General features: G+C 73.3%; 40 protein-coding genes, 1 pseudogene and 1 riboswitch (1 of these 42 running past the window's edge). Of the genes and pseudogenes, 16 read left to right on the top strand and 25 right to left on the bottom strand.

Annotation, left to right across the window (positions count from 1 at the left end):
* From HCN08_RS32485 to HCN08_RS32475, 3 genes are all read right to left on the bottom strand, one after another.
* On the bottom strand, positions 1-956 hold the 5' portion of the coding sequence (locus HCN08_RS32485; protein ID WP_206319513.1) for a hypothetical protein. 424 nt of this gene lie to the left of the window's left edge; the window shows 956 of its 1,380 coding nt (coding positions 1-956); its start codon is at positions 954-956; its stop codon lies beyond the left edge, outside the window.
* 22 nt (positions 957-978) lie between these two features.
* Positions 979-1,527, bottom strand: coding sequence for a hypothetical protein (locus tag HCN08_RS32480; RefSeq protein WP_206319512.1), 549 nt, complete (start codon positions 1,525-1,527; stop codon positions 979-981).
* A gap of 254 nt (positions 1,528-1,781) precedes the next feature.
* Complete coding sequence (locus HCN08_RS32475) at positions 1,782-2,189, bottom strand: cobalamin B12-binding domain-containing protein (protein WP_167986909.1); 408 nt, start codon at positions 2,187-2,189, stop codon at positions 1,782-1,784.
* Between the two features lie 249 nt (positions 2,190-2,438).
* Between HCN08_RS32475 and HCN08_RS32470 the strand changes: the two genes are divergently transcribed.
* Together HCN08_RS32470 and HCN08_RS35910 are read left to right on the top strand one after the other, a co-directional pair.
* Positions 2,439-3,278: an esterase/lipase family protein gene (locus HCN08_RS32470; RefSeq protein WP_167986908.1), complete on the top strand. Its 840-nt coding sequence runs from the start codon at positions 2,439-2,441 to the stop codon at positions 3,276-3,278.
* Between the two features lie 139 nt (positions 3,279-3,417).
* On the top strand, positions 3,418-4,884 hold the full coding sequence (locus HCN08_RS35910; protein ID WP_322974814.1) for a M23 family metallopeptidase: 1,467 nt from the start codon (positions 3,418-3,420) through the stop codon (positions 4,882-4,884).
* Positions 4,885-4,908: 24 nt separating this feature from the next.
* Here HCN08_RS35910 and pcrA read toward each other — a convergent pair whose 3' ends face one another.
* On the bottom strand, positions 4,909-7,380 hold the full coding sequence (pcrA, locus tag HCN08_RS32460) for a DNA helicase PcrA (RefSeq protein WP_167986907.1): 2,472 nt from the start codon (positions 7,378-7,380) through the stop codon (positions 4,909-4,911).
* A gap of 281 nt (positions 7,381-7,661) precedes the next feature.
* On the opposite strand from pcrA, the gene HCN08_RS32455 reads away from it, so the two are divergent.
* The 3 genes from HCN08_RS32455 to HCN08_RS32445 all read left to right on the top strand — a co-directional run bounded on the left by HCN08_RS32455 (position 7,662) and on the right by HCN08_RS32445 (position 11,559).
* Entirely contained in the window at positions 7,662-8,786 is a 1,125-nt protein-coding gene (locus HCN08_RS32455; RefSeq protein ID WP_167986906.1) for a C40 family peptidase, read from the top strand.
* A gap of 201 nt (positions 8,787-8,987) precedes the next feature.
* A riboswitch (cyclic di-AMP (ydaO/yuaA leader) is annotated at positions 8,988-9,144 on the top strand.
* A gap of 7 nt (positions 9,145-9,151) precedes the next feature.
* Positions 9,152-10,186: a C40 family peptidase gene (locus HCN08_RS32450; RefSeq protein WP_167986905.1), complete on the top strand. Its 1,035-nt coding sequence runs from the start codon at positions 9,152-9,154 to the stop codon at positions 10,184-10,186.
* A gap of 320 nt (positions 10,187-10,506) precedes the next feature.
* Complete coding sequence (locus HCN08_RS32445; RefSeq protein ID WP_167986904.1) at positions 10,507-11,559, top strand: C40 family peptidase; 1,053 nt, start codon at positions 10,507-10,509, stop codon at positions 11,557-11,559.
* Positions 11,560-11,646: 87 nt separating this feature from the next.
* On the opposite strand, the gene HCN08_RS32440 is transcribed toward HCN08_RS32445, so the two are convergent.
* From HCN08_RS32440 to HCN08_RS32420, 5 genes and pseudogenes are all read right to left on the bottom strand, one after another.
* Positions 11,647-12,279, bottom strand: a complete 633-nt coding sequence (locus HCN08_RS32440; protein ID WP_167986903.1) for a hypothetical protein — start codon at positions 12,277-12,279, stop codon at positions 11,647-11,649.
* 62 nt (positions 12,280-12,341) lie between these two features.
* Positions 12,342-18,926, bottom strand: coding sequence for an RHS repeat-associated core domain-containing protein (locus HCN08_RS32435; RefSeq protein ID WP_167986902.1), 6,585 nt, complete (start codon positions 18,924-18,926; stop codon positions 12,342-12,344).
* 967 nt (positions 18,927-19,893) lie between these two features.
* A pseudogene (locus HCN08_RS37015) lies at positions 19,894-20,871 on the bottom strand (LamG domain-containing protein); the annotation flags it as partial.
* A gap of 2,482 nt (positions 20,872-23,353) precedes the next feature.
* On the bottom strand, positions 23,354-24,328 hold the full coding sequence (locus HCN08_RS32425; protein ID WP_322974812.1) for a transglutaminase-like domain-containing protein: 975 nt from the start codon (positions 24,326-24,328) through the stop codon (positions 23,354-23,356).
* A gap of 72 nt (positions 24,329-24,400) precedes the next feature.
* The gene (locus HCN08_RS32420; RefSeq protein WP_322974811.1) at positions 24,401-24,778 is read right to left on the bottom strand and encodes a hypothetical protein; all 378 of its coding nucleotides are present in this window, start codon (positions 24,776-24,778) and stop codon (positions 24,401-24,403) included.
* A 264-nt stretch (positions 24,779-25,042) separates the two neighbouring features.
* Between HCN08_RS32420 and HCN08_RS32415 the strand changes: the two genes are divergently transcribed.
* Both HCN08_RS32415 and HCN08_RS32410 read left to right on the top strand, forming a co-directional pair.
* Complete coding sequence (locus HCN08_RS32415) at positions 25,043-25,417, top strand: type II toxin-antitoxin system RelE/ParE family toxin (RefSeq protein WP_167986901.1); 375 nt, start codon at positions 25,043-25,045, stop codon at positions 25,415-25,417.
* Positions 25,414-25,773 (top strand): helix-turn-helix domain-containing protein, encoded by a 360-nt coding sequence (locus tag HCN08_RS32410; RefSeq protein ID WP_167986900.1) that lies wholly within the window; start codon positions 25,414-25,416, stop codon positions 25,771-25,773. The genes HCN08_RS32415 and HCN08_RS32410 overlap by 4 nt, the downstream gene beginning before the upstream one ends.
* Positions 25,774-25,785: 12 nt before the next feature.
* Here the strand turns inward: HCN08_RS32410 and HCN08_RS32405 are convergent, their stop codons facing one another.
* Positions 25,786-26,529, bottom strand: a complete 744-nt coding sequence (locus tag HCN08_RS32405; protein WP_167986899.1) for a LuxR C-terminal-related transcriptional regulator — start codon at positions 26,527-26,529, stop codon at positions 25,786-25,788.
* Positions 26,526-27,896: an ATP-binding protein gene (locus tag HCN08_RS32400; protein WP_167986898.1), complete on the bottom strand. Its 1,371-nt coding sequence runs from the start codon at positions 27,894-27,896 to the stop codon at positions 26,526-26,528. The genes HCN08_RS32405 and HCN08_RS32400 overlap by 4 nt, the downstream gene beginning before the upstream one ends.
* Positions 27,897-28,055: 159 nt before the next feature.
* Between HCN08_RS32400 and HCN08_RS32395 the strand changes: the two genes are divergently transcribed.
* Entirely contained in the window at positions 28,056-29,432 is a 1,377-nt protein-coding gene (locus HCN08_RS32395; protein ID WP_167986897.1) for a PspC domain-containing protein, read from the top strand.
* The gene (locus HCN08_RS32390; protein ID WP_167986878.1) at positions 29,429-29,650 is read left to right on the top strand and encodes a hypothetical protein; all 222 of its coding nucleotides are present in this window, start codon (positions 29,429-29,431) and stop codon (positions 29,648-29,650) included. Before HCN08_RS32395 ends, HCN08_RS32390 begins: the two co-directional genes overlap by 4 nt.
* On the opposite strand, the gene HCN08_RS32385 is transcribed toward HCN08_RS32390, so the two are convergent.
* Both HCN08_RS32385 and guaA read right to left on the bottom strand, forming a co-directional pair.
* Positions 29,595-30,173: a DoxX family protein gene (locus tag HCN08_RS32385; RefSeq protein ID WP_167986896.1), complete on the bottom strand. Its 579-nt coding sequence runs from the start codon at positions 30,171-30,173 to the stop codon at positions 29,595-29,597. The two genes, HCN08_RS32390 and HCN08_RS32385, sit on opposite strands and share 56 nt — an antisense overlap.
* Positions 30,174-30,354: 181 nt before the next feature.
* Entirely contained in the window at positions 30,355-31,977 is a 1,623-nt protein-coding gene (gene guaA / locus HCN08_RS32380) for a glutamine-hydrolyzing GMP synthase (RefSeq protein WP_407648921.1), read from the bottom strand.
* A gap of 253 nt (positions 31,978-32,230) precedes the next feature.
* Here guaA and HCN08_RS32375 point away from each other — a divergent pair, with 253 nt between their 5' ends.
* On the top strand, positions 32,231-32,521 hold the full coding sequence (locus HCN08_RS32375; RefSeq protein WP_167986895.1) for a chorismate mutase: 291 nt from the start codon (positions 32,231-32,233) through the stop codon (positions 32,519-32,521).
* A gap of 367 nt (positions 32,522-32,888) precedes the next feature.
* On the opposite strand, the gene HCN08_RS32370 is transcribed toward HCN08_RS32375, so the two are convergent.
* Entirely contained in the window at positions 32,889-34,709 is a 1,821-nt protein-coding gene (locus HCN08_RS32370; RefSeq protein WP_167986894.1) for a GMC family oxidoreductase N-terminal domain-containing protein, read from the bottom strand.
* Between the two features lie 9 nt (positions 34,710-34,718).
* Positions 34,719-36,383, bottom strand: a complete 1,665-nt coding sequence (locus HCN08_RS32365) for a succinic semialdehyde dehydrogenase (RefSeq protein WP_167986893.1) — start codon at positions 36,381-36,383, stop codon at positions 34,719-34,721.
* Between the two features lie 283 nt (positions 36,384-36,666).
* On the opposite strand from HCN08_RS32365, the gene HCN08_RS32360 reads away from it, so the two are divergent.
* Positions 36,667-37,635: a quinone oxidoreductase family protein gene (locus HCN08_RS32360; RefSeq protein WP_167986892.1), complete on the top strand. Its 969-nt coding sequence runs from the start codon at positions 36,667-36,669 to the stop codon at positions 37,633-37,635.
* A gap of 34 nt (positions 37,636-37,669) precedes the next feature.
* The gene (locus HCN08_RS32355; protein ID WP_167986891.1) at positions 37,670-38,269 is read left to right on the top strand and encodes a TetR/AcrR family transcriptional regulator; all 600 of its coding nucleotides are present in this window, start codon (positions 37,670-37,672) and stop codon (positions 38,267-38,269) included.
* On the opposite strand, the gene HCN08_RS32350 is transcribed toward HCN08_RS32355, so the two are convergent.
* The 5 genes from HCN08_RS32350 to HCN08_RS32330 form a co-directional block, all read right to left on the bottom strand.
* Positions 38,259-39,812: a serine/threonine-protein kinase gene (locus HCN08_RS32350; protein WP_167986890.1), complete on the bottom strand. Its 1,554-nt coding sequence runs from the start codon at positions 39,810-39,812 to the stop codon at positions 38,259-38,261. The two genes, HCN08_RS32355 and HCN08_RS32350, sit on opposite strands and share 11 nt — an antisense overlap.
* Before the next feature lie 96 nt (positions 39,813-39,908).
* On the bottom strand, positions 39,909-42,023 hold the full coding sequence (locus tag HCN08_RS32345) for a protein kinase (protein WP_167986889.1): 2,115 nt from the start codon (positions 42,021-42,023) through the stop codon (positions 39,909-39,911).
* A gap of 70 nt (positions 42,024-42,093) precedes the next feature.
* The gene (locus tag HCN08_RS32340) at positions 42,094-43,959 is read right to left on the bottom strand and encodes a serine/threonine-protein kinase (RefSeq protein ID WP_167986888.1); all 1,866 of its coding nucleotides are present in this window, start codon (positions 43,957-43,959) and stop codon (positions 42,094-42,096) included.
* Between the two features lie 92 nt (positions 43,960-44,051).
* A complete protein-coding gene (locus HCN08_RS32335; protein ID WP_240970652.1) occupies positions 44,052-45,878 on the bottom strand; it encodes a serine/threonine-protein kinase in 1,827 nt (608 codons plus the stop codon).
* 59 nt (positions 45,879-45,937) lie between these two features.
* On the bottom strand, positions 45,938-47,644 hold the full coding sequence (locus HCN08_RS32330; protein ID WP_167986887.1) for a glycerol-3-phosphate dehydrogenase/oxidase: 1,707 nt from the start codon (positions 47,642-47,644) through the stop codon (positions 45,938-45,940).
* A 338-nt stretch (positions 47,645-47,982) separates the two neighbouring features.
* Here HCN08_RS32330 and HCN08_RS32325 point away from each other — a divergent pair, with 338 nt between their 5' ends.
* On the top strand, positions 47,983-49,254 hold the full coding sequence (locus HCN08_RS32325) for a nucleotide sugar dehydrogenase (protein WP_167986886.1): 1,272 nt from the start codon (positions 47,983-47,985) through the stop codon (positions 49,252-49,254).
* Positions 49,255-49,432: 178 nt separating this feature from the next.
* The gene (locus tag HCN08_RS32320; protein ID WP_167986885.1) at positions 49,433-50,032 is read left to right on the top strand and encodes a hypothetical protein; all 600 of its coding nucleotides are present in this window, start codon (positions 49,433-49,435) and stop codon (positions 50,030-50,032) included.
* A 72-nt stretch (positions 50,033-50,104) separates the two neighbouring features.
* On the opposite strand, the gene HCN08_RS32315 is transcribed toward HCN08_RS32320, so the two are convergent.
* The 4 genes from HCN08_RS32315 to HCN08_RS32300 all read right to left on the bottom strand — a co-directional run bounded on the left by HCN08_RS32315 (position 50,105) and on the right by HCN08_RS32300 (position 54,767).
* Positions 50,105-51,226, bottom strand: coding sequence for a GuaB3 family IMP dehydrogenase-related protein (locus HCN08_RS32315; protein WP_167986884.1), 1,122 nt, complete (start codon positions 51,224-51,226; stop codon positions 50,105-50,107).
* A 314-nt stretch (positions 51,227-51,540) separates the two neighbouring features.
* Positions 51,541-53,040 (bottom strand): IMP dehydrogenase, encoded by a 1,500-nt coding sequence (guaB, locus tag HCN08_RS32310; RefSeq protein WP_167986883.1) that lies wholly within the window; start codon positions 53,038-53,040, stop codon positions 51,541-51,543.
* 148 nt (positions 53,041-53,188) lie between these two features.
* Complete coding sequence (shbA, locus tag HCN08_RS32305) at positions 53,189-53,815, bottom strand: RNA polymerase sigma factor ShbA (RefSeq protein WP_167986882.1); 627 nt, start codon at positions 53,813-53,815, stop codon at positions 53,189-53,191.
* A 340-nt stretch (positions 53,816-54,155) separates the two neighbouring features.
* Positions 54,156-54,767, bottom strand: coding sequence for a response regulator transcription factor (locus HCN08_RS32300; protein ID WP_003948568.1), 612 nt, complete (start codon positions 54,765-54,767; stop codon positions 54,156-54,158).
* A 410-nt stretch (positions 54,768-55,177) separates the two neighbouring features.
* Here HCN08_RS32300 and HCN08_RS32295 point away from each other — a divergent pair, with 410 nt between their 5' ends.
* A complete protein-coding gene (locus HCN08_RS32295) occupies positions 55,178-55,480 on the top strand; it encodes a WhiB family transcriptional regulator (RefSeq protein ID WP_167986881.1) in 303 nt (100 codons plus the stop codon).
* 24 nt (positions 55,481-55,504) lie between these two features.
* On the opposite strand, the gene HCN08_RS32290 is transcribed toward HCN08_RS32295, so the two are convergent.
* The gene (locus tag HCN08_RS32290; protein ID WP_167986880.1) at positions 55,505-56,401 is read right to left on the bottom strand and encodes a LysR family transcriptional regulator; all 897 of its coding nucleotides are present in this window, start codon (positions 56,399-56,401) and stop codon (positions 55,505-55,507) included.
* Positions 56,402-56,486: 85 nt separating this feature from the next.
* Here HCN08_RS32290 and HCN08_RS32285 point away from each other — a divergent pair, with 85 nt between their 5' ends.
* The gene (locus tag HCN08_RS32285) at positions 56,487-57,638 is read left to right on the top strand and encodes an aminotransferase class V-fold PLP-dependent enzyme (RefSeq protein WP_167986879.1); all 1,152 of its coding nucleotides are present in this window, start codon (positions 56,487-56,489) and stop codon (positions 57,636-57,638) included.
* The last annotated feature ends 33 nt before the right edge of the window (positions 57,639-57,671 follow it).

Below are 57,671 nucleotides of genomic sequence, written 5' to 3'. Positions count from 1 at the left end.
CCGTAGACGCCGACGTCGCGGTATTCGGCCCGCCCCTCGGCGAGCGCCCGCAGCCCCTCGGACGCCTCGACCTGCGCCTTGACGCCCTTGTCGGAGAAGCCCCAGTTCGCCGAGACCCGCTCGCCGAGGTTGGCGTCGGCGATACCGGAGAGCTTGAGGTGGCCGTTGGTGAGCGTGCCCTGCGCGGTGAGGTGGAAGAGGTCGGCGAACGCCTTGACGGAGCCCTGCTTGCCGTACTTGGGGCCGCCGGTGACGGAGAAGCCGGCGTTGGGGCCGAGGAAGGTGAAGGAGCCGTCGCCGTGCCAGCCGTCGGTCTTCGTCTTCTGGCCGTCGCCGCCCGCGCCGCCGGCGTGCAGCGGGTCGCCGTCGGCCTGCCCGTTGAAGCCGCCGACGCCGCTGCCGTCGGGCGAGAGGTCGGTGGCCGCGCCGACGAGGGCGAGCTTGACGCCCTGGTCGGAGTCGTCGACGGCCTGCACGGCGTTGCGGATGTCGGTGGTGCGCTCCCGCGCGGCCTGGTCGTACTCCGCGACCAGGCGCGGGTAGTCCGGGTCGTGCCGGTAGGCGAACCGCTCCTTGTCGGTGAGCTTGTCGAAGCCGACGTAGGTGACGACCCCGGAGCCGTCCACCGCGAAGTCGTTGGCCTGCGCGTCGGCGACGAGGTCCTTGACGTGCTTCTGCCGGGCGGCGAGTTCGGTGTGGCCCTCGCGCAGGATGTTGGCGATCGCCAGCGCCTCGGTCTGCGCGGCGCCGTATTCGTACGCGGTGGCCTGCGCGCCGGCCTGCTGGGCGTCGAAGGCCAGGCCGGTCCAGCCGCCGCCGGCCAGGGCGCCCTGGACGTTCTTGCGGTAGTCGGTCTGCAGGACGCCGAAGCGCTCGCCCATCTTCTGCCACACGCCGGCGGCGTCCAGCAGCGGCGACAGGTCGGCGGTCATCACGTCGTGGTAGGTCAGCGTCATGGTCGCTCCGTCCTCCCCGCGCTCAGAGGTCGCCGACGCGGCTGGTGAGGTCGGGCAGGCCGGGCTGGAGGGGCGAGCCGGGCGGGAGGGGCAGGCCCGGCGGGACGGACCGGATCTGGGCGCCGGTGAGCAGGTCGTTGCCGGTGAAGAGGGTGTTGGTGGCGCGCAGCGCGCCGAGTTCGCCCTCCAGCCGGGTCATGAGCCGGGCGACCTGGCCGCGCCAGGTGCCCATGGCCGTCGCGAGGCCGGCGTCGGTGGCCCAGTGCGTGAGGCCGGTGAGCCCGGTGTCGGGCGTGCCGGCGGGCTGGGCGGGCGTGAGCGGGAAGGGCCCGTAGACGGGCGGCCCGGAGCTGGGCGGGAAGGACGTGCTGCCGACGGCCGCGCCGGCGCCGCCCTCGTCCATGGCGCCGGCCGAGCGGGTGTTCGGCAGCTGGTGCTGCTCCATGTACGTGGCCGCGCGTTTCTTGTCGGCCGCGGAACTGGTGAGCCCGCCCCCGCCGCCGGTCCCGCCGCCGAACACACCGCCGCCGAAGCCACTGCCACCGGAGCCGGAGCCACCGTCGGAAGTCATCGCATTTCCCCCTCGTGCGTACGCCCTGCGGGTGCGGCACCGAGCGGGCGTGGCAGCAGCGCCGGGCAGTACGTTACGGCGCGCCGGGACACGAAGTGGGCTGAAAATACAAACAGATTCGTAATAGCGGGAGGGCGCTCAGGGACGGCCGTCCCTTTGCGCCCCATATGAAACCCGTATTGACGCCGGCACGAAAACGGGCACCCGGGCGACGCACCGTCAGTTATGAATCACCCAGCGTCAGAAAGCAGTCGTCAGGCGGCGCGGGCCACATTCGCGTGGACCCATTCCACGACGTCGCCGGTCGGCGTGCCGGGCGTGAAGATCGCCGCGACGCCCAGCGCCTTGAGCGGCGGGATGTCCGCCTCGGGGATGATGCCGCCGCCGAAGACCTTGATGTCGGCGGCGTCGCGGTCCTTGAGCAGTTCCACGACCTTCGCGAAAAGTGTCATGTGCGCGCCGGAGAGAATGGACAGCCCGATCGCGTCGGCGTCCTCCTGGATCGCGGTGTCGACGACCTGCTCGGGCGTCTGGTGCAGGCCCGTGTAGATGACCTCCATGCCGGCATCCCTGAGGGCCCGGGCGATGACCTTGGCCCCGCGGTCGTGGCCGTCGAGCCCCGGCTTGGCGACGACCACGCGGATCGGACCGGACACACCCATCTCTGCCTCCATGCCTCGCAGGTCCGTGGACTGCACTGTGCGCGAACCGTGTGAACGAACGTTATCTCCCCCCTCCGGCGGGCGTCAGTTTTACGGAGGCACCGAGGGGGAAATCACACAGTGGGGCACATTCCCCGCAAGGTCGGGCCGCGGCCGGCCGCGACGGGCACAGCGACACGCCCGGGCCGCCCGGAGCCCGCGAGGCGCCCGGGGTCGACGCGGACCGCGGGTCGCGACGGGAGGTGGGCCATGGCCGACCGGTCGTCGAGAGCAGGCAAGGACGCGCGCGGGCAGGACGCGCAGGAAGCGAAGGACTCCCCGGGCGGCGCCGGGAGCCGGCTGTGGCACGGCGTGGGATTGGCCCGGGCCACCGCGCTGGATCTGGCGGTCCTCGCGGGCCACCTGGTGTTCTACCCCACCGGCATCCTCCCCGAGCGCGAACATCTGCGGCACACCGCCGCCGCCCACCCCCCGGTCCTGCTGCTGCACGGCTTCGTCGACAACCGCTCGACCTTCGCCGTACTGCGCCGCCACCTGCGCGAGCACGGCTGGACGCAGGTCCAGGCGCTGAACTACTCCCCGCTCATCGGCGACATCCGCACCGCCGCCGAGCTGCTGGGCCGGCATGTCGAGGAGGTCTGCCACGACAGCGGCCGGCGCCGGATCGACATCGTGGGGCACAGCCTCGGCGGCCTCATCGCCCGCTATTACGTGCAGTGCCTGGGCGGCGACACGCGGATACGGACCCTGGTCACGCTGGGCACACCGCACGCCGGCACCCGCGCGGTCCCGGCGCTCGCGCCGCACCCGATCATCCGGCAGATGCGGCCCGGCTCGGACGTGCTGAAGGAGCTGGACGGTCCGGCGGCCGGCTGCCGCACCCGCTGTGTGGCCTTCTGGAGCGACCTGGACCCGCTGATGATCCCGGTGGAGTCCGCCCGGCTCGACCATCCGGACCTGCCGGCGGAGAACGTCAAGGTCAGCGGGGTCGGCCATCTGTCGCTGCCGGTGCACGGCTCGGTGCTCGGCGAGGTCCGCCGCGCCCTGTCCGGCGGCGGCCCGCTGCGGCCCGCGATCGAGGCCGCATAACGGACACATAACGGTCGAATATCGACCGAACACCGGGCAAGGCGGACGTCACGCTTCGGGCAGAGATTGTCCCGGTCCCCCACCGGCGGCTACAGTCACCGCTAATTCTCCTGCTGCCGAGGCGAAAGAGAAGCTGGCGGTGAACGAACGTCATCCGTCGGGTTACGTCCCCGACTACGGTGCCTACGCGTACGACGCCTATTCCCAGGGCGGATACCCGGCTGCCGGCACCGCATTCGCGGACGACACCGCGACGGGCGCGTACTCCGCGATCCCGCAGCAGGACGCGTCCTATGGCTACGACCCGCAGACCGGCCACACCCCGGCCCAGGGCGTGAGCTACGGCACCGGCTGCAGCTACGACCTCGGGCAGCAGCAGAGCTACGACCCGTACGGCTATCCGGCTGGCGCCACGTACTACGACACCGGTACGTACGACGCCTCGCAGTTCACCGGCTACCAGCAGCAGCCCGCGGCCCCGGAGCAGACCGGGACCTACCCGCAGCAGGACTGGGACTCCGGCGCCTACCCGGCCTACGGCTACGGGTACGACACGAGCGGCGACACCGGGATCTACGAGCAGTTCCCGCCGCAGCAGCAGTACGCGCAAGGCTACGAGCAGCAGCCGCAGGGCTACCCGCAGCCGCAGCAGGACCAGGACCCGTACGCGGCCCACGGCTACGACGCCTACCCGCAGGCCGCCGAGCCGTACGCCGACCCGGTCGGCCCCGACGCCCCCGCCGGCCTCGACGAGCTCGCCGACCTCGACGCCCTTGACGCCCTCGGCCTCGACACGCCCGGCCTCGCCCCCGAGCCTGACCCCGCCTTCGCCGAGCGGCACGACTACGCCGCCGACGGCGACGAGCCCGGCCTGCCCACCGCCCGCAGCCGGCGCCGCAAGCCCGCCAAGCGCTCGGCGCTGCTCACCGTGGCCGTGCCGTCCGTCGCGGTGATGGGCGTCGCGGCGGTCGGCGCGGCGGCCGTGACCGGCGTCGGCGTGGCGCAGGACTCCGGCGGCGCGCACACCGACGCGGCCGGCGGCACCGCCCCGACCACCCAGCTCGACCGGCAGCTCGCCGGGGTGAGCGCGGACGCCGACGACTTCGCCGACCGGGCGAGCCGTACGCAGGAGCGCATCGACCTCAAGGACCGGCAGGAGGCGGCCAAGAAGGCCGCCGCTGAGGCCGCCGCCCGCAAGGAGGCGCTGCGGCCGAAGTTCGTGCTGCCGGTCAAGCAGCACGGCCTCAGCGCGTACTTCGGGCAGGCCGGCGTCAACTGGATGGCGCTGCACACCGGTATCGACTTCCCCGTGGTCGTCGGCACGCCGGTGATGGCGGTGACGGACGGCACGGTCCGCACGCAGTGGAACAGCTCCTACGGCAACATGGCCATCGTCACCGCGCCGGACGGCACGGAGACCTGGTACTGCCACCTGAGCAGCACCAAGATCCGCAGCGGCAAGGTCAAGGCCGGCACGGTCATCGCCTACTCCGGCAACACCGGCAACACCACGGGACCGCACCTCCATCTGGAGGTCCGCCCGAACGGCGGGTCACCGATCGACCCGCTGCCCTGGCTCCTCAAGCACGGCCTCGACCCGCGGTAGCGGCGGTAGCCGCGCCGGCCGCGGCTACAGCTTCTCCACCGGCGCGTACCGCAGCAGCAGCTGCTTGGGGCGCTCGTCGCCGAAGTCGATCGTCGCCTTCTCGTCACCGGGCTGCCCGGTGACCGAGATGACCGTGCCGAGGCCGAACTGGTCGTGCGTGACCCGGTCGCCGACCTTGAGCGAGATGACCGGGCGGTCGCCCGCCCCCCGCCGGGTCGCGAAGCCGCCCGCGCCGCGCCGCCCGGCGCCGGTACCGGAGCCCAGCGTCGAGGAGAGCGACGCCGCCGCCTTGGAGGCCGCGCTGCCGCCCCCGCCGCCGAAGCCCTTCGCGTCGGAGCCGGTGCGCTTCCAGTCGATCAGGGCGGCCGGGATCTCCTCCAGGAAGCGCGAGGGCGGGTTGTACGCGGGCTGGCCCCACGCGCTGCGCATCATCGACCGGGTCAGGTAGAGCCGTTCGCGGGCGCGCGTGATGCCCACGTACGCCAGCCGCCGCTCCTCCTCCAGCTCCTTGACCTCGCCCAGCGCCCGCATGTGCGGGAAGACGCCGTCCTCCATGCCGGTGAGGAAGACCACCGGGAACTCCAGGCCCTTGGCGGTGTGCAGCGTCATGAGGGTGATGACGCCGCCGTTGTCCTCGTCGTCGTCGGGGATCTGGTCGGAGTCGGCGACCAGCGCCACCCGCTCCAGGAACTCGGCGAGCGAGCCGGGCTCCCCCTCACCCTGCTCCTGCTCGAACTCCAGTGCCACCGCGGCCAGTTCCTGGAGGTTCTCGACCCGCGTCTCGTCCTGCGGGTCGGTCGACGCCTGCAACTCGGCGAGGTAGCCGGTGCGCTCCAGCACCGCCTCCAGCACCACCGCGGGGCCGGCGCCGGACTCGACGACGGTGCGCAGCTCGTCCATCAGCGTGTTGAACCGCTTGACCGCGTTCGCCGAGCGGGCCGCCATCCCGTACGCCTCGTCGACCCGGCGCAGGGCGGCGGCGAAGGAGACCTTCTCGCGCAGCGCGAGCGCGTCGATCATCGCCTCGGCGCGCTCGCCGATGCCGCGCTTGGGCACGTTGAGGATCCGGCGCAGCGGGACGGCGTCCTCGGGGTTGGCCAGCACGCGCAGGTACGCGAGCACGTCCCGGACCTCGCGCCGCTCGTAGAAGCGGACGCCGCCGACGACCTTGTACGGCAGCCCGACCCGGATGAAGACCTCCTCGAAGACCCGGGACTGCGCGTTGGTGCGGTAGAAGACGGCGACGTCGCCGGGGCGGGCGTCGCCGGCGTCGGTGAGGCGGTCTATCTCGTCGGCGACGAACTGCGCCTCGTCGTGCTCCTGGTCGGCGGTGTAGCCGACGATGACCGGGCCGTCGCCGGACTGCGTCCACAGGTTCTTCGCGCGCCGCCCGGCGTTGCGCTCGATGACGGCGTTGGCGGCGGACAGGATGTTCTGCGTGGAGCGGTAGTTCTGCTCCAGCAGGATCGTGCGGGCCTGCGGGTAGTCCTCCTCGAACTGGAGGATGTTGCGGATCGTGGCGCCGCGGAAGGCGTAGATCGACTGGTCGGCGTCACCGACCACGCACAGCTCGGCCATGGGGGTGGCCGCCGGGCCGTCGGCTCCGGCGGACTCGCCGGTGCCGACGAGCTCGCGCACCAGGGTGTACTGCGCGTGGTTGGTGTCCTGGTACTCGTCGACCAGGACGTGCCGGAAGCGCCGCCGGTAGTGCTCGGCGACGTCCGGGAACGCCTGGAGCAGGTTGACCGTGGTCATGATGATGTCGTCGAAGTCCAGCGCGTTGGCCTCGCGCAGCCGCGCCTGGTAGAGCGCGTACGCCTCGGCGAGCTTCTTCTCGAACGGATTCTCCGCCTGCCCGGCGAAGGTCTCCTCGTCCACCAGCTCGTTCTTGAGGTTGGAGATCTTCGCGCTGAAGGACTTCGGCGGGAACTGCTTCGGGTCGAGGTCCAGGTCCCGGCAGACCAGGGCCATCAGGCGCTTGGAGTCGGCCGCGTCGTAGATCGAGAAGGACGAGGTGAAGCCGAGGACCTTCGACTCGCGGCGCAGGATGCGCACGCACGCGCTGTGGAAGGTGGACACCCACATGGCCTTGGCGCGCGGGCCCACCAGGGCCTCCACGCGCTCCTTCATCTCGCCGGCGGCCTTGTTGGTGAAGGTGATCGCGAGGATCGCGCCGGGGTGGACGTCGCGCGCGGCGAGCAGGTGGGCGATGCGGTGGGTGAGCACCCGGGTCTTGCCGGAGCCGGCGCCCGCGACGATGAGCAGCGGCCCGCCGGAGTGCTCCACGGCGGCACGCTGCTGCTCGTTGAGCCCTTCGAGGAGCTGCGCGGGGTCGGTGGCCGGGCGCGGGGCACCGTCGCGGTAGTACGCGTCCCGTTCCCGGGCCGGTGCGCCGCCGTACTCCGGGTCGTCCGGGGGCGGCGGCGCGTCGGGGTCGGCCGGTTCCGGCGCCACGTGCAGACCGGGCAGGAAGTCGTCGTCAAAGAGGCTGCTCATCGCCTCCCGAGTCTAGGTGTTCCCACCGACAGCCACGGCCGGCTTCCGCGTCCCGCACCCGTACGCGGCCGGCGGGCGGGTGTCCTGCGCCCGTACGGGGCCCGTGGGCGCCGGCGCGCACACCCGGCCGTACCGCGGCCGGCACGCTCGGTGACATTCGGACGGCCGGCGGAATTGATTACGAAAAGGTATCGGCACCAACCGGACACCGGCCTTCCCCCGGCGGCGCGGCACGGCTACGGTGCCGCACCAGGCAGCCGTCCGAAAGGAGTGCGCCCGGCATGGCGACACACCGTAAGTCCCGTACCGCGATACTCAGCGCCCCGGGGCCGCGTACGGCCGTGGGGCTGACGACGGCCGCGCTGGCGACCGTGACGCTGTTCTCCGAGGCCGCGAGCGCCGCGCCCCAGAGCCCGGCCGCGCAGCCGTCCATCGCCGAGGTCAAGGCGAAGGTGGACGCGCTCACGCATGACGCGGAGGTCGCCACCGAGACGTACAACGGGGCGAAGGAGAAGGTGACCCGGCAGAACGCCACCGTCAACCAACTGCTCACCCAGGCCGCCCAGAAGACGCAGGACCTCAATGACTCGCGGCGGCTGCTCGGGCAGTTCGCGGCGGCGCAGTACCGCGCCGGCGGCGACGACTCGACGGCGAACCTGCTGCTCGCCTCCAGCCCGCAGGACCTGCTCGACGCGCGGCACCTGACCGCGCTGTTCGGCAAGCGGCAGAAGGCGGCGGTCGAGAACTACCGGGTGCAGCAGGCCGCCGCGACGCAGAAGCGCATCGAGGCGGCCAAGTCGCTGGCGACGCTGACCACGCAGCAGGCGCAGCTGAAGGCCGCCAAGGCCGATGTGCAGACCAAGCTCGGCGCGGCGCAGAAGCTGCTCAACAGCCTCACCGCGCAGGAGAAGGCGCGGCTCGCGGCGCTGGAGGCCCAGCAGGAGGCGGAGGCCAAGAAGAAGGCCGCCGCCCTCGCGGCGCAGGAGAAGGCCAAGGCGAAGGCGGCGCAGGCCCAGCAGGCGTCGTCCCCGTCGAAGACGACGACCCCGGTGAACGCCTCGGTCGCCGACAAGGCGATCGCCTTCGCCCGCGACCAGTTGGGCGACCCGTACGTGTGGGGCGCGACCGGCCCCGACTCGTGGGACTGCTCGGGCCTGACGCAGGCGGCCTACCGGGCGGCCGGCGTGACGCTGCCGCGTACCACCGGGGAGCAGGTCGACGTCGGCAGCAGGGTGTCGGAGTCGAACCTCCAGCCGGGCGACCTGATCTTCTTCTACAGCGACCACAGCCACGTCGGGATCTACATCGGCGGCGGGGAGATGATCCACGCCCCGCACACCGGCACGGTCGTGAAGATCGCGCCGATCACCGAAATGCCCTTCTACGGTGCGGTTCGCCCCTACTGAGCCACCATCCGGCCGCCGTCCGACCGCCGTCCGACCGCGGTCCGGCCGCCGCCGGTGCCGCGTCCGGCCGAGCGGTCACCAACCGTAAGATCACAAAGCGATTTCGGTCACGTTTCGATCCAAACTTCCCAGAGACGGGAGAGTTTGGCTACGGTAGCCCGCTAGGCGACGCGTTTCGCCGCCGGTGACAGTGCCGGCAGCGCGCCGCCTCCGCTCAATCCGGCCCAGGCCGGAACCGGGGACCCACCAAGCACGTTGGGGTGAATCGGGACAAGTCGCCGCAGGCGGCGGACCCGTAGGGCCAACCTTCCCGGCCCGAACCCGTCAGCTAACCCGGTCGGCGGTTCACGGAAGGAGTCGCCTTCGTGGCGTCGCACCGCAAGCCGCACCGGCGCATGCTGGCCACCACCGCCCCCCGCGCGGCGGTCGGAGTCACCGCGGCGGCCCTGGCCTCGGTCACCCTGCTCAGCGAGAGCGCGAACGCCGCGCCCGCCAAGCCCTCCATCGCCGAGGTGAAGGCGCAGATCGACGACCTGAACCAGCAGGCCGAGGTCGCGACGCAGAATTACGACCAGGCGATGGAGAAGACCAAGACGCAGGCGGCGAAGACCAACCAGCTGCTCGCCCAGGTCGCCCAGAAGACCCAGCAGATGAACGACACCCGCCGGGTGCTGGGCCAGTTCGCCAACGAGCAGTACCGCGGCGGCGGCATCGACCCGACCGTGCAGCTGCTGCTGTCCCCCGACCCCGAGGCGTTCCTCGACCAGTCGCACACCCTCGACCAGCTCTCGGCGACGCAGGCGCAGGCGCTCAAGACCTTCCGCACGCAGCAGGAGCAGGCGTCCGTGCAGCGGGCGCAGGCCACCGCGAGCCTCAACCAGCTCACGACCGCGCAGAGCCAGCTCGCCGCGCAGAAGACGACGGTGCAGAACAAGCTCGCCGCCGCGCAGAAGCTGCTCAACAGCCTCAACGCCGAGCAGCGCGCGAAGATCGCGAACATGGACAAGGGCTCGTCGTCCACGAGCAGTTACACCTACTCCGGGCCCGCGACCGGCCGGGCCGCCGCCGCCATCAAGTTCGCCCTCGCGCAGCGCGGCAAGCCGTATGTGTACGGCGCCACCGGCCCCGGCTCGTACGACTGCTCCGGGCTCACGCAGGCCGCGTACAAGGCGGCGGGCGTCACGATCGGCCGGACGACCTACGACCAGGCCAAGGACGGCGTAGCGGTCTCCAAGGCCGATCTCCAGCCCGGCGACCTGGTCTTCTTCTACTCGGGCCTGTCGCACGTCGGCATCTACCTGGGCAACGGCCAGATCGTGCACGCCCCGCACACCGGCGCCTTCGTCGAGGTCGCCCCGCTGAGCTGGATGCCCTTCGCGACGGCCCGCCGGGTCGCCTGACCCGCCCCACCGAGGGAACCCACGGCGTACGGGCGCCCCGTCCGGATCCGGCCACCCGGTCAACGCGTGCCGGTTTACGGGCGGGTCACCCGTCGAACGGCGGTCATGAGCGGCCAGCCGCGGGCAAAAGGGGGCAGTCCCGGTCAGTGCGCCCCCGCGGCGCACCCGGCGGGTCTAGCGTCGCTCCTCAGGTGGCCGACACCCCATTGCCGCGCGGCGACGCGACGGCACCGGCCACCCCCGCCGAAGGCCCGGCGGCGCCCTGTTCCCCCGTGCAGGCGCCGCCGGGCCGTCCCCCGGAAGAAGGAGTGACGGCCGCAATGGCCTCCCACAGTCCCGCCGACCGCAGACGTCCCGCCCGGGTCGGTGTCACCCTCGCCCTCGCCTCGGCCGCCTCCGTCGGCCTCCTCGGCGAAACCGGGCACGCCGACCCGCAGCTCACCACCGAGCAGGCCCGCGCGCAGGTCGCGACCCTCTACCAGCAGGCCGAGCAGGCCACCCAGCGCTACGACGGCGCCAAGGAGCAGGCCGACCGGGCCGGCGCCGCGGTCACCGCGCTCCAGGACGAACTCGCCCGCAAGGCCGCCGCCGTCAACGCCACCCGGGACACGCTCGGCTCCATCGCCGCCGCGCAGTACCGCACCGGCGGCGTCGATCCGCTGCTCCAGCTCGCGCTCAGCTCCACCCCCGACACCTACCTGGAGCGTGCCGCCCTCATGACCCAGGCCGGCACCCGCCAGTCCGCGGCCCTCGGTCAACTCGCCGCCCAGCAGCGGGACCTGGCCGCCACCCGGGCCCAAGCGACCGACCGGCTCGCCGCGTTACGCGACGCGCAGGCCACCGTCGCCGCGCAGCGCAGCACCGTCAACGCCAAACTCGCCGCCGCCCAGGCGCTGTTGTCCCACCTCACCGCGGCCCAGCGGGCGGCCTTCGCCGCTGACGACGGCCCCACCGCGCCGGCCGGCTCGGCCGCCGCCTCCCGCGACACCGCCCGCCCGCCGCTCGCCGCCCCGGCCGCGCCCTCCCCGCGCGCCGCCCGGGCCGTCGCCTTCGCCTACCGGGCGCTCGGCCGGCCCTACGTGTGGGGCGCGACGGGCCCCGGCGCGTACGACTGCTCGGGCCTGACGCAGGCGGCGTGGAAGTCCGCGGGCGTGTCGCTGCCGCGCACCACCTATACGCAGATCAACGCCGGCACACGCGTCTCGCGGGGCCAACTCCAGCCGGGCGACCTGGTGTTCTTCTACTCCGGGGTGAGCCATGTCGGCATCTACATCGGCGGCGGCAAGATGATCCACGCGCCGCACCCCGGCTCGACAGTGCGGATCGCCCCCATCGGTGAGATGCCGTTCGCCGGGGCGGTCCGGCCCAGCTGAGCCCGGTAAACGCCGGGCGTGCGTGAGCGCGGAGGGGGCGGGAGGGCCGGTGGCGGCCGGCCCTCCCGCGTCAGCGACCGTGGCCCGTCACAGATCGACGTCCATGGTCAGGGTCCTGCTCGTGCCGTCCACGGAGACCGTGGCGGTGAGCTTCTCGTGGTCCGGCCAGTGCGTCAGCGGCAGGAAGTACGCGGTCCCGCCGCCGACTTGGGGGCCGAGCTTCCTGATCGGCCGGGCTTGGACCGGCTTTCCGGCCAGCGTGAGCGAGGTCAACTCGCCGTGGCCGATGCGGAAGGCCAGGTAGAAGTGCGCGCCGAGGTCGGCGCCCGGGCCGAACAGCGCCCGCAGCTCCGGCTGGTGGTCGCGCTCGGCCGCCGTGGGCCCGGCGCAGTCGAAGGTGTAGTCCGAGGCCGAGGACGCCGCGGCCAGGCACATCCGGCCGCCCCGGGTCTCCCAGAAATAGCGCTCGGTCCCGGTGCCCGACGCGATCCGGGTCACCCCGGCGGCGTCCGGCGCGTCCTGCGGTCCCGCCAGGTGGTGCAGCACCTCCTGGACCGGATCGGTCGGCGGGTCCTGCGCGTCGGCCGGCCCGGTGGGAGCGGCGGTGGACGGCGGCGCACTCCCCCGCGACGGCGGGGAGGCCGTCGCGGGCGGGCCCGCCGGCGCGGCGGCGCAACCCGCCGCGCCGGCGGCGGTGGCCGCGGCGAGAACCGCGGCCACCGTCGCTCGTACGGTGACACCACGGGCGCGGGAGAGCGCCCGCCTCATCCGGGAGGACGTCGTCACCGGCAGTTCGTCCCCTGGCACGCGGTGCCTTCGAGGGCGATCGGCTGCGGGTGCTCCTGGTCGGAGTAGAAGTCCGGCTGCCAGTCGGCGACGTTGTACGTGCCCCAGTTCTGGTAGGTCGTCCGGCCGTCCCGGTGGTGGTAGGCGGTGCGGTAGCGGGTGACCTGCCCGTTGGCGAAGAGGCCGATCTTCTGGCCCTTCTTGAGCGGCACGGTGTTGGTCACCGTCATGGACTTGGTGTCGGTCGTCTGGTCGGTGTGCGTCCAGGTGTAGGTGCCGGCGAAGCCGACGGTGACCTCCATCTTCACCTTCCCGATGAGGGGGATGCCCCCCTCGGCGCCGGCCTTCACCGAGGTGTTCCAGCTCCAGCCGTTGGCGAACTGCTCGGTCGTGGACCGGGCCGACGACACCGAGTAGGTGTAGCCGTACGTCTCACCGTCGGCGATGGCCGTGAGAGGGGCGGCGACCCTGGTGTGGTCGATGTAGTCGAAAGGATCGCCCACCTGGGTCGTGACCGTCCAGTCCACGTCGGGGCCGACGTCGGGGATGTTGACGCCGAGCGGGAGCCCGGGCGGCAGCTGGGTGCAGCCGTCGCAGAAGTGGTGCGCCGCGGGGTCGTAACCACCGCCGCCTCCACCGCCACCTCCGCCGCCACCACCGGAGCCGCCACCGCCGTGGCCGCCTCCCCCGCCACCACCGCCGCCGCCGTGGCCACCGCCACCACCGCCTCCGCCACCGCCGCCACCGCCGGACGGCGGCGGGATGGGCGGCAGGTTGCCGTACGTGCCGTGGTCACCGCTGCAGTACACCGGGTAGCAGCTCTCCTGGCCGGTCGGGTCGCTCTTCGTGACCGGGCTGTTCTCGGCGTACGCGTAGCCGTTGAGGCTCTGCGGCTTGTCGGTCTCCAGCTTCGGGTCGACGCTGAGGAACCGTCCGGTGGCCGCGTCGTACTCCCGCGCGCCGATGTGGGTCAGCCCGGTGTCGGGGTCCAGGGGCTTGCCCAGGAATCCCTTGTCGTCCGGCCAGTTGGCCGCCGTGGTGCCGCGCGGGGCGCCGTACGGTGTCGCGTAGCGCTTGGTGACGGCCTGCGTCGTGCCGTCCAGCGCGAGGCTCGCGGTGCCGTGGGCGTCGCCGGCGATCCAGCTGAGCTGGGGGACGCCGGGCTGCGTGGTGCGCTCGGCCACGACCTGGCCGTCGGCGCCCTCGGAGTAGCTGCGCACCGCCCATGTCGTGGTCGTGCCGCCGGACGTCCTGGTGTGCAGCTCGGTGCTGCCGAGGTAGACGACGCTCTCGCCGTCGCCCGCGGTGGTGTGCTTGACCAGCAGGTTGCCCTCGGCGTCGTAGACGTACGAGGCCGCGTCGCCGCCCTCGCTGGTGGTGGCGAGGTCGCCCTCGCCGGTCCAGGTCAGGGACTGGCCGCCGGTGCCGGCGGCCGGGCGGGCGGTGGTGTTGCCGGTGTTGTCGTAGGAGTAGGCCGGGGTGACGCCGGTGCAGCTCGCGCCGGTGGTGGTGGCGCTGAGCGCGTGCGGCCGGGTGGCGCCGTAGCAGGACAGCGTGGTGGCGTCGCCGCTCGCGGTGTGCCGTGTCTCGGTCAGCCGCAGGCCCGAGGGGTTGAAGGTGTAGCTCGTGCTGTACGCGGCGGGGCCGCCGAGCGCGGCGGTGGCCGCCGTACCGGACGTGCAGTCGCCGCTCGCCGGGGTCCAGGCGCTGGTCATGCGCTGGTAGCCGTCGTAGCCGAAGCACTGCGTGTCGGTCGTGGTGGTGCCGCCGAGCGTCGACGGGTCGCTGATCTTGGTGACGTTGCCGGCGTCGTCGTAGGAGTAGTGCAGATCCTGCGGCATCCACGCGTGCGTGTCGTCGGTGACGTAGCTGCGCAGCAGCCGGCCGGTGCCCTCCTCCCACTCGTTGTCCAGGTAGGCCTGCTTGACCTGGGCGGACGGCGAGACGCCAAGCGTGAGCTGGAGCGGCTTGCCGGTCGAGGAGTAGGCGGTGTCCAGGACGTAGTGCGACGTGCCGGTGACGGCGTCGACCTGGCCGGTGGGCGTGTAGGTGTAGCTGACGTCCTCCTTGGGCAGCCCGGCGACCGCCGGCGAACTGACGTGCTGCACGGTGCCGTCGGAGTTGTACTGCGAGCTGAAGGCGTAACTGGCCTGCGCCGCACCGGAGACGACCAGCGGGTCCTTCGGGTCGAGGTCGATCTCGCTGCCGACCGGGTGGTACAGGTTGTCGTAGGCGGTCACCTTCTGGGTGTACGCCTTGCCGCTCACCCCGCCGTCGTAGCGGATGGAGTCGGCGGCCTGGCCGACCGCGACGGTGTCGTACGTCCACGCGGCGAGCTTGTCGGCATCGGTCTTGCTGGTCTGCCACAGCCCGGTCTTGCGGCCGGCGTCGTCGTAACCGTAGAGCAGGGTGCGCTGGTTGGCGTTGGTGGTGGTCGCGATGAGGTCGGTCGGGGTGTAGGTGGTGGAGCTGGCGCCCATGTCCGGGTCGGTGTTGGCGGTCTGCCGGCCGAACAGGTCGTAGCCGTAGGTCCACTTGGCGTTGTCCGGGCCGGTGACGGTGAGCTGCTTGCCGTCGCGGGCGTAGGTGTACGCGGTGCTGTCGTGCGCAGGCGCCGGGGCGGTGCCGCCGAAGTCGGTGTCGTCGTACGACGGTCCGGCGTATTCGCGCCGTTCGGTGGTGCGGCCCAGCGCGTCGGTGACGGTACGGGTCGCGGTGCCGCCGGCCGGGGCGCTGGTGGCGGTGGAGTCACCGGTGTAGCTGGTGGTGGTGGTCCACTTCGGCACGCCGTAGACCAGCAGTTGGTCGGCCGTGCTGCGGCCGGCGCCGTCGAAGGTGATCTCGTGCTGGGTGGGGGTGCCGCCGTACAGCCCCCGGTCGTACGTGCCGCCCGGGGCGTGCGCGTCGTCGTAGGTGTCGGCGTAGGTCTCGTAGGCCAGGCCGCGGGAGTCGTAGCGGGTGTCGGTCAGCAGCCGGCCGCCGCTCGCGGACGGGGTCTGCTGCTGGATCGGGCGCAGCAGCGCGTCGTAGATCTGGTAGCTGGTGACGCGGCTGTTGTTGGGGCCGAGCACGGACGTGGCGACGTAAGGGGCGCTGCCGCGGGCCACGTGGTAGGTGTACGTGGTGCTGGCGGTCTCACCGCCGTCCTTGCTGCGGTTGGGCTGCCACACGCCGGTGAGCCGGCCGAGCGCGTCGTACGTCGTCTCGGTCTTCTTGCCGGCCGGGTCGTACGACTTCAGCGGCAGGCCGCGCTGCCCGTCGACGTAGGTGTCGGTGATGTGGCCGAGCGGGTCGGTGACCCGGGTGCGGGACAGCACGCCGTTGGCCGCCATGGTGTAACCGGTGGTCGTGGCCTTGCCGTTGGCGTCGCTGGAGCTGGTGACGCGGCCGAGGGAGTCGTAGAGGTCGGTCTCGGTGGTCTGCCAGCCGTTGGGCTTGCGCTGGCCGTTGGCGTCGGCGGACGCCGGGTAGGAGGAGGCGCGGCCCTGCCAGTTCGCGTCGCCCTTGGTCGGGGTCTGTGCCGAAGTCCACGTGGTGGCCGAGGCGTTGTCGTAGACGGTGCCGGTGTCGGAGAGGACGTCGCCGGGTGTGCTGCTGTTGCCGGGCAGCGACAGCGAGGCGTCGCCGACCGAGCAGGGCCGGCCGACCGTCTGGGTCCTGGAGACCAGGGAGTTGATGCCGGCCGCGTCGTTGCGCGCGTACCAGGTGCGTACGCATGTCTCGTCGCCGGACTTCGCGGTGTCGCCCGCGTGGTCCTCGCTGGTGACCATGCCGTACGCGTCGTACGTCTTGGCGACCGACGTGGCACGCCAGGTGGCCTGCGCGGTCAGGTAGGTGTAGTCGTACGTCTTGGCGTCGCGCACGTAGTACGACTCGATGTCGGCGTACGACTTGTGCTGCGTCGCGGTGCGCGCCGACCACGGGTCGTCGACGGTCGCCGAGACGGGCGTCGTGCCGTTGTAGATGACCTTCTCCCGCGTGTAGCCCTGGTATTGGTCGGAGTCGGTGATCGCCGGGACGCTCAGGCCGCTGACCGGCTGCGCGTTGACCTTCACCGAGCGCGGGGTGCCGGACTTCTGCCTGTCGCCGTCCATGCCCTGCATGAAGGTGGTGACGGTCTTCTCCTGGCCCGCGCCCGGGGTGCCGGTCAGCTCGGTGACGGTGCCGTAGCCGCGCCAGATGGACCAGGTGCGCTCCTTCTCCGGCGTCAGCGGGCTGTCGTCGTAGTGCCAGGCGGGGTTGGCGTAGGAGTACGTGTGCACGACCGGTTCGTTGCTGCCGGTGGGGTCGGCCTCCTGGACGCTGACCACGCGGTATTTGTGGAACCAGTCGAGGGAGGCGTCGAGCGAGCCGTTGACGTGCCAGTAGACCGGGTAGCACGACAGGGTGTCGTTGTCCTCGGCCGCCGGCATCTTCGAGCCGCGGACGCACTCGGCGGGCGAGAGCGTCACGGTGAGGATCGCGCCGGTCTCCGAGGTGACGGTGGCGATCCGCGGCCGGTTCAGCGGCAGGATGTCGTCGGTGGCGTCCACCCGGTCCGGCTTCATCTGGTACGTGAAGGACACCGGGTCCAGCGCGAGCGCGGTACCGGCCTTGCCGGTGTGCTTGATCTGGTCCAGCACCAGCGTCTGGTCCGAACTGTCGCCGATGTCACCGGGGTCGAGGTATTTCTGCGTGAAGTCCCAGGTGTCGACCGGGGTGTAGGTGGTGCCGGTGCCGGACCACACCGACGTCTCGACCTTGGTCAGCCGCTTGCGGGTGAAGAAGGACGGCGAGACAGCGTCGCAGTCGTCGTCCGAGGCGCCCGCGGCGCAGATCTGGTCGAAGGGCACGTCCGGCCAGTTGGGCGCGGTCTTCTCGGTGAGGCTGGAGCAGTCCGCGGCCAGGCAGCGCTCGGCGTAGCCGAAGCTGATCTGCTGGGTGGCCGTCGCGCTGAAAAGCGTCCCGGACTTCTGGCCGTAGAGGATCTTGGTGAGGTAACCGCCGCGGGTGTAGGTGGCGTTGGCGGTGGTGGCCTTGTCCTTCTTGTAGGAGTTGGTCTCCGCGGTGTACCAGTACGACTGGGCGTTGCCGTGAGTGTCGACGACGTAGTCCAGATTCCAGCGCCAGGCCTGGTTGTACCAGCGGTCGGCGAGCGAACTCCCCTTGCCGTAGCCGGGTTCGCCGGCATCGTCGCCGAACACCGGCACCGTCCATACGGAGTTGGTGCGCTGGGTGCCGGCGCCCGGGAGCTTGTTCAGGCCGAAGACGTATTTCGTGCCGTCTCCGGTGGTCACCGTCCAATACTCGCCGGCGCCGTCCACGCTGTCGCCCTGGTCGCCGTTGTCACCGCCGGTGGAGTGGGTGACGGTGGAGGCGTCGTCGTCGGCCAGCCGCCACCTGCCGGTCGTGTCGTCCTTGACCAGCTCGGTGGCCTTGCCGTCGAGGACGAGCGAGGCGTTGTCGTACTTCCAGCACAGGTCGTAGACCTTGGCCTGGCCGTCGTCGTCGCAACTGCCGTAGTCGCGCTCGACGTAGGAGTCCGAGGTGAGCGAGAAGCCCTCGCCGACCTGGGAGCCCTGGTTGTTCGTCGAGGCGGTGCGGCCGTCGATGCTGCCGGAGTCGTAGCCGAGCTCCACCTGCGGCACCGCGCCGCCCGCGGTGGGCGGCACCGACATCGGGTAGGACCAGGCGAAGGAGCCCGAGGAGGAGCCGCCGGTCCAGGTCGCGGACGGGGAGAGCTGGGTGGCGGAGTAGTTGCCGGTGCCCTTGTCCGACTCGCCGCTGGTCGCGGTCAGCGCGAGGACGGTGGCGGTCTGCGCCGCCGCCTCGGCTGTCTTGGCGGTCGTCGCCGTCTTGGATGTCTTGGCCGTCGTCGCCGTCTTCGTCGCGGGCAGCGTCGCCGAAACGGTCTGCGCGGAGACGTCGTTGGAGGAGGCCAGCGGGGTCTGCGTACGGCACTCCGCCTTCTCCGGCGTGGTCAGCGCGCACTCCGGGAGGGTGACCAGCCGCAGCCGGCCCGACCAGTCGCCGCCGTAGCCGGAGGCGAAAGCGGCGTAGCCGACGCCGACCGTGCCGGGCGCGGTCGCGCCCCGCGGGGTGACGGAGAACAGCACGCCGCTGACCCCGGCCGCCCGGGCCGCCGCCCGGTCGGCGACGGTGACCTCGGCCGTACCGGAAGCGCCGGACGCACCGGAAGCACCGGACGTACCGGACGTGCGGGCCTTGCCGGCCGCCGCGCCGATGGTCACCGGCAGGCCGCCCGCGGTGGCGTGCCCGCCGACCGCGACCGTCGCGCTGCCGCCGCCCGGCCAGCTCACCTTCTGCTGCGCCAGCGCCCTGGCCGCCTGCTGGTCGTTGGCGGTGCGCTGCGCGGCCACCTGGGCGCGCTGCTCGGCCGCGCCCGGCGCCACATGGTGGGTCGTGGTGCTGCGCGACGCCGGCACGCCGGTTCTGCCGAGCGGTTTGCCGGGGTCCGCGGCGTGCGCCAGAGGGGTCAGCCCCAGTGGCACCAGGAGCGCGACGGCCGCCGCAGCGACCAGCCCCGCCTCCCCTCCTCTTCGGGTACGCGGTCTGCGTACGCCCTGGTCAGACGGTCTCATCGTGATGCCACACCTACTCCTGGACATGCCTCGCGGCAGAGCTGGGGATGGGAGGGAGCTACGGATGCGCTGTACGGATGCGAGCGTGCGTACGGGTCCGGCGGGCCGGGTCGCGGCCCGCCGGACACGGATGGGGGCCGCCGGCGTCAGGCGCCGGCGCCGAGCACCGGCGTCAGTCGCCGACGACGGTGCCGATCTGGTCGGAGTCGGACATGGCGCCCGCCCAGACCCGGACGTCGTCGACGAGGGCCGGCAGGTAGTGGCCCCAGGCGCCGGCCACGTAGCCGTCCCCGACGGTGAAGCTGGCGGTGCCGACCGTCGCGGTGTAGGGCTGGGTCTCCTGGCCGTTCTCGCCGAGGTAGAGCGTCGCGGTGCCGATGGCCTTGCCGTCGGCGTCCTGGTCCTGGGCGTCGAACACGCCCGTCAGCCGGACGGTGCCCTCGCCGTTGGAGGTGTCGCCGCTGTTGCTGGAGCCGACCTCGACGGCGGAGGCGGCGCCGGAGAAGGTGCCGTCCGCGTCGATCCGGCCGAACAGCCAGCGGCTGGTGGGCACGGTGATCTCGTTGTGGTCGTCGTCCAGCGCGGTGGTGCGGCCGGTGAGCTGGTACCACAGGCCCCACGAGGAGCCGTCCGCCGAGCGCTGGCCCGCCACCTGGCCGGTGTAGCCGTCCGGCCTGGCCAGGATCGCGCTCTGGTCGACCTGGACGCTCGCGGTGACGGTGAACGAGCCGGTGGAGTCCACCAGGGGGTGGGTGAGGGCCGCCGCGTCGTCGACACCGTCCAGCACGAGCGCGCCGCCGGCCAGCGACGCGCCGTTCTGCAGGGTGAGCGCCTGGCCGTAGCCGCTCGCGGTGTCGGTCAGCGGCCCGGTGCCGGTGGCCGCGGGGTCGGGCGCCCAGGCGGCGACGTTCTCCACGGACGGCTTGCCGTCGGCGTCCAGCAGCTGCGCGTCCTGGGCGATCTCGTCCGGGGTGAGCGCGCGCTGCCACACCTCGACCTCGTCGACGCGGCCCTTCCAGTATTCGGTGGCGCCCTTGTTGGGGTCGACGTAGCGGCCGAACTCCAGCGGGCCGTCGCTCGCGCCCGCCTTCGCGCCGGCCGGCAGCACCACGGGCGCGCCCTGCGGGACGCCGTTGACGTACAGCGCGATCGTGCCGGCGCTCTTGTCGTACGTGGCGGCGACATGCGTCCACACGCCGGGCACCACGTCCGTGAGGCCGTTGGCGCCGACCCAGCTCGCCGAGGTGCCCGAGGGGTACGTCCACAGGAACACCCAGCGGTGGACGCCGGACGAATAGCGCAGCGTGAAGCTGGACTTGTCGCTCGACGTCTGCGACAGCAGCGAGTGGTAGGCGGTGGTGTCGGTCAGGTTGACCCATGCGGACACGGTGAAGCTGTCCTGCGTGTTGACCACCGGCCCCGAGGTGTCGGCGTAGCCGGTCTGCTGCGTGCTGTTGGTGGTGTCGTTGAGCCACAGCGAGTTGTCGCCCGCGCCCCGCCGGCCCAGACTCGACCACCCCGCACCGGCGTTGCGCAACGTCGCGGTGTGCCGCGCACCCGGCGCCGTACCGGAATCAGCGGCACTCACAGCACCGCTGCCCGGGGCCGAGTCGCTGAAGTGCCAGCGCCCCACCGCGTCCGCGCCCGCCGCGACCTTGAACACCACGGTGGACGTCGCGCCCCAGCGGCCCGCGGTGTCCTTGGCGCGCACCTGGAGCTGCTGCGTGCCGGCCAGCGTCGGGGTGATCTTCGGCGTCACGGTCGCGCCGGCGATCTCGCCGGACCAATTGCCGCTGCCGAGCTTGTACTTGTACGCGGTGATCTTGCCGGCGTCGGACGGGTCGGGCGCGAAGGTGAAGGTGCCAGCGACACCGGGGCCGCCGGCCTCCGCGCACGCGTTGGTGTCGCAACTGCTGTACGGGGTACCGAAGGTGACCTTGGGCATCTTCGGCGCGGTGGTGTCGATCGTGAAGTAGCACCAGCCGGTGGTCGTCACGTTGGAGTGCGAGTTGATGTGGGTGGAGCCGTTGTCCTGGTAGCTCCAGGTCTCGGCCGCCATCCGGTAGGGGGTGTTCTCCTTCAGGGTGATCGGCGAGGGGTACGAGACCACGCCGTTGTCGCCGACGAAGGCCGGCGCGCTGGGCCGGATCGGCTCGGTGGCCGTCGTCCAGGTGGTGCCGGACTCCGACTGCACGGTGAACTTCGCGCGCAGCTTGGCCGGTGCGCCCGCGGGCGCGCCGCCGGAGGCGACATGGACCTTCGCGTACAGCTGCGGGGTCGGGTCGGTGACGACCGCCGGGTCGGACGGGCTGGTCTGGCAGGTGGAGCCGGCGCCCTGGAGGATGCCGACGGAGGTCGGGACGGCGGGCAGGCCGACGAAGGTGACCGACAGCACCGCGTCGTCCTTGTAGCGCTTCCACGCCGAGGTGTCGCCCTCGTCGTGCGCCCGCAGCTCCAGCGTCAGCCGGGAGAACTTGCCGGCCGCGAAGTCCCGTACGGTCGGCGTCAGGTTCTCGTCCGGCTCGGCGGAGTTGTCGGAGAACTCGATGGGCGCGGCCGGCGAGTCCGGGTCGCACGTCGAGCCGCGGCCCGCGGAGAACGACCGGTCGACCATCCAGTCCAGCTCCTTGGGCCGGGAGGACCAGGTGGTGGAGGACGAGATGTTGTTGGTACGCACCAGGTCGGTGGTGCGCGCGGCGCACTGGAACGCCCAGGGGGACGTCACGCGGAAGACCGCGGAGAGGACCTGCTTGCCCTTGAGGTTGGCATTGGAGAACTCGAAGTAGAGCTTCTGCACATAGCCGGGGCCGCAGTAGTAGCCGTCCCAGGTACCGCACTTGCCGTCGCCCTTGCCGCGCTGCGAGCCGTCGGTGGCGGTGTTGTCCCAGGCGTAGTCGCTGTAGCCGTCGCTGCGCAGCAGGGTGCGCTCGGCCAGGCCGCTGTTCAGCGAGACGTCCGGGTCGATGTAGAGGGGGTAGGCGGCCGGGTCCGTCTGCGCGAGAAGCGCGGTGTCGGGGGTGACGGCGAGCTTGTCGCCGGTGACGGTGACCGGCACGGTCGTGGCGCCCGCGCCGGGGGCGGGGCCGTCGACGGCGGTCGCGGGCGGGGCGCTCGCCGCTTCGTCGGTGGGGACGGCGGTGGGGGCGGCGGTGGGGGCGGCCTCGCTCTGGGCGGACTTCGGCTGGGCGCTCTTGGGGTGCGCCGCGTCGAACCGGGCCTGGGCCGCGGGGCCGGTGCCGTGGGAGTCCCACATCTGGGCGGGCGGCGCGGTGAAGACCTGCTTGCCGTCGGCGTCGACGCCGCCGATGCCGCCGTCCTTGAGCGGGGTGACGGTCAACTGGTCGCTGCTGACCCGGTAGTTGAGCTTCTTCAGCGCCGGATTCGCCGCGGCCTCGGGGGACTTGACGACCAGCAGTTCGCGGTAGCCCTGCACGGACGCGGTGAGCCGCAGGTCCACGCCGGGCAGGACGTCGGGGTACGTGGCGGTGTCGCCGTCGAGTTGCGGCGCAGGCAGCGCGCCGGGCCAGCCGAGCGCGAGCGACCGGCCTTCGCTGCCGATCCGCACCATGGGGGTGCTGCCGCCACCGGAGAAGGCCAGGTCCACCATCGCGGCCTTGGGGCCGATGGTGCCGTCCTCGTGCCGCACCAGTGTCGCGTCCGGGGCGGTCCAGCCGCCCGCCTGAGTGCGCACCCGTACCGGTACCGCGGAGATGTCCTGGGTGTACGTGACCCCGTCCGGGTTGGCGTACACCGTGTCGAACTCGGTCCTGGCGGCGGTCACTTCGACCCGCTTGCCGGACGCCTCGGCCTGCTGGGAGGGGGTCCGGGCGCTCTTGGCCGCGCCCGTGCCCTTCCCGGCACCGCCGGCCGCGGCGGCCTGCGCCCCCACGGCCGGCAGCGCGGCCAGCAGCCCCGCCGCCGCGAGCCCGGCGACCACCGGTCTGAACCGTGTGAGCCAGGCACCGTCCTGGCCCCTCGTGCGTTGCTTCACGTCGTCCACCCCACACCGCGATCGGTCAGTAAGAAGACCAAAAGAACCGCAGAGGGAAGTACCAAGTCAATAGCAAAAGGAGGTGCTGGCAATACCTGCCGGCTGTCCGCCGGTGCTATTCTCAATTAAAGCTCAAATTACCTGCTTCCGTTGTTGCGAATGGGGGCGGGGAGGCGGGGGTGCGGCAAGGGGTGTATGGGGCAACTTCCTGCCCCGTTTTGGGGTGGCGGACTGCCGCCACCCGACCGTCACCCCGTCCCGGGCACCGGGAACCCGAGGAGCCGAAGGGATCACATGAATCCCTCTCGCCCTCAAAGTGAACTCCAGGTGAACAGAAGTTGGGCGAAGTAAATATCCCGCTCTTCCGGAGCGCTCTTTTCCGCTTACCGGAAAGCCCCGGCGGGAGTCGAAAGGACCTTTTCCGGCTTTTTCGCCGTCAGCGCAGGGTCACGTACGCGGGGCCGCGCAGCGGGGCCAGGGATCGTACGGTCGCCGGAGTACGCAGGCCGTCCTCGGCGGTGAACAGCTCGCGCGCGGCGGCGAAGTCGACCGCCGGTCCTGCGGTGACCGCGGCGGCGCGGTCGTAGAGGGCGAGGATCTCCGGGGTGAGGTCGGCGTCGTTGTCGGCGCCGGCCCCCCAGATGTCCCACAGCAGCGTCTCGACCTTGTTGAGCGCGGCGAGGTCCAGCCGGATGTCGCCGGCCACGAACCAGGCGCCGACCTTGGGATCGTCCGCCAGGTCGAGGCCGAACCGGCGCGCCTCCACCTCCCCCGCGCGTATCGCCTGCCAGGCGGCGCCCGCGACGAGGAAGCGGTCGCGGGGGACGTCCATCGGGTCGAAGTCCATCGCGTAGTGCTCGGGGTCGGCGATCTGCGGGTCGGCCAGCAGCCAGCCGCGCGCCTCGTCCCAGTATTCGGTGACGACGTGGTCCCAGTGGAAGCCCTGGTCGGAGAAGTAGGTGGCGAAGCCGGAGCGCAGGCGCGCCGGGATGCCCAGGTGGCGCAGGAACGACACGTGCAGCAGGGTGAAGTCGCGGCAGATGCCGACGAAGCGGTCCTCCCACGCGCGCCGGCAGGTCAGCGAGCGCGGGTCGCGCGCGGCGACCAGCCCGAGGATGTCGTCGATATAGCGCGTCTCGGCGTCGTCCCGCATCCGGTCCTCGGCGATCGGCACACCGAACTGCCCGCCCTCGACCCGGTGCACGAACAGCCCCCGCACGACCCGCGCCAACTCCCCCACGCCCCGCGGCAGATCGGCGTACAGCCCGGCGTACGCCCCCGGGTCCGAGACGGTGCTCTGCGAACCGTAGTACGCGGCCTCGGCGGGCGAGAGGGACGGAGCGGCCATGAACGGTGCCTCCAGGACGGCGGATTCGGCCGTACGTTCGAGCAACGGACGGCTGCCGCTCACCGTGCCAAATTTCGCCCAAAAATGTCCAGCGCGTTCGCCCCGCCCCTCCCGGCGGTCCGGCGCTGTGCGGCCCTAGTGCCCGCCGGAGGGCTGCTCGCACCCGGGGTGGTCCGGGTAGCCGCCGAAGGCGTACGCGTGGGTCTCGGCCCGGTTCATGTCGCCGTCCACGCACAACGGGGCGGCGTCGATGACGAATCCCACGCCCGTCGGGCCGTTCTGGTACGTCCGTACGGAGGTGAAGCCGAGCGTGCTCAGCGCGCTCTGCGCGCTCGCCGGGTCGAAGTCCCCCCGCGCCCTGATCGGTTCGAGCACGGCCTTGACCTTCGCGACGTCCGCGAGGCCGTCGCAGCGCTGCTGCCCGTGCAGGGGGAACGGCACCATGAAGCCGTGGTTCTCCGCGTAGTGGTCGGTGGGCGGCACGGCGGCCCCCGTACTCGCCGCAGTCGCCACCGGCGCGGCGGTCTCCCCCGGGCAGACCACCTCCCCCACCGCACTCGGCGTCCGGCCCCCGCCCGCGCCCCCCACCTGCCGCGCCCCGCACCCCCCGAGAGCCAGCACGACCCCCACCACCACGACCCCCGTCCGCCCCCACCCCACGCCCCACCCCTCCCCTACGCCCGCCCCCCCGATCCTCCCCCACCCGGGGGCGGGCCGCCCTGGTCAGGGGCCGCTTTTCGGCGGCGGCACGTATACGTTTTTCTGTATAGTCGGGGAGTGAGTGATCCCTGGCAGATCGAGATCGAGCCGGAAGTGCGCGAGTGGCTGGAGCTCTTACCGGACCGGCAGTACGACAGAGTCGAACGGGCCGCAGACATGCTGGCCGCCGCGCCGACCACGCTCGGGGAGCCGTTCTCCCGGCATCTCGGTGACGGGCTTCGGGAGCTGCGCTTCGTTCTCGACGGCAACGCCGTGCGGATCACGTATTGGCTGGCCCCGCGGCGCCGCATCGTACTGCTGACGGTGTTCCGTAAGACGAAGCAGCGCGAGACAGCCGAGGTCGAGCGTGCCCGGCTGGTGCGCAAGGAGTGCGAGGCGGAGCACCGGGCCGCCGAGCACAGCTACGACCGGATCAGGGAGGAACGCCCGTGAACCACTCCGCGTGGAGGACGCGCCGGGCCAGGAAGCTGCTCGGGGAAACGGCCGAGGAATCCGCCGCCTACGTCGAGGCCGGGCACGGCTTCGCTCTCGCGCAGGCGGTGTACGACCGGCGCACCGCGCTGGGGCTGTCGCAGGTGGAGCTCGCGCGGAGGGCCGGGATGACGCAGCCGCAGATCTCGGCCGTCGAGGGCGGGGACTCGGTGCCGACCCTGCCGCTGCTCACCCGGCTCGCCAAGGCCCTGGACGCCGGGCTGACGATCGACCTCGACGGGGACGTCTCGTCCTTCGTCTTCACCCCGCACGGCGACGATCACCCGGCACAGGGGGATCGCTCCTCGGCAGCCTGATCCCGGCGCGGGTCAGACCAGGCGGCGGGCGGTGGCCCAGCGGGTGAGTTCGTGGCGGTTGGAGAGCTGGAGTTTGCGGAGGACCGCGGAGACGTGGGATTCGACGGTCTTGACGGAGATGAAGAGCTGCTTGGCGATCTCCTTGTACGCGTAGCCGCGGGCGATGAGGCGGAGGACCTCGCGTTCGCGCTGGGTCAGGCGGTCGAGGTCCTCGTCGACGGGCGGGGCGTCGGTGGAGGCGAAGGCGTCGAGGACGAAGCCGGCCAGCCGCGGGGAGAAGACGGCGTCGCCGTCGCGGACCCGGAAGATGGAGTTCACCAGGTCGGGGCCGGTGATGGTCTTGGTGACATAGCCCCGCGCGCCGCCGCGGATCACGCCGATGACATCCTCCGCGGCGTCCGAGACCGACAGCGCCAGGAACCGCACCGGCCGCTCCGGGTCCGCGGCCAGGGTGGCGCAGCGGCGCAGCACCTCGACACCGCCGCCGCCGGGGAGGTGGACGTCGAGCAGGACGACCTCGGGGCGGGTCGCGGTCACCACGGCGACCGCCTGGTCGACGTCGGCGGCCTCGCCCACGACCTCCACGCCGGTCTCCGCGGTCGCGCCGATCTCGGCCTGCACCCCGGTGCGGAACATCCGGTGGTCGTCGACCAGCACCACGCGTACGTGGCGCCCGCCGCCGCCCTCCCCAACCGAACCCGCCGAATCCGCCGAATCCGCCGAACCCCCGGAACCCGCCGGCGTCGTGTCCGTCATGTCGTGACCCTCTCCATCTCCAGTTCGACTTCCGTGCCGCCCCCCGGCGCGGAGCGCAACCGCGCCTCGCCCCCGTTGCGCCGCATCCGGCCGATGATCGACTCCCTGACGCCCATCCGGTCGGCCGGCACCGCGTCGAGGTCGAAGCCGGGCCCGTGGTCGCGTACCGACACGAAGACCTTGGCCTCCTCGACCTCGGCGTAGACCTGGACGGCTCCCCCGCCACCGTACTTGGCCCCGTTCACCATGGCCTCCCGCGCGGCCTGCATCGTCGCGACGAGGCGCTCGTCCAGCGGGCAGTCCCCGACGCACACCACCTCGACCGGCACCCCGTGCCGGTCCTCGACCTCCGCGGCGGCGGCCCGTACCGCGTCGGCCACCGTCGTCGGCTCGTCGTCGCGGCCGGTGCCCTCCGGGCGGTACAGCCACGCGCGCAGCTCGCGCTCCTGCGCCCGGGCCAGCCGCAGCACCTCGCGCGGGTCGTCGGCGTTGCGCTGGATCAGCGTGAGGGTGTGCAGCACGGAGTCGTGGACGTGCGCGGCGACCTCGGCGCGCTCCTGCGCGCGGATCCGCATCAGGCGCTCCGCCGACAGGTCCTGCGTCATCCGCACCAGGTACGGCCCTGCGATCAGCGCGACCCCGACCAGGACGGCCAGCGCCGCCTGGAGGATCGCCCCGAGGTGGCTGCCGGAGCCGCGGACGACGATGAAGCCGGTGACGCCCGCGACGACCAGCGCGACCCCGCCGGCCGCCCGCACCAGCGGCCAGAAGCGCTTGCCGTGGCTCATCTCGACCCAGCGGGCCTTGCGCGCGTTGTCCGCCTGCCGCCACACCAGCGCCACGCCGAGGCCGATGACCAGCAGCGGCCACACCGCGCGGTTGGCGGCGCCGAGGTTGAGGCTGTCGATGAGGATGCCGGTGCCGACGGCGAGCGCGATCAGCGCGAGGATCTGGCCCTTGTCGGGGCGCTTGCCGGCCAGCCACGAGCGGGCGTCGCGCGGCTCCTTCGCCTCGGCGACACCGCCGACGCCGAGCGGGACGAAGAACCAGAAGACGGCGTAGAGCAGCACGCCGATGCCGTTGAAGGACGCGAGCACCAGGAAGAGGACCCGCACCCACAGCACGGGCAGGCCCAGGTGCCCGGCCAGGCCGCGGGCGACACCGCCGACCCAGCGGCCCTCGGAGCTGCGGTAGAGCTTGCGGGGGGACGCGTCGGGGTCGGGCGGGTTGAGGAACGACGCACCCGTGGGCGTACCGGCGGACCCGGCCCGGGGGCCGGCCCCGGCGCCCGGGCGTTCACCGGCCGTGCGCGGCCCGCCGCCGGGCGGCGCGGTGTGCGCCCCACCCGGGGCACTGCTCGCTGACATACCCCCGATCGTCACACGTCCGGCCCCCGCGGGGCATCAGGGTTGTCCCCCCACGGTCCCCCCAGGGGTTGACCCGGGTGCCCTCCCAGGGTCGGATCAGGGTACGGCCAGGGTGGGGCCCGGTGCCGGGCGCCCCGCGGACCGGCCACCATGGATGCCATGACGGACGAGCCGACCGACGAGCCCCCCACCGGGCCGCCCCACCCAGACCCGGACCCGGACCCGGACCCGGGCGCCGCAGCCGCCGCGGACCCGGCCGCCGGGGCCACCCGGGCCTCGGCCGCGCAGGAGGCCGGCGAGCCGGACGAGGACGCCGGGCGCCGGCCCCGCATCACCCGCGGGCGCGAGCACAAGGTGCTCGCCGGCGTGTGCGAGGGCGCCGGCCGCTTCTTCGGCATCGACCCCGTCATCTTCCGCATCGTGCTCGCGGTGCTCTCCCTCACCGGCGGCATCGGCCTGATCGTCTACGGCATGGGCTGGCTCGTCATCCCGCAGGAGGACGAGGAGCAGAGCGAGGCGCACCGCCTGATGTCCGGGCGGATCGAGGGCGCCCCGCTCACCGCCGTGCTCATGACGCTCGTCGGCTGCGGGCTGTACGCCTCGATGCTCGGCAACGGCACGAACCAGGCGTTCTCCCTCATCCTCCTGTTCGCCACCGCCGGCGCCGTCTACTGGTCGCAGCTGCGCCGCCGCGCGCCCGGCGAGCAGGCGTCGCCCGCGACCGCCGCGGCCGTGCCGCCCGCCCCGCCGGCCGTCGCGCCGCCGCCCGAGCCGGGAGCGCCCTCGTGGTGGCGCGAGCCGCTGACGAAGGAGCCGCCGCAGTATCTGTGGGGCCCGGACGACGGCCCGTACGGCGAGACGGAGCGCCGGGCGTGGAAGGACCGCAGGAAGGCGGCCCGGGCGGGGCAGGAGCGCTCCTGGCCGTTCGCGCTCGCGGTGTTCTTCCTGACGGTGACGGCCCTCGCGGTCGGCACCGGCGCCTCCTGGGCCTACCAGCCGGCCGCGGTCAGCGCGGAGATCGGCCTGGCCGCGGCGCTCGGCGTGCTCGGCACGGCCTTCGTCGTGGCGTCCTTCGCCGGCCGGGCCCGCGGCGGCACCGCCTTCTTCTCGGTGCTCATCCTCGCCGCGCTGGTCGGCACGACCGCGCTGCCGCGCGCCGGCGGCAACGGCGTCGGCACCACCACCTGGCACCCGCTCACCGCCGGCTCCGTCCAGCCGCTGTACGAGCGCGGCACCGGCCGCGGCCGGCTCGACCTCACGGGCCTGCGGCTGCCGGCCGGCACCACGGTGGACACCCGCCTCAAGGTGGGCGCCGGCCGGGCCGAGGTGCGGCTGCCGCCGAGCGCGACGGTCGTGCTCGAATACGACGTCGGCGTCGGCGAGACCGTGCTGCCCGGCAAGGTCAACCACGGCGTCGAGATCCACTCCGGCCGGCACCGCACCGTCACGCTGCGGCCCGCCGCCGGAACGCCCGCGACAGGAACCGTCGACCTGCATGTCGAGGTCGGCGTCGGACAGCTGAAGGTGGTCGGATGAGCCGGCACCGCTTCGAACCCGCGGCCCTGGTGATGGGCCTGGTGCTGTGCACCCTGACGGTCTTCTTCCTGCTGGACGCCGGCGGCGTGTGGCACCTCGGCCACACGCTGGCCGGGTGGCTCGCGGGCGCGGGCCTGGCGCTGGCCGCCGTGTCCGGCGTCCTCACGCAGGCGGTGCGGGCGGTACGTGCTCGCCGCGTGCGCCGAGGTCGCGCATAGCCGCGGCGATGGCGCCCTCCCCCACTGCCGAGGGCGCCACCGCCCGGCCGCCGCCCCGCCGCCGCTCCAGCCACCGGTCCAGCGACAGCGCCGGCGTCCCGGCGAGCACCAGCGGCAGCCAGGCCATCAGGTACGCCAGGTCGTTGCCGTAGTAGTACGGCGTCGTGGACCAGCTCACCGTCAGCCACAAGCTGAGCGAGATGAGCGCCCCACCGGTCGCCGCGACCCGCCCCAGCAGCCCGAACAGCGTCCCGAGCCCCACCGCCAGCTCCCCGAGCGCGATCGCGTACCCGAAGCCGTGCGGCGCCTTGAGCGCGAGGTCGACCATCGCCGGTATCGCCGCGTTGTCGTGCGCCCCGTGCAGGATCTGCACGAGCGAGCCGTTGGCCCCGTCCGTGAAGAACGTGTCACTGGTCAGCTTGTCGAGCCCGGCGTAGATGAACGTCACCCCGAGGAACACCCGCAGCGGCAGCAACGCGTACCGCCGCCCGGCCTCCCGCCACGCCTCGATCGTCTCCCGCATCACCGACCACCTCTCCCACCGCACACACCCGGCCGGCTTCCTGCAAGCCCCGGCACCACCCCCTCATACGTACACCAGCCCCCTATGACTCACCCCGGCCGAAAACCCCCCGACCCCGGCCACAGCCGGGGGCCGTGGTCGGGGTCGGGGTGCGGGCGGGCGGTCCGGGAGGCAGCCGCGGCTACTCCCACTCGATCGTGCCCGGGGGCTTGCTCGTGATGTCGAGGGTGACGCGGTTGACGTCGCGGACCTCGTTGGTGATGCGGGTGGAGATGCGGGCGAGGACGTCGTAGGGCAGGCGGGACCAGTCGGCGGTCATGGCGTCCTCGGAGGAGACCGGGCGCAGGACGACGGGGTGGCCGTAGGTGCGGCCGTCGCCCTGGACGCCGACGGAGCGGACGTCGGCGAGGAGGACGACGGGGCACTGCCAGATCTCGCGGTCCAGCCCTGCGGCCGTGAGCTCCTCGCGGGCGATGGCGTCGGCCTCGCGCAGGAGGTCGAGGCGGTCGCGGGTGACCTCGCCGACGATGCGGATGCCCAGGCCCGGGCCGGGGAAGGGCTGGCGCTGGACGATCTCCTCGGGCAGGCCCAGCTCCTGGCCGACCATCCGGACCTCGTCCTTGAAGAGCTTGCGCAGCGGCTCGACGAGCTGGAACTCCAGGTCCTCGGGCAGGCCGCCGACGTTGTGGTGGGACTTGATGTTCGCGGTGCCGCTGCCGCCGCCGGACTCGACGACGTCGGGGTAGAGGGTGCCCTGGACCAGGAACTCCACCGGGTGGTCGTCGGGCGCCTCGGCGACGATCTCGGCCTGCGCCTGCTCGAAGACCCGGATGAACTCCCGCCCGATGATCTTGCGCTTCTGCTCGGGGTCGCTGACCCCGGCGAGCGCGGCCAGGAAGCGCTCGGAGGCGTCCACGACCTTCAGCTGCACGCCGGTCGCCGCGACGAAGTCCTTCTCGACCTGCTCCGTCTCGCCCTTGCGCATCAGCCCGTGGTCGACGTACACGCAGGTGAGCTGGCTGCCGATGGCCCGCTGGACGAGGGCCGCGGCGACCGCGGAGTCCACCCCGCCGGACAGGCCGCAGATCGCCCGGCTGCTGCCGACCTGCGCGCGGATCGCGGCGACCTGCTCCTCGACGACGCTGCTCGTCGTCCACGTCGGGGCCAGGCCCGCGCCGCGGTAGAGGAAGTGCTCCAGGATCTGCTGGCCGTGCGTGGTGTGCAGCACCTCGGGGTGGTACTGGACGCCGTAGAGCCGCTGCGCGTCGTTCTCGAACGCCGCGACCGGCACCAGCTCGGTGGACGCCGTCACCGTGAAGCCCTCGGGCGCGGCCGAGCACGCGTCGCCGTGCGACATCCACACCGACTGCTCGGCGGGCGTGCCCTCGAACAGCGTCGAGGCCGGCTTGGACACCGCGAGCGCGGTACGGCCGTACTCGCGCGCGCCGGTGTTGTCGACGGTGCCGCCGAGCGCGGTGGCCATCAGCTGGAAGCCGTAGCACATGCCGAAGACGGGCACACCGGCCTCGAAGAGCGCCCGGTCCAGCCGCGGCGCGCCCGGCTCGTACACCGAGGACGGGCCGCCGGACAGGATGATCGCCTTGGGGCGCCTGGCCAGCATCTCCTCGACCGGCATCGTCGAGGGCACGATCTCGCTGTAGACCCTGGCCTCGCGCACCCGGCGGGCGATGAGCTGGGCATACTGCGCCCCGAAGTCGACGACGAGGACGGTGTCGTTCTCCGGCGTGAAGTCGTCGGTGATGGCTTCTGGGGTCGCGGAGGACGCGGGGGTCGCTGGTGCCACGTGCTGCCTTCCGGCGGTCGCTGCGTTTCGGGGGGTCGAATCCCGAGTCTACCGTCGCTACACTCACCCCCATGACCGCGCACAGCTTCGCGTTTACCTATGGCACCCGGCCCGGCCGGCTGCCATGGTCGCGTCGCGTGTGCCGCTAGACACCGCGACTTCCAGGCGCCCCGGGCCGTACGGCCCGGGGCGCCTGTCGTTTCCGCCCGGGCTGTACGGCCGCCCCGGCGCCGGGAGGTCGGCCCAGCAACCGATGGAGCAGACCGTGACCGTACCCATGCAGCAGCCGCAGCCCTCCGCCCCCGAGGAGGTCATCGCCGCGAACCGGGCCCGTATCGACGACCTCGACGCCCGCATCATCGCCCTGGTCCAGGAGCGCATGGCGGCCTCCCGCGCCGTGCAGCAGGCCAGGATGGGCGCCGGCGGGCGGCGCGTGCACCTGGCGCGGGAGATGGAGATCCTGCGGACGTACGGCGACGCGCTCGGCCGCCCCGGCACGTCGGTGGCGATGACGCTCCTGGAGCTGTGCCGGGGCACGGTGTGACGCCGGGGCGGCCCGGTGCGGACGGCGAGGCGGCGCGGCCGGACGGCGACCCTTTCGAGGGGGATCACCCGAACGGCACGTGACCGGCCCGCGGCGCCTTCGTTGGAGGTGGTGTCCGTGTCAGCCAGGGGCGGTCACCAACACCACGCGTGGAGATGGACACCGCCCAGACGCAGCTGGGCGGGATGATGACCGGTGCGATGAGGCGGCTGCAGCGATGCGCCCGCCGTGGGACCTCGCACCGGTACCGGTGGCCGGACGGCAGGGGACAGCAGCCCGGCCACACCTTCAAAGAGGCGGTCGGTTCCGGGGACGCCCGGTACCGGCCGCTCTGCGGCAAAGCCGCGGAATCACCGTAACGCACACATTACCGTGTGTGCGTCCCCGCGGGCGGCACCTCGGGCACCGGCAGCAGCGGCAGCCGCAGCCCGCCGAAGGCGTCCGCCGGCACCGCGGGCGCGGCCGGCGGCACCGCCGCGACCGGCCGGTAGCCCTCGCCCTGCGCCGGGCGCGGATCGGCCTCGCCCTTGTTGGGCCACAGTGCCATCGCCCGCTCGGCCTGCGCGGTGATGGTCAGCGACGGGTTGACGCCCAGGTTCGCCGACACCGCCGCGCCGTCCACCACATGGATGCCCGGGTGCCCGAACAGCCGGTGGTACGGGTCGATGACGCCGTGCTCGGCGTCCGCGCCGATCGGGCAGCCGCCGAGGAAGTGCGCGGTCATCGGGCGCTGCACCGCCTCGCCAATGTTGCTGCCGGCGAAGCCGTTGATCTGCTCGGCGATCAGCCGCGCGGCCTGCGCGCCCTCGGGGATGTGCACGGGGTTGGGCTCGCCGTGGCCCTGCCGGGCGGTGAGCAGGCCCTTGCCGAGGCCGCGCCGCTTGCGGTAGGTGGCCAGCGAGTTGTCGCTGGTCTGCATGACCAGGCCGATGATCGTCCGTTCCGACCAGCGCCGGTTGGACATCGACAGCGCCGCGAGCACCGGGTGCCGCAGGTTCGCGCCGACGAACTCCAGCCAGCGCGGCAGCCGGCCGCGGTGGGGCGCGGCGAGGATCGAGAAGGAGCCCATCGAGTTGGAGCCGCGCCCGTAGCGCACCGGCTCGATGTGGGTGTGGTCGTTGGGGTGCACCGACGAGGTGATCGCGACGCCCCGGGTGAAGTCCGGTGTGCGGCCCGGGAATTTCTTCCGGTAGCGGCGCGGCGAGGTCTGCGCGCCCACCAGCGCCTCGGAGTTGGTGCGGGTCAGCTCGCCGAGCCGGGCCGGGATGCCGGGCAGCCGGCCCGTGTCCCGCATGGTGTGCAGCAGCGTCTGCGTGCCGTACGTGCCGGCCGCGAGCACGACCTGCCGGGCCCGCAGCACCTGCCGCCGGCCCTTCCTGCGCCGGTCGGTGGGCACGGCGGTGACCCGGTAGCCCCCCTCGGGGTCCTCGGTGAGGTCCACGACCGTCGTCATGGGGTGGACGACGGCGCCGGCCTGCTGCGCCAGGTGGAGGTAGTTCTCGTTGAGGGTGTTCTTCGCGCCGTGCCGGCACCCGGTCATGCACTCCCCGCACTGCGTGCAGGCCCGCCGGCTGGGCCCGGCGCCGCCGAAGTACGGGTCGGGCACCTCCTGGCCGGGCGCGGCCTTCGCACTGCCGTCGGCGTCCTCGCCGTCGCCGAAGAAGACCCCGACCGGCGCGAGGTGGAAGGTGTCGCCGACGCCCATCGCCTCGGCGGCGGCCCTCAGGTGCTCGTCGGAGGGCGTGACGGTGGGGTTGAGCCGCACCCCGAGCATCCGCCGGGCCTGGTCGTAGTACGGCGCCAACTCCCGCTGCCAGTCGGTGATGTCACCCCACTGGCGGTCGCGGAAGAAGGCGGCCGGCGGCACGTACAGGGTGTTGGCGTAGTTGAGCGACCCGCCGCCGACGCCGGCGCCGGCCAGCACCAGGACGTTGCCGAGGACGTGGATGCGCTGGATGCCGTACAGGCCGAGGGCGGGCGCCCACAGGTAGTCGCGCAGCGCCCAGGAGTTCTTGGGCAGCTCCTCGCGGGCGAAGCGGCGGCCGGCCTCCAGCACGCCGACGCGGTAGCCCTTCTCGGTCAGCCGCAGCGCCGCGACCGAGCCGCCGAAGCCGGAGCCGACGACGAGGACGTCGTAGTCGAAGCCGTCACCGCCGCCTGCCGTGTCCTGCGTGTCGTCGGTTGCCACGGGCCCTCCTCAGCGCATCCGCAGGGTCTTCATCAGCCGCAGCGAGCGGCTCAGGAAGGCCGCGTACTTCTCGTCGTCCATGCCGAGCGCGGGCGCGAGCGGCAGCAGCCGCTGGGTGGCGACGGTCTGGGCCTCGGTGAACTTCAGGATGCCCTCGGAGCCGTGCCGCCGGCCGAGCCCGGAGTCCTTCATGCCGCCCATGGGCGCCCGGACGCTGCCGTACGCGGCGGCGTACGCCTCGTTGACGTTGACGGTGCCCGAGCGCAGCCGGGCCGCGATCCGGGCGCCCCGGCGTACGTCCTTGGTCCAGACGCTGGAGTTGAGGCCGTACTCGGTGGCGTTGGCGCGCTCCACCGCCTCGTCCTCGTCGCGGAAGCGGTAGACGGACACGACCGGCCCGAAGGTCTCCTCGGCGCACACCGCCATCGGCGGCTCGACGCCGTCGAGGATCGTCGGCTCGTAGACGTACGGGCCGATGTCCGGCCGGTGCCGGCCGCCGGCGAGGACGCGGGCGCCCTTGTCGCGGGCCTCGTCCACATGCCGGGTGACGACCTCCAGCTGCCGCGGGCCGACGAGCGAGCCCATGCCGGCGCCGTACGCGAGCGCGGTGCCGAGCCTGAGCGCGCGGGTGCGGGCGGCGAAGCGCTCCAGGAAGGCGTCGGCGACCGACGCGTGGACGAACAGCCGCTCGACGGAGATGCACAGCTGGCCCGCGGAGGCGAAGCACGCGCGGACCGCGCCCTCGGCGGCCTTGTCGAGGTCGGCGTCGTGCAGCACGAGCAGCGCGTTCTTGCCGCCCAGCTCCAGGCTCGCGCCCACCAGCCGGTCGGCGGCGCGCCGGGCGACCTCGCGGCCGGTGCGGGTGGAGCCGGTGAAGGACACGTAGTCGGCGTGGTCGACGACCGCGGGGCCGACGACCGGCCCGTCGCCGATCACGATCTGCCACACGCCGTCCGGCAGCCCCGCCTCGACCAGCTGCTCGCGCGCCCACAGGGCGGTCAGCGCGGTCTCGGTGTCGGGCTTCATCACGACGGCGTTGCCGGCGGCGAAGGCGGGCAGCGCGTCGCCGACGGACAGCTCGAAGGGGTAGTTCCAGGGCGCGATCTGCCCGACGACCCCGCGCGGCTGGCGCAGCTCGACCGCCCGGGTCAGCGCCGGGATCGCGCCCTGGTGCCGGCGCGGTGCGAGGTAGGAGGGGGCCTTGCGCCCGTAGTGCCGGGCCGACATCGCGACGACCTGGACCTCCTCGTGGGCGTGCAGCCGGGCCTTGCCGGTCTCGACCTGGATGAGGTCCAGCACCTCGGCCTGCCGGGCGAGGACGAGGTCGTGGAAGCGCAGCAGCACGGCGGCGCGCCTGCGGGCCGGCGTCGCGGCCCAGGCGCGCTGGGCGGTGCGGGCGGCGGCGAAGGCGGCGGCGACGTCGTCGGGCGACGCCTCGGGGAAGGAGGCCAGCTCCTCGCCGGTGAGCGGGGTGTGGCTGACCGTGCGGCCGGCGCCGGGCAGGCCGCGGGTGAGCCGGGCCAGCAGCGCGGGCGTGACGACGTCGGCGGGCCCGCGGTCGCCGCGCGGGGCGGCGGGATTGCCGCCGGTAGCGCCGGGGGCGCCGGGCGCGTCCTGGCCGGCGGGTGCGGGGGCCGCGGGGGCGGTGGGCTTCAGCTCCGGCGAATCCGTCATGCCGGTGAGATTACGACGCGGGGCCGCGGCTGGCTACCCATGAGTAGCCACTTTCTACCGCCGGTAACACCCTGGCCCGGGGCGTACGGCGCCGGCTCGTACGGGCGTACGGACCGGCGCGTACGCGGACCGACGGCGTACGGCATACCGCGGGCGTACCACCGGGCGGACCGCCGACGGACCGCGGCGCAAAACTGGACTTGCCGGTCCAATTTCCGCTTCCTACCGTCGAAGACACGCGGGCCGTCCAGGGCACGCGACCTGCCCCGAGGAGGCACGGCTCATGCACGCGATCCGCATCGAAGCGCACGGCGGCACCGAGGTCATGGAGTGGACCGCGCTCCCCGACCCCGTGCCGGGACCCGGCGAGGCCCTGGTGAGGGTCGCCGTCGCCGGGGTGAACTACATGGACGTCGGCGCCCGGCAGGTCGGCGGGCCCGGCTGGGCGCCGCCGTTCCTGCTCGGCGTCGAGGGCGCCGGCCGCGTCACCGCGCTCGGCGAGGGCGCCGAGGCCGAGGGCTTCGCGGTCGGCGACCGGGTCGCGTGGTTCTACCACCCCGGCAGCTACGCCGAACTCGCCGCGATCCCGGTCACCTCGCTGGTCCGCGTCCCCGACGGCGTGGCCGACGAGACCGCCGCGGCGGTCATGATGCAGGGCCTGACCGCCAACCACTTCACCACCGAGACGTATCCGATCGGCCCCGGCGACACCGCCGTCGTGCACGCGGCGGCCGGCGGCGTGGGCCGGCTGGTCACGCAGATGGCCAAGGCCCGCGGCGCCCGCGTCATCGGCCTGGTCTCCCGGCAGGAGAAGGCGGCGGTCGCCGCCGAGGCCGGCGCCGACCACGTCCTGGTCTCGGCCGGCGGCGGCTTCGAGGAGCAGGTCAGGGAGCTGACCGGCGGCGAGGGCGCGCACGTCGTCTACGACGGCGGCGGCATCCCCACCTTCCGCTCCTCGCAGCTGGCCCTGCGCCCGCACGGCGTGCACGCGTACTACGGCCCGTTCATGGGCGTACCGTCCTTCGCCGTGACGGACCTGCCCAACAGCATCCTGCTGTCGTACCCGGTGGTGCAGCACCACGTCCGCACCCGGGAGGCCCTGGTGCGGCGCAGCGCCGAGGTGTTCGCGATGCTGGAGCAGGGCCGGATCTCGGTGCTCGTCGGCGGGCGCTACCCGCTCAAGGACGCCGCGACCGCGCACGCCGACCTGGAGTCGCGCCGGACCACCGGCAAGCTGCTGCTCCTCCCGTGAGGAAGGCAAGGAAAAAGGAAAGGGGACCCGGACGATGACCCTGACCAGCAGGGGCGCCGCCACCCGCCGGCGCATCGTGGCCGGCGCGGCCGACGAGATCCGCGCGCAGGGCGTCTTCTCGGTGACCCTCGACGACGTCCTGGCCCGCACCGCCACCAGCAAGAGCCAGCTCTTCCACTACTTCCCCGGCGGGAAGGAGGAGCTGTTCCTGGCCGTCGCGCGGCACGAGGCCGAGCGCGTCATCGCCGACCAGCAGCCGGAGCTGGACGCGCTCACCTCGTGGCAGGCGTGGCGGGACTGGCGGGACAAGGTCGTGGCCCGCTACCGGGAGCAGGGCCAGGACTGCCCGCTGAGCATCGCGGTGTCGGAGGCCGGCCGGTCCACGCAGGCGACCCGCGCGGTCGTCAGCGGGCTGATGGAGCGGTGGCAGGCCCGGCTCGCCGCCGGCATCCGGCACATGCAGACGGCCGGCGAGGCCGCGCCCGACCTCGATCCGGACCGGGCGGCCCGCGCGCTGCTGGCCGGGATCCAGGGCGGGGTGCTGCTGCTGATGTCGACCGGCAGCGCCGCCCACCTGGAGGCGGCCCTGGACGAGGGCATCGCCGCCCTGCGCCGCGTCGCGGCTACGGCGTGAAGCTCGCGCGGGCCGCGTCGAAGGTGGCCCGGGTCTGCTCCGAGAGCGCCAGCGGGCCCGAGAGCCAGATGTCGTATATCCGGCCGTCCTGCACCCAGCACAGGTCGAAGGTGCGGCGCGGGCCCTTGCCGTCCGCGAAGCCGTCGTACGTGAACTCCCACAGCGCGGCCTCCTCGCCGTGCTGCGTCGTGCGGGTCACGACGCCGTCCCGGTAGCCGGCGTACGGGCCCTTGGGGCGGCGGGCGGCGGCGTCCTGGCCGCTCATGATCGCGTACGGGCTGCCCGCGGCGGGCGGCTGGACGCGCTCGCCGAAGCGGAAGTCCCGGTCCTGCGACCAGTAGTAGACCCGCGGCGGCACCTCCTCGCGCCGGTAGTCGGCCGGCAGCGCGACGGAGAAGCCGCGCTTGTCGGTGACGCGTACGAAACCGGCCGGCACGGTGGGCGTGGGCGTCGGCGTGGGGCTCGCGGTCGTGGGCGTGGGCGTACGGGCCGGCGTCGTCGCCACCGGCGTCGTTGATACGGGCGCGGCCGAGGCGGTGCCGTCCTGGCCGCGGGTGACGACGAGCGCGGCCGTGCCGCCGGCCACCACCGCGATGAGCGTCGCCGCCGCCAGCGCCCCCAGCACCCGCCGCCGTGCGCCCCGCCGCCGTACCGGCCGCTCGGCGGGCAGCTCCGGCGTGGTGGGCGCGTCGGGCGTCGGCGGCTCCACGCCGGTCTCGGCGTACGCGACCAGCACCGTCTGCACCTCGGCCGCGGCCATCCGGCGCGCCGGGTCGCGCTCCAGCAGGCCGCGCACGACCGGCATGAGCGGGCCGACGGCGGCCGGCGGGGTGATGTCGCCGATCGCGACGGCGTGCACGATCTCGCCGATCGACTCGCGCTGGAAGGGCGAGCGGCCGTCGACCGCCGCGCACAGCAGCGCGCCCAGCGACCACAGGTCCGACTCGGGCCCGGCCGGCGCGCCCGACATCCGCTCGGGCGCGGTGTATTCGGGCGAGCCGACGAAGCCGCCGGTCTCGCTGATCGTGGCGCTGCCCGGGACGCGGGCGATGCCGAAGTCGGTCAGCACGACCCGGCCGTCGGCCCGGTCGATCAGCACGTTCGCCGGCTTGACGTCCCGGTGCTGGATGCCGTGCTCGTGCGCGGCGAGCAGCGCGCCGGCGACGGCCGCGCCCACCCGGGCGGCCTCGCGCGGCGGCAGCGGGCCGTCGTCACGCAGTACGTCGGCGAGCGAGCGGCCGTCGACCAGCTCCATCACGATCCACGGGCTGCCGTCCTGCTCGACCACGTCGTAAACGACCACGACGTTGGGGTGCCGGATCCGGGCGACGCTGCGGGCCTCGCGCAGCGCGCGGTCCAGCTGCCGGCCGGGTTCGCCGTCGCCGGGCAGGTGCAGTTCCTTGACGGCGACCCGGCGGTGCAGCAGCTCGTCGGTCGCCGCCCACACCGTGCCCATGCCGCCGCGGCCGAGGCGCCCGGCCACCCGGTAGCGCCCGGCGACGACCCGCGGCGGATGCCCGCCGCGGCCCCCGTAGCCAGCCATGCGCTCATCATGCCGCACCCCGGCCCGCGGTCCGGCGCGCTCACGCGCTCTCCCCGGGTTCTCCCCACGGCGGGGCGCATCGGCCGGCGGGGGACGTCAGTTGACGGTGTAGGTCTCCACGACCTTGTCGAACGCCCGCTGCACCGCGGCCCGTTGCGAGTCGGGTCCGTAGATGAGGACGACGTGGTAACGGCCGCCGATCTGGATCGCGAGGTTACGGGCGTACACCGTCTGCTGGTTGGCGTCCCGCCAGGTGTACTCGCCCTCGGCGGCCGGCCGGCCCTGCACGGTGACGGTCTGCAGGCCCGCCGCCGAGGACCACGACGAGGCGCGGAAGTCGGCGAGTTCGGGCTCGACGAGCTGGTAGGCCAGCGGGTCCTGGCTGTCGCCGGTGGCCTTGTCGCGGCCGGGCACGACCGTCATGGTCAGGTCGCTGCCGGTGTAACGCACCTGGTCCTTGGCGTTCTTGGCCGTCCGCTGCCATCCGGTGTGGACGGCGACGGTGAAGCCGGCCGGGTCGGCCTTCAGCGCGAAGTCCGGGCCGAGGTCGGGTGGGGCGGCGGGCGGCGCCGCGGTGGTGGGGGCGTGGGTGGCGGGCTTGGTGGGCGCCTTGGTGGGCGCCGTCGCCGTGTCCTTCGCGCCGCCGTTCCCGTCGTTCCCGTCGGCCCCGTCGTCCTTGGAGCCGCCGCCGGAGCCGGGCATCTGCGCCGGGACCGTACGGTCGCCCGAGGAGTCGTCGCCGGAGCCGCCGCGGTGCGGCATGAGCAGCACCGCGAAGACCACCAGCGCGACCAGCACCGCCAGGACCAGCACCAGCAGCCGGGCGCCGAGTCGGCGCGGCGAGGAGTCGCCGCCGCCGGAGGCCGGGCGGCGGGAGGAGACCACCTGCTCCTGGTGGAAGTGCTCCTGCTGCACCTCGCTGCGCTTGACCCGTTCCCGCGCGGGCCTGGGCGCCCGTGCCGGCCGGGCCTGCTTGCCGCGGGCGTGCCGGCGGTGCTGGGGCCCGCCGGGGTCGGCGGCCTCCCGCCGCCTGCGCCGTACCAGCTCGCCCTTGCGCCGCTTGACCGGCAGCTTCGCCGGGTCGGCGATGACCGGCACGGTCTGCAGGCCCAGGTCGGGTTCGGGCGCGGAGCGGATCAGCGAGCGCAGCCAGCCGCCCAGCTCCTCGGCCTCGGGGCGCTCCTCGGGGTCGGGCCGCAGCAGCGACTCGACGAGCGGGCGCAGCGGCCCGCACTCCTCGGCGAAGGCGGGCGGCTCGGCGCACACCATCTGGACCAGCTCGGCGGCGTTCTCCTCCGGGTACGGCGGATGGCCCTGGACGCTGCGGAAGAGCAGCGAGCCGAGCGCCCACAGGTCGGCGGGCGGGCCGACCGGCGGGGAGAGCTGCCACTTCTCGTGCACCGGGTGGGCCTGCTCGGGCGCCCAGCGCTCGGTGACGGCGCCGACGACGGTGATGCGGTTCTGCCGGGCCCGCTCGGCCTCCAGCGCGGAGCGCGGGCCGTGCCAGGCGGCCGGGTCGGCGGGCGGCGGCGGGCCGTCGTGGTCGCCATGGTCGCCGCGGTCGCCGCCCGAGCCGGCGGTGCCGCCGGGGCCGTCCGGCTCGTCCGCGCCGGCCGCCGTGCCGGGCCCGCTCATCGCCGGAACCGGCTCGGGCAGCGGGTCGTAGCCGCACAGCGCCTCCTGCGCGGCGCCGGCGGCCAGCCCGCCGAGCATCGCCCGGCCGTCGTCGCACACCAGCACCGTGCTCGCGGTGACGTTGCGGTGCGTCCAGCCGTTCGCGTGCAGCGCCCGCAGCGCGGTGAGCACGTCGGAGGCGATCTCGGCGGCGCGGTAGGCGTCCAGCGGCCGTTCGGCCAGTAACGCGGCGAGCGGCCGGCCGGACACCAGTTCGCTCGCGATCCACAGGCTGCCGCTCTCGACGAAGATGTCGAAGACCTGCACCAGCCGCGGATGGTCCGGTATGGCGGCGGCGGCCCGCGCCGCCTCCAAAGCGCGCCGGGCGCTCTCGCCGAGCATGTCGGGCCCGTCGTCCGCGAAGCCCTCGGTGGCGAAGTCCGCGCCGACCACCTCGGGCAGCAGCACCTGGTGGACCAGGACCTCCTGGCCGCTGTAGGTGTCGAAGGCGCGGGTCTCGACGAGCTCGTACTCGTCGGCCGGCGGCCGGGGCAGCCGGTAGCGGTCGGCGAGCACCCGCCCTGCGTATTCGTCCACGGCGCCCCCTCCCTGGCCCGCTCCGGATGCGTACGGTTCGCGCACCCTCACCATACGTGCTGCGGGAAGCTCACTCGGCCGGTTTGAAGGTAGCGAAGACGACGTCGCGCACATGGACGTTCGCGGCGCTGTTCCAGTCCTCGGCGGGCGTGGTGAACAGCAGCGCGTACCCGTGCCCCGGGTCGGTGACCATCCCGCGGTTCAGAACATGTTCTTGCTTACCCCCGTTCGTACGCTTGTACTCCCAGTCGGCGGCGTCGTACGTGCGGTAGTCGACGCTCCGGACGCCGATGGTGCGGTAGCCGGGGATGGTGTTGTGCGCGGCCTTCTTCTGCCAGTCGGCGAGCGCGCTGGGGCCGGGGGTGCGGGTGTAGTCGACCATCAGGCGGGAGCCGTCGGGGCCGCCGTAGTAGGTGCCGGTGGCGTAGTTGGTGTCGGGCAGGCGCTTCCAGGTCGCCGGGATGGCGAGGATCGCGCCGCCCTTGGCGGTGACCAGCTGGAAGCCGGCGGGGGCGGTCAGCGCGGTGTCCTCGGTCGTGCCCTGGTCGTCGCCGCCGCCCTTGCCTTTGCCCTTGCCCTTTCCGCCGCCGTGGTCGTCGCCCTGGTCGTCGCCGCCGCGGGCGGCCGTGGTGGCGGCGGGGGCGGCGGTCGTGGTGGCGGCGCCCTTCCCGTGGCTGCCGGCGCCGGCGGTGGTGCCGTTCTTGGTGTCGCCCTTGGAGCCGGCGCCGGAGCCCGAACCGCCGCCGTCGCCGCCGCCGGAGGTCGCGATGAGGACGCCGATCAGCGCGGCCAGCACCGCGAGGACGGCCACGGCGATGATGCCGAGCCGGCGGCGCGGCAGGACGTCGCCGAGGGAGGCCCGCGCGGGCGGCGGGGCGTCGGCGGGGCTGCCGTGCTCGGGCGCGGGCCTGGGCTTGGGGACGGGCCGGGCGGCGGCCCTGCGCACCGCCCGCAGCGCCTCGCGGGCCCGCTCCAGGTCCGGCGCAGGCTGCACGCCCTGCGCGGCCTGGGCGCCGGCCGCGGGGGCGGCGTCCGCCGCGTTCACGGGCAGCAGCGTCGTACCGGTCTCGCCGCTCGATATCCGCGGCGCGGCCACCGGCGGCTCCGGCGCGTTCGCGACCTGCTCCAGCAGCGCCCGCGCCGCCGGCTCGGCCAGTCGCTTGTCGGGGTCCTTGATGAGCAGCCCGGCGATGGCCGGCGCGAGCCGCCCGGCGTTGGGCATGGGCGGCACCGGCTCGGTCATCACCGCGGTCAGGGTGGCGATCGCCGAGCCCTTGTCGTAGGGCGGCCGGCCCTCGACGGCCGCGTAGAGGAGCGCGCCCAGCGACCACAGGTCGGCGGGCGGCCCGGGCTTGTGGCCGCGGGCGCGCTCGGGCGAGATGTAGGAGGGGGCGCCGACCAGCATGCCGGTGGAGGTGACGGACGGGTCGCCGTCGATCTGGGCGATGCCGAAGTCGCTGAGGACGACCCGGCCGTCGTCGGCGATGAGCACGTTGGAGGGTTTGACGTCGCGGTGCAGGATGCCCTCGCGGTGCGCGGCGGACAGCACCTCCAGCACGACCAGGCCGACCTCGGCGGCCCGGCGCGGGGTCAGCGGCCCGTCCTCGCGTATCCGGTCCGACAGCGAGCGGCCCTCGATGAGCTCCATCACGATCCAGGGCCGGTCGTCCTCCTTGACGACGTCGAAGACGGTGATCGCGCCGGTGTTGCGGATCCGCGCGGTGGCCTTGGCCTCGCGCAAGGTCCGGGTGACCAGCCGGCGCTTCTCCTCGTCGTCCACGTTGCCCGGGAAGCGCAGTTCCTTGACGGCGACGGTACGGCCCAGGGTCTCGTCGGTCGCGCGCCAGACCGTGCCCATGCCGCCCTTGCCGAGCACGCCGTCGAGCCGGTACCGGTCGGCGAGCAGACGTCCGGCGGTACCTTCGACCTCGCTCATGGCTTCCCTCTGTGGTCGTGCGGTGTGAATCCCCATCATCCCCGACGCGGGCACCCGCAGGCCAATACGCCCCCGGCGCACGGGTGGTGGGCTCAGTCGTGCTCGCGGAAGCCGGCGACGGCGTTGTCGAAGACGGGTTTGTAGTGCGTCCACTGCGCCTTGGGCGCCGACAGGTACACCGCGTACTCGCGCCCGCCCTCCTTGCCGAAGCCGAGGTCGACGGCGCGGAAGGTGGCGCTGGACCCCTCGAAGGTGAACTGCCACAGCGCGGCGTTCTGCCCGTCGGGCGTCTTGGTCCGCTCCATGCGCTCCTGGTGGTACTGGTCGACCTTCGCGGCGGTCTGCGGCTCCAGGTCCAGCCAGTGCTGGTACGGGTCGGGGCCGGCGTAGTCCAGGGCGCTGATCTTCAGGCCGACGGTGCCGGTGGGGTCGACGTAGCTGACCTGGTCGCCGTCGTCCTCGACCTTCTTCCGCCAGCCGTCGGGCACGGGCACGCTGTAGCCGCGGTTGTCCTGGTCCTCCAGGTGGTAGCCGTCCGGGACGGGCGGCGGCTCGTACGTGGCGGGCGGCTCGGTCGTGGGGGGCGCGGTGGGGTCATCGGTGGGATCGGTGGTGACGGGGGTGGTGACCGGGGTGGTGGCGGTCGCGGTGGGGGTGGCGGTGGGGTCGCCGCCGGCGGTGTTGCCGCGGTGGGCGCGGTCCAGGGCCACGGCGACAGCGCCGGCCACGACGGCGACCGCGACCGCGGCGGCGATCCAGCGGCCGGTCCGCCGCCGGGGTGGAGGGTGGTGCGGGGGCGGCGCGCCCTGCGCGGGGGCGCCGCCGGGCGGGAAGGACCCGGTGGCGTAGCCGGCGTGCTGCGGCTGGGGCTGCGGTTGCGCGGGCGTGGCGTACGGCGTCGGGTACGGGCCGAAGGTGCCGGTGCGCGGGCCGGGTACGGGCCCGGAGCCGGTCCCGCCGCCCGTGCCGTTCGCGGGCGGCGGCAGCACCCGGGTGGGCCCGGTGCCGCCGACGTCGACGAGCGCGGTGTCCTGCTCGGCCGCCGGTATCCGCAGCATCCGCTCGGCCTCCGCCGCCGACAGCCGCTTGCCGGGCTCCTTGGCCAGCAGCCCGGCGATGACGTCGGTGAGCGCCCCGGCGTTCGGCGGCGGTGCGACGGGCTCCTCGGCGATGGCGTACGCGGTCTCGATCGCGGTGGGCCGGCGGAAGGGCGAGCTGCCCTCGACGGCCTGGTAGAGCGTGGCGCCCAGCGCCCACATGTCGGCCTCGGGGCCGGGGGCGGCGCCGCGGATGCGCTCGGGGGACAGGAAGTCGATGGAGCCGATGAGCTCGCCGGTGCGGGTCAGGGTGGAGGTGCCGGACGCCTGGGCTATGCCGAAGTCGGTGAGGACCACCCGCCCCCGCCCGGCCTGCGCGGGGCTGCCGTCCTGGCCGTGGCCGAGCAGGACGTTGCCGGGCTTGACGTCGCGGTGCAGGATGCCGGCGCGGTGGGCGGCGATGAGCGCGGCGATCATGCCGCGGCCGATCCGGGCGGCCTCGGCGGGCGGCAGGGCGCCGCGCTCCTTGAGCAGTTCGCCGAGCGTCACGGAGGGGACGTACTCCATGACGATGGACGGCAGTCCTGCGTCGTCGACGACGTCGTGCACGACGATGACGTTGGGGTGGCTGATCCGGGCGGCGGCGCGTGCCTCGCGGCGGGTGCGCTCGAAGAGGGTGGCCAACTCCTCGTCACCCATGTGCGGCTGCGGCGGATGCAGCTTCTTGACGGCGACCTGACGGTCCAGCAGCTCGTCCTGCGCCCGCCACACGGTGCCCATGCCGCCGCGCCCGATGCGCTCCAGCAGCCGGTAGCGGCCCGCGACGAGCCGCCCCTCGTCGGCCCGCCCGGCGGTCCCGGTCGTGCCGCCCATGTCACCCATGTCGCGCTCCTCCGCCTGTCCCCCGTTCGCGCGTTCTGCCGCGCCCAGACGCCTCGCGCCTAGAGTGGCACGATATCCGGCGCTCCGAGCCTGGCGGCATCCGCGGTCAGGTCGTCGGGCTGGAGCTGCGACTCGCGTTCGGCCTCCACCCGCTTGCCGTAGTACTCGACTTCGCGGTCGATCTGCGCGGCGTCCCAGCCCAGGACCGGTGCCATCAGCTCGGCGGCCTCGCGGGCGCTGCGGGTGCCGCGGTCGAAGGTCTCGATCGAGATACGGGTACGGCGGGCGAGCACGTCGTCCAGGTGCCGGGCGCCCTCGGCGGCGGCGGCGTAGACGACCTCGGCGCGCAGGTAGTCGTCGGCTCCGGTGAGCGGCGCGGCGAGCGTGGGGTCGGCCTCGATGAGCTCCAGCACCTCGGTGGCGAGCCCGCCGTAGCGGCCGAGCAGGTGCTCGATGCGGGCGACGTGCACGCCGGTGCGGGCGGCGGTCCTGGCGCGGGCGTTCCACTGCGCCTGGTAGCCCTCGGCGCCGGCGAGCGGCACCTCCTCGGTGCAGCAGGGCGCGACCCGGTGGTCCAGGCCGTGCACCGCCTCGTCGACGGCGTCCTTGGCCATGACGCGGTAGGTGGTGTACTTCCCGCCGGCCACGACGACCAGGCCGGGCGCCGGGTGGGCGACGGTGTGCTCGCGGGAGAGCTTGCTGGTCGCGTCGGACTCGCCGGCCAGCAGCGGGCGCAGCCCGGCGTAGACGCCCTGGACGTCGTCCCTGGTCAGCGGGGTGGCGAGCACCGAGTTGACGTGGTCGAGCAGATAGTCGATGTCGGCGCTGGAGGCGGCGGGGTGGGCCTTGTCGAGGTCCCAGTCGGTGTCGGTGGTGCCCACGATCCAGTGCCGGCCCCACGGGATGACGAACAGGACGCTCTTCTCGGTGCGCAGGATGAGCCCGGTGGTGGAGTGGATGCGGTCCTTGGGCACGACCAGGTGGATGCCCTTGGACGCCCGGACGTGGAACTGCCCGCGCTCGTTGATGAGCGCCTGCGTGTCGTCGGTCCACACGCCGGTGGCGTTGACGATCTGCTTGGCCCGTACGTCGTGCTCGGCGCCGGTCTCGGTGTCGTGGATCCGGGCCCCGACGACCCGCTCGCCCTCGCGCAGGAAGCCGACCACCCGCACCCCGTTGGCGACATGCGCGCCGTAGGAGGCGGCGGTACGGATGAGGGTCGCGACGAAGCGCGCGTCGTCGACCTGGGCGTCGTAATACTGCAGCGCGCCGACCAGGGCGTCCTTGCGCAGCGCGGGGGCGACCCGCAGGGCGTGCTTGCGGGTGAGGTGGCGGTGGACGGGCAGGCCGCGGCCGTGCCCGGAGGAGACCGACATCGCGTCGTAGAGGGCGACGCCGGAGCCGGCGTAGAGCCGCTCCCAGCCCTTGTGCTGGAGCGGGTAGAGGAAGGGCACCGGCTTGACCAGGTGCGGGGCGAGCCGCTCCAGCAGCAGCCCGCGCTCCTTCAGCGCCTCCCTGACCAGGGCGAAGTCCAGCATCTCCAGATAGCGCAGCCCGCCGTGGATGAGCTTGCTGGAGCGGCTGGAGGTGCCGGCGGCCCAGTCGCGGGCCTCGACGAGCCCGGTGGTCAGGCCGCGGGTCGCGGCGTCCAGCGCGGTCCCGGCGCCGACGACACCGCCGCCCACCACCAGGATGTCCAGCTCCTGCTCCGCCATCCGGGCGATGGCCGCGGACCGCTGTTCCGGTCCGAGAGTCGTCGTACGCATCCGTGCCTCCGTGCCTGCCGGCGATCGTCGGGCTGTCGGTCGGTTCCGCTCGGGCTGTACGGGAGGCGGGTCCGGCGTGGGACCTGCCTCCTCCCTCCGATAGTGACCGGCCGGGCCGCCCGCTGCCAGGGCGGACGGCACAGCCGGCCTCTTCCGGTGCGGTCCGAGCGGGACCGTACCGCCGAGTAGGTCGATCACAGACCACCGTACGTCGCCGCACGGCGCGGCGTGCGGTCATATCAGTGATTTGTCTGGTTAGCCTGCTTTGACGCCATGCGTGAGCCCATTCGGGGCCGTCGTTCGTGGTCGTTCGTGGTGGTCGTCAGGGAGGAACCCCCATGCCCGCAGACCTCGCCGTCCTCGGACTCGGCGACACCGGACTCGCGCTCGCCCAGGCCGCGACGGCCGCCGGCATCGGCGTCATCGGCTACGACCCCGACCCCGCCACCGTGGCGGACATCACGGCCGGCCGGGTGCCGCCCGGCTCGCTCGCCGCCGCCGACCTGCGCCGGATGCTCTCCGGCGGCTTCCGCGCCACCGCCGACCCCGCCGTGCTCGGCCGGGTGCGCACCGCGGCGATCTGCGCCCCCACCCCGCCCGGCGAGGACCACGCCCTGGACCTGTCGGCGGTCGCCGCCGCGGCCCGCGCGCTCGCCCCGCACCTGCGCCCGCACACCACGGTGGTGCTGGAGTCGCCGGTCTACCCCGGCACCACCGAGGGCTTCCTGCGCCCGCTGCTGGAGGCGCACGGGCTACGGGCCGGCCGCGACTTCCACCTCGCCTACTCCCCCGGCCGCCTCGACCCCGGCAACCGCACCGTCCGGTTCGCCACCACCCCCAAGGTCGTCGGCGGCCACACCCCCGCCTGCACCGAGGCCGCCGCCGCCTTCTACGGCCGGCTCACCGAGCGCGTCGTACGCGCCCGCGGCACCCGCGAGGCCGAGGCCGTCAAGCTGCTGGAGACCAACTACCGGCACGTCAACATCGCCTTCGCCAACGAGATGGCGGTCTTCTGCCACGAGATCGGCGTCGACCTGTGGGACGTCATCCGCTGCGCCGAGACCAAGCCCTTCGGCTTCCAGGCCTTCCGCCCCGGCCCCGGCGTCGGCGGCCCCGCCCACGCCCTCGACCCCAACGCCGCCCCGCACTTCACCCCGCCGGCCCACCCCCGGCTGCCCGGCCACACCCTGCGGATGGTCGAGCTCGCCCAGGAGGTCAACGCGCGCATGCCGCGCTATGTCGTCCAGCGCGCCGCGGCCCTGCTCAACGAGCACGGCAAGTCGCTGCGCGGCGCCCGGGTGCTGCTGCTCGGCGTCACCTACAAGGCCGACCTCGCCGACCAGCAGGGCGCCCCCGCCCGGGAGATCGGCACCCGGCTGCTCGAACTGGGCGCGCAGCTGTGCTACCACGACCCCTACGTCCCCCAGTGGCGCGTCATGGACCGCCCGGTGCCGCGCGCGGACTCGCTGTGGGAGGCCGCGGCCGAGGCCGATCTGACGCTGCTGCTCCAGCACCACCGCACGTACGACCTCCAGGGCCTGGCCGTGAAGGCGCAGTTGCTGCTGGACACCCGGGGCGCGACCCCGGCGGGGGCGTCCGCGCGGCTGTGAGGGGGACGACGTACGAGTCCTGTAACGACCAGATGAATCATCTTGTCCGATTGTCCGTCCCCCCTGCTAGATTTCGGCGTCACCATTCGCACACGGGGCTGCGCGCATCAAGCAGGCACGCCGAAGCCGCACCCATCCGCCGTGCGATCCCAAGCAGTCCGTCCCCGGGGGACCTCTCATGAGCGCCAACTACCCTCCGCCGCAGCCCGGCGGGAACCCGTACGCGCAGCAGCCGCCGCAGCAGCAGCCGCAGTCGCCCTACCCCGCCTCCCCGTACGCCGCCCCCGCTCCCGGCGGCGCGCCCGGCGCGGCCCCCGGCGGCTTCAACGCCGCCGCGTACGCCCCGCCGGCGCCGATCGGCGCGGCCCCGGGCGGCAACGTCGGCCTCGGCGTCGTCGCCGGCTTCGCCGCCGCGCTCGTCGCCGCGGTGCTCTACGGCCTGCTCATCCGCGGCACGAAGCACGAGATCGGCTACGCGGCGGTCGCCGTCGGCGCGCTCGTCGGCTTCGCGCTCGCCAAGGTCGGCGGACGCAACCCCGCACTGCCCGTCATCGGCATCCCGCTGGCGCTCTTCGGCGTCTACGCCGGCCAGGTCTTCGGCATCGCGCTGCTCATGGCGACGCTCCCGGGCGCGCCCGGCGTGATGACGATCCTCACCGACCACTACGGCCTGGTGAACAGCGCGTGGAAGGACGCGATGGACGGCATGGACTTCTTCTTCTACGCCATCGCCGCGGTCGAAGGCTTCGTCATCACCAAGCGGGTGGCCAACAGCTGACGCCCGCTCACCCACGCCCGAAGGGGCGGCCCCGCGCGGGGCCGCCCCTTCGGCGTGTCCGTACGTCCCCGCTCAGCGGTGGTGCGTCGGGGAGACGGTGACCTCGACGCGCTGGAACTCCTTGAGCTCCGAGTAGCCGGTGGTCGCCATCGAGCGGCGCAGGGCGCCGAAGAAGTTCATCGAGCCGTCCGGCGCGTGCGAGGGGCCGAGCAGGATCTGCTCCGTCGTGCCCTTCGTGCCGAGGTTCATCCGCTTGCCGCGCGGCAGCTCGGGGTTGACCGCCTCCATGCCCCAGTGGAAACCCCGCCCCGGCGCGTCGGTCGCCCGGGCCAGCGGCGAGCCCATCATCACCGCGTCCGCGCCGCACGCGATCGCCTTGGGCAGGTCGCCGCTCGCGCCGAAGCCGCCGTCCGCGATGACGTGCACATACCGGCCGCCGGACTCGTCCATGTAGTCCCGGCGGGCCGCCGCGACATCCGCGACCGCGGTGGCCATCGGCACCTGGATGCCCAGCACGCTGCGGGTGGTGTGCGCGGCCCCGCCGCCGAACCCGACGAGCACACCGGCCGCGCCGGTACGCATCAGGTGCAGCGCCGCGGTGTAGGTGGCGCAGCCGCCGACGATGACCGGGACGTCCAGCTCGTAGATGAACTGCTTGAGGTTCAGCGGCTCGTGCGAACCGCTGACGTGCTCGGCGGAGACGGTGGTGCCCCGGATGACGAACAGGTCGACGCCGGCGTCCACGACCGTCTTGGAGAACTGCGCGGTGCGCTGCGGCGACAGCGCCGCCGCCGTCACCACACCGGCGTCCCTGACCTCCTTGATGCGCTGCCCGATCAGCTCCTCGCGGATCGGGGCGCGGTAGATCTCCTGGAGCCGCGCGGTCGCCCGCAGGTCGTCCAGCTCGGCGATCTCCGCGAGCAGCGGCTCGGGGTCGTCGTAGCGCGTCCACAGCCCTTCGAGGTTCAGCACCCCGAGCCCGCCGAGCCGCCCGATCCTGATCGCCGTCTCCGGCGAGACGACGGAGTCCATCGGCGCGGCGAGGAACGGCAGCTCGAACCGGTAGGCGTCGATCTGCCACGCGATCGAGACTTCTTTCGGGTCCCGCGTACGGCGGCTCGGCACCACGGCGATGTCGTCGAACGAATACGCCCTGCGCCCGCGCTTGCCCCGCCCGATCTCGATCTCTGTCACATCGCGCTCCTTTTCTCTACTCGCGGGCCCAGTATCCCGTACGAGGAGCTGCGCCTGCGCCGGACGCCAACCACCAGGGGCGCGGGGAACTGCGCGCGCAACCGGCCACCGGCCGGTGGTCCGGATCGGACCGAACAGCCCCTTTGGGACGGTGGCGACGTGCACGCCGGTTCTTGGCTGGTCGCGCAGTTCCCCGCGCCCCTGAAAAAGCACCCCGCGGCGCAGCCGCAGCCCCCGACCGGGCGCGCCCAAGCGGCGGCAGCCGCACAGCAAACACAGCCCCGCGCCCCTGAAAAGCACCGGGCGCGGAGCGCCTAGCCGTGGTAGTTGGGGGCCTCGACGGTCATCTGGATGTCGTGGGGGTGGGACTCCTTGAGGCCCGCCGCGGTGATGCGGACGAAGCGGCCCTTCGTGCGCATCTCGGGAACATTCGCCGCGCCGACGTAGCCCATGGTCTGGCGGAGGCCGCCGACGAGTTGGTGGAGCACCGCGGACAGGGGGCCGCGGTAGGGGACCTGGCCCTCGATGCCCTCGGGCACGAGCTTGTCGTCCGAGGAGACCTCCGCCTGGAAGTAGCGGTCCTTGGAGTACGAGCGCCCCTGCCCCCGCGACTGCATCGCGCCGAGCGAGCCCATCCCGCGGTAGGACTTGAACTGCTTGCCGTTGATGAACAGCAGCTCGCCCGGCGACTCCTCGCACCCCGCGAGCAGGCTGCCGAGCATCACCGTGTCCGCCCCCGCGGCCAGCGCCTTGCCGATGTCGCCGCTGTACTGGAGCCCGCCGTCGCCGATGACCGGCACCCCCGCGTCCTGGCAGGCCAGCGCCGCCTCGTAGATCGCGGTGACCTGCGGCACGCCGATGCCGGCGACGACCCGGGTCGTACAGATGGAGCCGGGTCCGACGCCGACCTTGACCCCGTCCACGCCCGCGTCGATGAGCGCGCGCGCACCGTCTCGCGTGGCGACGTTGCCGCCGATGACGTCCACGTCCACCGCGGACTTGATCTTCGCCATCCAGTTGAGCGCGTTGCTGTTGTGGCCGTGCGAGGTGTCGACGACCAGGAAGTCCACGCCCGCGCCGACCAGCGCGACCGCGCGGTCCAGCGCCTCGGGCCCGGTGCCGACGGCCGCGCCGACGATGAGCCGGCCCTCGGAGTCCTTCGCGGCCTGCGGATACTGCTCGGCCTTGACGAAGTCCTTCACGGTGATCAGGCCGCTCAGCTTGCCCTCGTCGTCGACGAGCGGCAGCTTCTCGATCTTGTGCCGGCGCAGCAGCGCCACCGCGTCCACCCGGGAGATCCCGACCTTGCCGGTGACCAGCGGCATCGGCGTCATGACCTCGCGGACCTGGCGGCTGCGGTCGGACTCGAAGGCCATGTCGCGGTTGGTGACGATGCCGAGCAGCTTGCCGGACCCGTCCGTGACGGGCACCCCGCTGATCCGGAACTTCGCGCACAGCGCGTCCGCCTCGCCGAGCGTGGCGTCGGGGCGGACCGTGATCGGGTCGGTGACCATGCCGGACTCGGACCGCTTGACCAGGTCCACCTGGTTGACCTGGTCCTCGATCGACAGGTTGCGGTGCAGGACGCCCACGCCGCCCTGCCGGGCCATCGCGATGGCCATCCTGGCCTCGGTGACCTTGTCCATCGCCGCGGACAGCAGCGGGATGTTCACCTTGACGTTGCGGGAGACGTGCGAGGAGGTGTCGACCTGGTTCGGCAGCACGTCCGACGCGCCCGGCAGCAGCAGCACATCGTCGTAGGTCAGGCCCAGGGCGGCGAACTTCTCGGCTACTCCGTCGGCGTTGAGCGTCATGACACCTTCTCGAATGGTCTTGCCCGGCGAGTTGTTCAATGGTAGTGGCTTCGCCGCTATTCCCCGGACCACCCGCCCGGCCGTCACCCGGCCGGGGTGCCCACCCGCGCATCCGTACGCCGAACGGGGTGCCCTCCAGCCCCTGGGACTACGCGCTCAGCCCCCGCGCACTGGCCGGATGAGCCGCGGCCGACTCCTCCGCGATGGCCCGCAGCCGGCTCAGCGCCCGGTGCTGCGCGACCCGTACCGCACCCGGCGACATGCCCAGCACCTGGCCGGTCTCCTCCGCGCTCAGCCCGACCGCGACCCGCAGCAGCACCAGCTCGCGCAGATGCCCGGGCAGCCGGTCCAGCAGGCCCCTGGCCCACGCGGCGTCGCTGTTGAGCAGCGCCCGCTCCTCGGGCCCGAGCGAGTCGTCGGGCTTCTCCGGCATCTCGTCGGACGGTACGGCGGTGCTGCCGGGGTGGCGCATCGCGGCCCGCTGCAGGTCGGCGACCTTGTGGGCGGCGATGGAGACCACGAACGCCTCGAAGGGCCGCCCCAGATCGCGGTAGCGCGGCAGCGCGCACAGCACCGCCAGGCACACCTCCTGCGCGAGGTCGTCCACGAAGTGCCGGGCGTCACCGGGCAGCCGGGACAGCCGGGTGCGGCAGTAGCGCTCGGCGAGCGGGTGGACGTGCGCGAGCAGTTCGTGGGTCGCGCGCTGGTCGCCCGCGGCGGCGCGGCGGACGAGGGCACCGATGGCCGTCGTGGCCGGAGTGTCGTCGTCGCGCATCCACCCATGGTGCCTCGCCGCCGGTGCTTCCGCCGCATCGCGGCCGTACTTCTGCACCGAAGCGTTATGAGCCGCCGATGCCGAGCCGGCGGCGGATTCCGCGGCCGGCACGCTCATCTCGGCTTTCCGCAGTTTCCGGTCCGCCGCTTGCTGGTCTGCCATCTGGTGCCCCCGCCGATCCCCGAGGAAGTCCATACGTCAAGCATGCGTCCTCCCCAGGGAAAGCGTGGACTCGCCGACGGCTTCTCCGTACGTCGTACGGCGTAGCCGGCCGGCGTACGGCGTATCCGACCCGGTGCGCGGCCCGGTGCGCACGCGCGCCGCCGGGCCGGCTTCCGGCTCAGCGGACCAGGCCCCAGCGGAAGCCGAGCGCGACGGCGTGCGCGCGGTCGGAGGCGCCGAGCTTCTTGAACAGCCGCCGGGCGTGCGTCTTGACGGTGTCCTCGGACAGGAACAGCTCGCGGCCGATCTCGGCGTTGGACCGCCCGTGGCTCATCCCCTCCAGCACCTGGATCTCGCGCGCGGTCAGCGTGGGCGCGGCGCCCATCTCGGCCGAGCGCAGCCGGCGCGGCGCGAGCCGCCACGTGGGGTCGGCGAGCGCCTGCGTCACCGTGGCCCGCAGCTCGGCCCGTGAGGCGTCCTTGTGCAGATAGCCGCGGGCCCCGGCGGCGACCGCGAGCGCGACCCCGTCCAGATCCTCCGCGACGGTGAGCATGATGATGCGCGCCCCGGGGTCGGCCGACAGCAGCCGCCGTACGGTCTCGACCCCGCCGAGGCCGGGCATCCGCACGTCCATCAGGATCAGGTCGGACCGGTCGGCCCCCCACCGGCGGAGCACTTCCTCCCCGTTGGCCGCGGTCGTTACGCGCTCGACGCCGGGTACGGTCGCGACCGCGCGGCGCAGGGCCTCTCGGGCGAGCGGGGAGTCGTCGCAGACGAGGACGGAAGTCATGACCGCCCCCCGCAGCTGAACCGCGTCACGTTGTGCCTCCAGGCTGTACGAAGTAACCACTTCCGCCACACTCAACGACCCTCACCCGAAAGAGTTACGAAGTTTGGTCGCCGCCATCGGCACTCTACGTGATCATCCGCGTACGGATCAGCTATGCCGCAGGTCAGAACGGGTGAGCCGGCGCATTTCTGCAGCCGGTCCGGCGCGGACGGGGGCGTACACAGCGCGCGGAATGCCCCTGAACGGGCGCCGACGTCAGCTTTGCACCCTTTGGCCGCTCTTTTCTGAAGCGTGGGCTAATCGCCCGTAGATTGGCGATAGGTCATATTTACATCTACTACGACAGTAGATGTACGGTCGGAGACACCGAGGTCGTCTTGGCCGTCACGCACCCGTCGAGGGGATGAGCAATGGCAGACTTCTCCCGCCTACCCGGCCCCAATGCCGATCTCTGGGACTGGCAGCTCGTGGCCGCCTGCCGAGGCGTCGACAGCTCGCTGTTCTTCCACCCCGAGGGCGAACGCGGCGCCGCCCGCAGCGCGCGCGAGGCCGCGGCCAAGGAGGTCTGCAGTCGCTGCCCGGTACGCGCCGAGTGCGCCACCCACGCCCTGACCGTGCGCGAGCCGTACGGCGTGTGGGGCGGGCTCACCGAGGACGAGCGCGAGGAGATGATGGGCCGGTCCCGCAACCGGATGCCCGTCACGCAGAACTGACCCCCGAAGAATCGTTTCCGCACCTCACGGCCGGCGCAGGCCCGCACGCGCCAGCCGCCCCAGCATCACGTCGACCGCCGGCACGTGCGCGAGGTCGGGCAGCGTCAGTGCCACGACCTCGCGCCGCACCCCCGGCCGCAGCGCAACCACCGCCACGCCCCGCGCCCGCACCGACTCCAGCGCGAGCCGCGGCAGCACGGCCACCCCCACCCCGGCCGCCACCAGCCCCACCACCGCCGGATAGTCGTCCGTCGCAAAATCGATCCGCGGCGCGAACCCGGCCCGCGCGCACAGCCCCACCAGATGCGTCCGGCACCGCGGACACCCCGCGATCCACCGCTCCCCCGCCAACTCCCCCAGCTCCACCCCCTCCGCCCCGGCCAGCGGATGCCCCGGCGGCACGACACCCACCAGCGGGTCCGCCAGCAACGGCCGCACCACCAGGTCGTCCCACGACTCCTCCGCGTCGGCGTACCGGAACGCCAGCGCGATGTCGCAGTCCCCCGCCCGCAGCATCTCCACCGACCGCGGCGGCTCCGCCTCCACCAGCGACACCTCCGTCCCCGGATGCGCCGCCCGCATCTCCGCGACCGCCCCCGGCACCAACGTCGCCGTCCCCGAAGGAAACGACACCAACCGCACCCGCCCGGCCCGCAACCCCGCGATCGCCGCGACCTCCTCCTCCGCCGCGGTGAGCCCCGCGAGAATCCCGTCCGCATGCCGCACAAGCGCCACCCCGGCCTCCGTCAGCCGCGTCTCCCGCCCCCCACGCACCACCAACGGCGTCCCCGCGGCCAACTCCAACGCCTTCATCTGCTGACTCACCGCCGGCTGCGTACACCCCAACGCCCGCGCCGCCGCGGAGAACGACCCCCCACGCGCCACCGCCCGCAAAACCCGCAGATGCCGTGCCTCGATCATGCGCCCAACCATAAGCATTGCTTAGCCATGAGCCCCACAACCCGGCGATGGACTTTGCCTCACCCCCACCCCCAGGCTTGACCGCATGCCAACGACACCCACCGGCAGCACAACAGCAACCGGCACAGCAAGTGCCACCGACAGCAAGCCAGCGACAACCAGCGCAACCAGCGGAGTCGACGCAACGGGGACAACGGGACTGGCGCCAGCCGAATATCGGGACCTGGCGCCCGGCTACCTGAACACGGCGACGCTCGGGATCGCCCCGGCCAGGGCGACCGCGGCGGTCCATGCGGCGCTCGACGACTGGTCGGCCGGGCGGCCGGCCACCGAGGCGTACGAGGAAGCAGTAGCGGCAGCCCGGGCGGCGTTCGCCCGCATCGTGAACGTCCCCGTCACCCAGGTGGCCCTCGCCGGAACCGTGGCCGGAGCCGTCGGCCTGATCGCCGCGGCCCTGCCGCCCGGGGCCGAGGTCGTCACCTACGAGGCGGACTTCAGCGCGCTGGTCCACCCCTTCGCCGCCCGCCCCGACCTCGACCTGCGCCTGGTCCCGCTCGAAGCCGTCGCCGACGCCGTACGCCCGACCACCGCGCTGGTCGCCGTCAGCTCCGTCCAGTCCGCCGACGGCCGTATCGCCGACCTCGCCGCCATCCGCGCAGCGGCAGCCGCCCACGGCGCCCGTACCCTCATCGACGCCACGCAGTCCGCCGGCTGGCTCCCCCTCGACGCCTCGCTCTACGACTACGTCGTCTGCCACGGCTACAAGTGGCTCACCTCCCCCCACGGCGCGGCCTTCCTCACGGTCGCCCCGGACGCCGAATCCACCCTCGCCCCGACCTCCACCGGCTGGTACGCCGCGGCCGACCCCTACGCCTCCCCGTACGGCCCGATCACCACCCTCGCCCCCGGCGCCCGCCGCTTCGACGCCCGCCCCTCCGCCCTCTCCTTCGTCGCCGCGGCGCAATCCCTCGCCCTCATCGAGGAACTCACCATCCCCCGCATCCACGCCCACACCACCGCCCTCGCCACCCGCCTCCGCACCGGCCTCACCGCCCTCGGCCACCACCCCCTCCCCACCCCCTCCGCCATCGTCGCCGTCCCCGACGCCCCCACCCTCGCCACCCGCCTGGCCGCCACCCCCCTCACCTTCTCCACCCGAGCGAACAACCTGCGGTTCGCCCCGCACTTCTACAACTCCGAGGCAGACATCGACGCACTCCTGAACGCAGCGAGCTGACCCCCCACGGGAAAGCCGCGAGCGGACGGCCCA

The organism is Actinacidiphila epipremni, from assembly GCF_012034175.1.
GTDB classification, from domain to species: domain Bacteria; phylum Actinomycetota; class Actinomycetes; order Streptomycetales; family Streptomycetaceae; genus Actinacidiphila; species Actinacidiphila epipremni.
This window is presented reverse-complemented; position numbering and strand designations above follow the sequence as displayed.

What these genes read in the sequence shown, in the direction of transcription:
- HCN08_RS32480 (WP_206319512.1), bottom strand. Translation starts at nt 1,527, where the DNA reads ATGACTTCCGACGGTGGCTCCGGCTCCGGTGGCAGTGGCTTCGGCGGC.
- HCN08_RS32475 (WP_167986909.1), bottom strand. Translation starts at nt 2,189, where the DNA reads ATGGGTGTGTCCGGTCCGATCCGCGTGGTCGTCGCCAAGCCGGGGCTC.
- HCN08_RS32470 (WP_167986908.1), top strand. Translation starts at nt 2,439, where the DNA reads ATGGCCGACCGGTCGTCGAGAGCAGGCAAGGACGCGCGCGGGCAGGAC.
- pcrA (WP_167986907.1), bottom strand. Translation starts at nt 7,380, where the DNA reads ATGAGCAGCCTCTTTGACGACGACTTCCTGCCCGGTCTGCACGTGGCG.
- HCN08_RS32455 (WP_167986906.1), top strand. Translation starts at nt 7,662, where the DNA reads ATGGCGACACACCGTAAGTCCCGTACCGCGATACTCAGCGCCCCGGGG.
- HCN08_RS32445 (WP_167986904.1), top strand. Translation starts at nt 10,507, where the DNA reads ATGGCCTCCCACAGTCCCGCCGACCGCAGACGTCCCGCCCGGGTCGGT.
- HCN08_RS32435 (WP_167986902.1), bottom strand. Translation starts at nt 18,926, where the DNA reads ATGAGACCGTCTGACCAGGGCGTACGCAGACCGCGTACCCGAAGAGGA.
- HCN08_RS32405 (WP_167986899.1), bottom strand. Translation starts at nt 26,529, where the DNA reads ATGACGGACACGACGCCGGCGGGTTCCGGGGGTTCGGCGGATTCGGCG.
- HCN08_RS32400 (WP_167986898.1), bottom strand. Translation starts at nt 27,896, where the DNA reads ATGTCAGCGAGCAGTGCCCCGGGTGGGGCGCACACCGCGCCGCCCGGC.
- HCN08_RS32395 (WP_167986897.1), top strand. Translation starts at nt 28,056, where the DNA reads ATGACGGACGAGCCGACCGACGAGCCCCCCACCGGGCCGCCCCACCCA.
- HCN08_RS32390 (WP_167986878.1), top strand. Translation starts at nt 29,429, where the DNA reads ATGAGCCGGCACCGCTTCGAACCCGCGGCCCTGGTGATGGGCCTGGTG.
- HCN08_RS32385 (WP_167986896.1), bottom strand. Translation starts at nt 30,173, where the DNA reads ATGCGGGAGACGATCGAGGCGTGGCGGGAGGCCGGGCGGCGGTACGCG.
- HCN08_RS32375 (WP_167986895.1), top strand. Translation starts at nt 32,231, where the DNA reads ATGGAGCAGACCGTGACCGTACCCATGCAGCAGCCGCAGCCCTCCGCC.
- HCN08_RS32365 (WP_167986893.1), bottom strand. Translation starts at nt 36,383, where the DNA reads ATGACGGATTCGCCGGAGCTGAAGCCCACCGCCCCCGCGGCCCCCGCA.
- HCN08_RS32360 (WP_167986892.1), top strand. Translation starts at nt 36,667, where the DNA reads ATGCACGCGATCCGCATCGAAGCGCACGGCGGCACCGAGGTCATGGAG.
- HCN08_RS32355 (WP_167986891.1), top strand. Translation starts at nt 37,670, where the DNA reads ATGACCCTGACCAGCAGGGGCGCCGCCACCCGCCGGCGCATCGTGGCC.
- HCN08_RS32350 (WP_167986890.1), bottom strand. Translation starts at nt 39,812, where the DNA reads ATGGCTGGCTACGGGGGCCGCGGCGGGCATCCGCCGCGGGTCGTCGCC.
- HCN08_RS32340 (WP_167986888.1), bottom strand. Translation starts at nt 43,959, where the DNA reads ATGAGCGAGGTCGAAGGTACCGCCGGACGTCTGCTCGCCGACCGGTAC.
- HCN08_RS32335 (WP_240970652.1), bottom strand. Translation starts at nt 45,878, where the DNA reads ATGGGTGACATGGGCGGCACGACCGGGACCGCCGGGCGGGCCGACGAG.
- HCN08_RS32330 (WP_167986887.1), bottom strand. Translation starts at nt 47,644, where the DNA reads ATGCGTACGACGACTCTCGGACCGGAACAGCGGTCCGCGGCCATCGCC.
- HCN08_RS32325 (WP_167986886.1), top strand. Translation starts at nt 47,983, where the DNA reads ATGCCCGCAGACCTCGCCGTCCTCGGACTCGGCGACACCGGACTCGCG.
- HCN08_RS32320 (WP_167986885.1), top strand. Translation starts at nt 49,433, where the DNA reads ATGAGCGCCAACTACCCTCCGCCGCAGCCCGGCGGGAACCCGTACGCG.
- guaB (WP_167986883.1), bottom strand. Translation starts at nt 53,040, where the DNA reads ATGACGCTCAACGCCGACGGAGTAGCCGAGAAGTTCGCCGCCCTGGGC.
- shbA (WP_167986882.1), bottom strand. Translation starts at nt 53,815, where the DNA reads ATGCGCGACGACGACACTCCGGCCACGACGGCCATCGGTGCCCTCGTC.
- HCN08_RS32300 (WP_003948568.1), bottom strand. Translation starts at nt 54,767, where the DNA reads ATGACTTCCGTCCTCGTCTGCGACGACTCCCCGCTCGCCCGAGAGGCC.
- HCN08_RS32295 (WP_167986881.1), top strand. Translation starts at nt 55,178, where the DNA reads ATGGCAGACTTCTCCCGCCTACCCGGCCCCAATGCCGATCTCTGGGAC.
- HCN08_RS32290 (WP_167986880.1), bottom strand. Translation starts at nt 56,401, where the DNA reads ATGATCGAGGCACGGCATCTGCGGGTTTTGCGGGCGGTGGCGCGTGGG.
- HCN08_RS32285 (WP_167986879.1), top strand. Translation starts at nt 56,487, where the DNA reads ATGCCAACGACACCCACCGGCAGCACAACAGCAACCGGCACAGCAAGT.